Source organism: Bradyrhizobium sp. 613_E4_N2_2, from assembly GCF_052075995.1.
In the GTDB taxonomy this organism is placed as follows: domain Bacteria; phylum Pseudomonadota; class Alphaproteobacteria; order Rhizobiales; family Xanthobacteraceae; genus Bradyrhizobium; species Bradyrhizobium barranii.
Genome location: NZ_CP197234.1, coordinates 5,701,946 through 5,759,616, shown reverse-complemented (window position 1 = coordinate 5,759,616; position 57,671 = coordinate 5,701,946). Strand labels below are relative to the sequence as shown.

Sequence of the window (57,671 nt, the reverse complement as noted above, 5' to 3'; positions counted from 1 at the left end):
GTCGCGTCTCTATTATCCGCGCATGAAGGGCAAGGACGGCGTCATCATCAACATCATCGGCAATTCCGGTGAGAACTGGGACGCCAGCTACATTGCAGGCTCCACCGGCAACGCGGCGCTGATGTCCTTCACCAAGGCGCTCGGCGGCCGCAGCCTCGATCACGGCGTCCGCGTCGTCGCGGTCAATCCGGGACCGGTTGCAACCGATCGCATGCTCAAGATCATGAAGCGCAAGGCGATCGACATGCTTGGTGACGAAGGCCGCTGGGAGGAACTGTTCGACAAATATCCGGGCAAGCGGCCCGCGACCTCGGAAGAAGTCGCCGATCTCGTCGCCTTCCTGTCTTCGCCGCGGTCCGGCTACATCACCGGCACGGTCGTGACGATCGACGGCGGCATTGCCGCGCGCGGCTCGGTGATCTGAGGCATCGATGTCGAAGCCTCAATCCACGGCACTGGTCCGCAACCGCTATTTCGACGAGCTCTCGGCGACGCCGGGGCTCTATTGGCTCGGCCAGAACACCAATCACATCGAGAGCCATCCCGCCGTGCGCGAGGCGATGCTACGCTCGATCGAGGCGGGCGAGTTCAATGCCTATGCCCCGCCGCTCGGCTTCGAGGCGTTGCGCGCCGCGATCGTCGCCGATCTCGGTGTGCCTGACGCAGAAGCGTTGGTGACCGAGGGGGGCGTCAACGCGCTGGCGATGATCTGCCGTGCGCGTTGCAAGCCCGGCACCACGCTGGTGACGACCGATCCGACCTGGAAGTGGCCGTGCCTGTTCGCGCGCCAGCAGGGCTCCGAGGTGATCGAGATTCCGATCTACGATCCCGCCTGCAACTACCGCCTGACGCCTGAGGCGTTGAAGGCGAATGTTGATGAGCGTACCGCGGTCATCTATCTCGTCGATCCCAACAATCCCCTCGGCATCCGCTACACCCGCGAGGAGATCGAGAGCTTTGCCGCGATCGCGCGCGATTGCGGTGCGCTGCTGGTGCATGACTGCACCTACCGCGACTTTGCCGACGGCCACACGCCGGCGCTCCATGTCGCCCCGAAAGGCTCGGTGGTCTCGACCAGCTTTTCGAAATGGCTCGGGCTCGCTGGCTTGCGCATCGGCGCTCTGGTCGCCGCGCCTGATCTGTTCGAGGAACTGGCGCAGACCTCCACGAGCGTGCTCGGTGCCAGCGTCATCGCCCAGCGTGCGGCGCAGGCGGGGCTTTCCGTCAAGGCCGAATGGATGAAGAAGGTGCGCAGCACCGACCGCGCCAACAAGGCGATGATCCAGGAGGCGGCGGCCACGATCGAAGGGCTGGCGCTGCCGATCATGCCCTCGCACGGAAACTTTCTGGTGCTGGAGACCATCGCGGCGGGCATCCGTCCCGAGGCGCTGGTCGAGTGCTATCGCCGGCAGGGCATCATGATCCGCCAGGGCACGTATCATACGCAGCGCTTCGGCGACCGCTTCGTCAAGATCAGCACCTCCGTGCCGCAAATGTGGGTCGAAAAACTCTGCACACTGCTGCCGGAGATGGTCGCGCAGGCGCGCATGCTCAACGACCTGCCGCCGCAATTCTAGGGACGATGCCGATGACGATGATCACAGCGAAGGACGGCGTGAAGCTGCATGTCGAAGAGGCGGGCGAGGGCACGCCGATCCTCTTTATCCACGAGTTCGGCGGCAATCACGCAAGCTGGGAGCCGCAGCTGCGCTATTTCAGCCGGCGCCACCGCTGCATCACCTACGCAGCGCGCGGCTATCCGCCGTCGGATGTGCCAGACAGCGTGGAGGCCTATTCGCAGGCGATTGCCGCTGACGATGCAATCGCCGTGCTCGACGCGCTCAAGATCAAGAAGGCGCACATCGTCGGCCTTTCCATGGGGGGCTTCTGCACGGTGCATTTCGGCCTGCGCACGCCGGAGCGCGCTTTGTCGCTCACCGTGGCCGGTGCCGGTTATGGCTGCGAGAAGGAGTTCGAGGAGTATTTTCGCGGCGTCTCGCTCGAGGTCGCCGACAATTTCGAGAAGCAGGGTGCGAAGGAATTCGCGAAGATCTACGCGCTCGGTGGGAGCCGGGTGCAGTTCCAGAACAAGGATCCGCGCGGCTGGCAGGAATTCGCCGATCTCCTCGCCACCCATTCCGATCGCGGCGCTGCCAACACTATGCGCGGTGTTCAGGCGCGGCGGCCGTCATTCTACGATCTCGAAGAAGGCCTGAAGACAATGATGGTGCCGACGCTGGTCGTCGTCGGCGACGAGGACGATCACTGCCTCCAGCCCGGCATCTTCCTGAAGAAGACCATTCCGGCCTGTGGTCTCTCGGTCTTCCCCAAGACCGGCCACACGCTCAATCTGGAAGAGCCGGCGGCGTTCAACGCGCTGCTCGCCGAGTTCATCGCCCAGGTCGAGGTCGGGCGCTGGCTGCCACGCGATCCGCGCGCGCTGCCGGGCCAGATCATGCGCACGAAGTAGTCGATGACGAGCCAGCCCCTGATCAACGCTGATCGGCTCTGGACGCGGCTGATGGCGCTCGCCGAGATCGGCGCGACGCCGGCCGGCGGGGTTAATCGTCAGGCGCTGAGCGACGGCGAGATTGCCGCATGGCGTCGCGTCATCGGCTGGGCCCGCGAGGCAGATTTGACACCGTCGACCGATGCGGCGGGCAACCTGTTCCTGACGCTGGCTGGCTGCGATCGCGCCGCGCCGCCGTTTCTCATTGGCAGTCATCTCGACAGCCAGCCGACCGGTGGCAAATTTGACGGTGCGGCCGGCGTGATGGCGGCGTTGGAGGCGGTCATCTCACTCGCGGAGCAAGGGGACGCGCCCGCGCGCGACATCATCGTGGTCGCCTGGATGAACGAGGAGGGCTCGCGCTTCGCCCCGGGGATGATGGGCTCGGAGGCCTTTACCGGCGAGCGCGACATGGACGCGATCCGCGCCGCGCGCGATGCCGACGGCGTCAGCGTCGGCGAGGCGCTCGATCGCTTCCACGAGGCTTTTCCTGTTATGCCGCACAGGCCGCTCGGTTTCGCCGCCAGTGCCTATCTCGAATTGCACATCGAGCAGGGACCGCTGCTGGAGGCGGCCGGCTGCACGATTGGGGTCGTCACCGGCATCCAGGGCAAGAAGACCTTTCAGGTGGTGGTCGAGGGTGCCGAGGGACACGCTGGCACACTGGCGCAGCGGGAGAGGCGAGATGCGCTCGCGGCCTTTGCGCGGATGGCGTCGGCGCTCCATGCGGAGATCGGCACAATCGATGCCGAGATCAAGTTCACCATCGGCCGCGTTGTCGTGGTTCCGAATGCGCCGTCGGTGGTGCCGTCACGCGTCAGCTTCAGCATCGATCTGCGTCACCCTGACAATGCGGTGCTCGATGCCGCGGGTGTGCGTATCGCGATTCTTTGCCAGGAGAACGCTGCACCTTGCATGGTCACGGTGACGCCGCTCGTCAATGCACCGTCAAACGCTTTCGATTCGCGCCTGCGGGCAAGCATCGCAGAGGCCGCGCGAGAGCAGGGGCATTCCGCCATGGAAATCCTCTCCGCCGCCGGTCACGACGCCCGTCATCTCGCAAAAATCTTTCCGGCTGCGATGATCTTCATCCCGTGCCGTGACGGTGCAAGCCATGTCGAGCACGAATGGGCCGAGCCCGATCATGTTGCCGCCGGCGCTTCCGTGCTGGCGCAGGTGCTGCGCGGGCTGGCGTTCGCGCCTGCCATCGAGACGTGAGGACGCCGATGCAGGACGTGGCCCCTCAGGACTACCGCGACGCGATGGCCTGTCTTGGTGCCGCCGTCAGCGTCGTCACGACCGACGGCAGCGCGGGCCGTGCCGGATTTACCGCGTCTGCGATTTGCAGCGTCACCGACGATCCGCCGACGCTGCTGGTCTGCATCAATCGCGCCTCCTCGGCCTATGCCAGCGTGATCGGCAACAAGGCGGTCTGCGTCAACGTGCTGTCGGCCCGGCACAAGCAATTGTCCCGGCTGTTCGGCGGCAAAGTGCCCGCCGAAGAACGGTTTGCCGCGGCCGCGTGGTCGACACTCGAAACCGGTGCGCCGGTGCTAGCCGACTGCGCCGCCGCGTTCGACTGCCGGATTGCCGATATCGTCAATGTCGGCACGCATGACGTGCTGCTCTGCCGCATCGTGGCCCTGCAACGATCCGGCTGCACCGACAATCTGATCTATTTTGGCCGCGCCTATCATACGGTCGGGGTGACCGATCCAGCCGAGACTGGACCCGAATTCGCTCTTGCCCGATCCTGATGGGGCCGGCGGCTATCGCCAACCGTTCCTGCAGCCTCCATGTCCTGGAGAGAGTTCGTCACCCGAGCAAGCGTATCCCTTGCGGGGATGTATTTGCCGGCCGCGTTTTGGCCATCGCCGTTTCAGAAATGACCATCGACGTGCAAAGTCGGCACACTACGCCGTAGCCATCCGTCGACTGTTTTTTGAAGCTTGCTCTAGTTGGAGGCGTTTGGCCGAAGCTTGCTGAAATTGGCCAGTAATGGATTGGAGCGAGAGTTCAAGATTTTCAGTTAGTTAGATGGTGCCGTGTGTACGACGTGTGCACCGGGAGATCAAGAAAAATCTCATCACAGCTAACGTGATCAGGCCTTTCGATGTGGGTGGCGCCGCACCGGGGCACTGGACTGTTCGTCCGCCTGTACTGTTCGACGATTTCGGTCGAGGCGCGGAGTAGCAGAAGCGCCTTTCGCTCCGGTTCCGCGCGCGAGGCGAAAGAGGCCGTTCGGAAGCGATCACAACGCGAAACGTGATTCAAGCGGCATTTCTTAGCAGTCTCTCGCGCGCGCTGGCTGCATATCGAGCGCGGCAAATCGGCAGAACTCAGGGGCGCCATAAGAATTCGCTATGGCGGCAGACCGCAGTCGTGCTTCCCCTGTCATCGAGCGTAAATCTATTTTTTACCGTCGGCCGCAGCAAAAAAATTCCCAGGGCAAGACCACAAAAGTGGGGGAGTTCGCGGACGCATTATTTTGTAGCAGCAACGGAGCGGGCAAATGACGATCTACCTAAGCCGCAGAGGATTTTGTGTCGGATCCGCTCTGATCGGACTTCAGACCGTCTCCTCCGGCGCCTTCGCCCGAAGCGAGGACGGCACCGTGAAGCTCGGTCTTGTCGCTCCGATGAGCGGTCCGAACGCCCGCTACGGCGCCTTCTCGATGCGCGGCGCCCAGATGGCTGCGAAGGAAATCAACGGCGCTGGCGGCGTCGGCGGGCGCAAGATCAACATCCTGGCCGGCGACAGCCAAGGCACCCCAGTCGAGGGTGTTTCGGCAACCCGGCGCCTCATCGATCAGGACCAGGTCGACTTCATCATTGGCGACGTCTCGAGCTCGGTAACGCTCGCGATGCAGCCGGTCGCGGAGGACGCCGGTGTGCTTCTCCTCAATGCCGCCTCGTCGAATCCGAAGATCACCTACAAGGCGGGCGTCGGCGGATTCAAATGGACCTATCGTAATTATCCGACCGACGAAAACCGCGCCCTCGTCGTGCTGCAATACGCCGCCGAGAAGAAGGGATTTACCAAATACGCCGTGCTATCGGTCGACACCGACTACGGGCGTGCGGCCATTGAGTTTACCAAGAAGTACCTGCCGCGCTTCAAGAGTCAGATCTTGACGGAAGACTATTACAAGGAAGGCGAGGTCGATTTCCGCAGCGTCCTGTCCAAGATCCGCGATTCCGGCGCCCAGGCCATCATCATGTATGGCAATGCCGATTCTACACCCATCGTCGGTCGTCAAATGATCGAAACCGGGATTGCCGGCAAGATCCCCCTGATCGGCAACGCCGAGTTCAATACAGCGAGCTCCATCAAGGCGGCGCCGAAGGCGCTCGAGGGAGCAATCGAGGCCGCGGCCTGGCTTCCGGCCTATGAGTCCGAGAAGAGCAAGGCCTTCGTCGACAAGTTCACCGCCGAGTATCGCGAAGCGCCCAACAATCACGCCTATGTGCACTGGGAGACGACGCATCTTCTGGCCAAGGCAATCGAGCAGGCACAGAGCATCGACCGCGAGAAGGTTCGTACCGCGCTCTCCAATATCCACTATGCGAGCGCGGTCGGCGAAGTCACCTTCGACGACCACAATCAGGCGCGCCTGCCGATGATCCTGCTCGAGATCGAGAACGGCAAGCCGGCCATCAAAGGAGCCTATTCGGCCGAGATCGACTATCCCAAGTAAGGCAACGGGACGGCAGACCACATGTTCTATACGATCATCGAGCAGATTGTTAACGGCATCGTATCCGGATCGGTTTATGCGATCGTTGCCGTCGGCATGACGATGATCTTCGGCGTGCTGCGCGCCATCAATTTTGCACATGGCGAATATTACATGCTCGGCACCTTCGGGGCCTGGTTCGCGATCGAGTATTTCGATCTGCCGTATCCGGTGGCGGTCGTGATCGGCGTGGTTGCCACCGCGGTGATCGCCGTGGTGGTCGGCAACTTCGTGATGCAGCGGATCGTGGGGGCGCCGGCCGAGGCCGGCGTGCTCGCGACGCTGGGCGTCGCCCTGATCCTGCAGAACACCGTCATCCTGGTCTTTGGCGGCGGCTACAAGTTCTTCTCCGGCGGCTATATCGAGCCGGTGACTCTGTTCGGCTTCACTTTGGCCGAGCAGCGCATCCTGATCATCGTCATCGGCCTGATCGTGTTCGTCGGCCTCGAGCTGATGGTCACCTATAGCCGGATGGGCAAGGCGATGCGGGCGGTCTCGCAGAACATCGAGTGCTGCGCGGTGGTCGGCATCGACGTCCGCCATATCGCGCTCTGGACCTTCATCCTCGGCGCGGCGCTGGCCGGCCTGTCAGGCGTGCTCACAGCGCCCGTGAACGTCAGCGTCTACGGCGGCATGGGGGAGCTCATCACGTTCAAGACGCTGCCGATCATTATCATGGGCGGGTTGGGTAACGTCCGCGGCACGTTCGTGGCGGCGATGATCCTCGGCATCGCGGAGAGCCTGGTCGCGACTTATGTCGGACTGCAGTTCCGCGACACCGTGGGCTTTGCGACCCTGATGCTGGTGCTGATGTGGCGTCCGCATGGGCTGTTCTCCGCGCAGGCGCGCTTCTGATCGCCATGGATGTGACATGACTGAGATCGTCCGAGAGCAGACCATGACACCAGCCGAAAGCCCGGTTGCGGCCACGGGGCGGGATCTCCGTATTCCGTTTGGCCTCGCGCTCATCGCGCTGGCCTGCGTCGCGCCGCTGTTCCTCGGGAATTATCCGCTGCATGCGATCATCATTGCGTTGATCTTCCTGCTGCCGGCCCATGGTCTCAATCTGCTGCTCGGCTACACCGGTCTTCTGTCATTGGCGCAGGCGGCGTTCTTCGGCATCGGGGCCTATACTTCGGCGCTGCTGGCAGTCCATTTCGGCACGCCGTTCTATCTGAATTTCCTCGCCGCCGGCCTCGTGACCGGCGCGGTTGCGGCGCCACTCGGAATTCCAGCCCTGAGGCTGCGTGCGACGTCGTTCGTGATGTGCACGCTCGGCTTCGTCATCATCGGGCAGGCCATCGCCAAGAACTGGATCAGCCTGACGCGCGGCGATATGGGGCTGGCGGCAATTCCCAAGCCTTACTTCGCGCTGGGGCCGGCCTCGTTCACGGTCTCCGGAACCGTCGGCTTCTATTATCTTGTCCTCGTCATCGCTGCCCTGGCGACACTGGCGATCTATCTGATCGTGCGATCGCCGGCCGGCCGCAACATGATCGCCATTCGCGAGAACGAGACGCTCGCTGAATCCGTGGGCATCCCGACCTGGCACTACAAGCTCGTCGTATTCATGATCAGCGCCGCCTTCGCCGGCCTCGGCGGCAGCCTCTATGCGCATTACCTGACGGTCGTCAGCCCGCTGACCTTCCAGATGTACTACTCGACGACGATGCTGATCATCGTGCTCGGCGGAGGTGCGGGGACAATCTCGGGCGTCATTTTCGGCAGCTTGATGTTTGTCGGCCTGACGGAAGCCCTACGCGTGGCGCCGGAATTGCGCATGATTGCCTATGGCTTCTTTTTGCTCGGGCTCGTGTTCTGGTTCCCGAGCGGATTCGCGCCATTGATCGGCCGGTTCTGGTCATTCCTCGAGAGGCGCAAATGACCGGCCTGCCAATTCTCGATATCTCTGGCCTCTGCAAATCCTACGGCGCAGTGCGCGCGGTCGATGGCGTCGACCTGCACGTCGATCGCGGTGAGATCTGCGGTCTCATCGGCCCGAACGGCTCGGGCAAGTCCACCTTCTTCGATTGCGTGACCGGGCTTGCGAGGCCGAGTGCGGGCGCGGTGAAGCTCGACGGTCAGGACATCACCGGCTGGTCACTGAACGACATCGCGCGGGAGGGGCGCATGCTGCGCTCGTTCCAGAAGACCGTGGTGTTCTCTGCGCTCGACATCGAGGAGAACCTCGTGATCGCCGGCCAGATGTTCACCTTCCCCGGTATCTTGTCGACCTTCGGAATCGGCGCCGCGGCCCGCAATCGCGTCGCGGCGCTGCGCGAGCGAGCGCGCGAGCTGATCAAGATCGCAGGGCTCTGGGACGTGCGGTTCCAGCCCGCGGGCAAGCTCTCCGGCGGCCAGCAGAAGCTGATCCAGTTCGCCTCGATGCTGATGCCGGAACCGAAGCTCATCCTGCTCGACGAGCCGATGGCCGGCATCAATCCGAAGCTGATCGAGCGTGTGGTCGAGAGCATCCGCCTCGCCAATACCTCCTTCGGCGTCAGCTTCCTGATCATCGAGCATAACATCGACGTGGTCACGAGCCTGTGCAAGCGCGTGGTCGTGCTCGACCAGGGGCGTAAGCTCGCGGAAGGAACACCCGACGAAATCGTCCAGAACCAGGCGGTGCGGGAGGCCTATCTCGGTGGCTGAACCTTCTCTCTCAATTAAAGGCCTGCGCGCGGGTTACGGCTCGCTCGACATCCTCAATGGCGTCGATCTCGACGTGCCCCAGGGGCAGTTCGTCGCCCTGATGGGGCCGAACGGTGCCGGCAAGTCGACGCTGCTGAAGACGCTCTACGGTATGACCACCGTCAAGGGCGGCAGCATCGACTGGCAGGGCAAGGACATCACTGCCCTGAAATCTCGCGCGATCCTCGCCGAAGGCATCTCCTGGGTACCGCAGGGCCGCTGCAACTTCCCGGTCATGACGGTCGACGAGAACCTTCAGATGGCGGCCTATACGCTGCGCGACAGCAGGGTGAAGGCCGAGCGCGACTATGTCTACGATCTCTTTCCGATCCTGAAGACACGTCGCAACTCGCTGGCCGGCAACATGTCCGGCGGCGAGCAGCAGTTGCTCGAGGTTGCGATGGCGGTGCTGCAGCGGCCAAAGATCCTTCTGGTCGACGAGCCCTCTGTCGGTCTGTCGCCGACCGCGATCGGAATCGTCTTCGATGAGCTGTTGCGGATCAACGCGGCCGGCCAGACCATTTTGCTCGTCGAGCAGAACACCAAGAAAGCGATGGCGGTGGCGCAGCGCGCCGTCATCCTGCGGCTCGGCAAGGTGATCTGGGACGGCCGTCCCGCCGACATCACCCACGACGAGCTCGGCGAACTCTTCCTCACCGGCCGCATGCGCGGCGAGACCGATGTCGAACATTGACAAGGAGCGCCTGCTTGACGGGCGTGGACCATCGAAAACGCAAAGGACGACCACAGTGACGATCTTCGTGCCGGCCGCGCGCGTCTCGCGCATCAAGATATCCCCGACCACGGCCGCGTCCGCGCGCGTGCGCGAGCTGAAGGCCGCCGGCCGCGACATCGTCGACATGGCGATCGGCGAACCCGACTTCGACACGCCCGATCACGTCAAGGCGGCGGCGCATGAGGCGATCGATCGCGGCGAGACGAAATACACCGCGGTCAATGGCACCGTCGCGCTACGAAACGCGATTATCGCGGACTACAAGCGCCGCCTTGGTCTTGACTATTCGGACAACGAGATCTGCGTCGGCGGCGGCGCCAAGCAGATTCTGTTTCTCGCGCTGATGGCGAGCGTGGAGGAGGGGGCCGAGGTCATCATTCCCGCGCCGTATTGGGTCTCGTATCCCGACATGGTCATCGCCAATGACGGCAAGCCTGTCATCGTCCGCTGCTCCGAGAATCAGGGGTTCAAGCTGACGGCGGAGGCACTGGAGGCTGCGATCACGCCGCGCACGCGCTGGCTGATCCTCAATGCGCCCTCGAACCCGACCGGCGCGGCCTATTCCCGCGAAGACCTCAAGGCGATCGGCGACGTGCTGCTCCGCCATCCCAATGTTCTCGTGTTGTCGGACGACATCTACGACCAGATCTGGTACCGCGACGAGCCCGCGACTACCCTTGCCGCCGTGGTGCCGGCTCTGAAGGACCGCGTCTTGCTCGCCAATGGCGTGTCCAAGACCTACGCAATGACCGGCTGGCGGATCGGCTATGCCGCGGGTCCTGCGCCACTGGTCGCCGCCATCAACAAGCTGCAGTCGCAGATGTCATCTTGTCCCTCGTCGATCAGCCAGGCGGCCGCCGCGCATGCGCTGACCAGCGACCAGTCGTTCGTTCGCGATAGCGTCAAGCTCTACAAGGAGCGCCGCGACTATGCCTGCGCGCGGTTGAACGCGATCGCCGGCCTGTCCTGCCTGGTGCCTGATGGCGCCTTCTATCTCTATCCCGGATGCGCTGGGGTGATCGGCAAGACGACGCCTGATGGTAAGCTCATCGAGAGTGATCTCGATTTCGTGCTCTATCTGCTCGACGATGTCGGCGTAGCCGCGGTGCAGGGCGCTGCCTATGGGCTCTCGCCGTATTTCCGCCTATCGATCGCGACCTCGATGGGGGCGATCAAGGACGCCTGTGACCGCATTGAGAAGGCCTGCCGGGCGCTGCGCTGAGGGCAATCAAGCAAATCGGCGCGCAGGCGACGAAACCGATTGAAATCAACGGCGTAGATAAAGGATAGTGTCGATCCAGATCGTGTTTTCATGAACGGCCGCGCGGGCGTTGCCCGTCCGGTTCAGGACCAGCGTTCGACACAGATGAGCGTCGATTTCAGGAAGCTGAAGAGCTTCGTCAAGGTGGTCGATGCCGGCAGCGTCTCGCGCGCCGCCGGGCTGCTCCGCACGGCTCAGCCGGCGCTGTCGCAGCAGATCGCAGCCCTTGAAACTCACTTCAAGCACAAGCTGTTGCTGCGCAGCAATCACGGCATCGTCCCGACCGAGGCCGGCCTCATCCTCTACCGCCACGCGCAATTGCTGCTGAAGCAGATCGAGCAGGCACAGATCGACATCGATCAATCGACCAAGGCGCTGGCCGGGCGGGTGTCGATCGGGCTTGCGACCTATTCGGCATCGAGCACGTTGTCGCTGCCGATCTTGAAGGAGATGTCGACGCTGCATCCGCAGATCATCGTCCATATCAACGACAGCTTTGGCCATGTGTTGAGCGAGCTGATCATGACCGGCAGGATGGACATGGCCATGATCTACGGCTCCGGCCCGATCAAAGGCGTGAAGCTGCGGCCGCTGTTCCGTGAGGAGTTGTATCTCGTTTCGCCGGCGGGGCCTGTCGCGAAAAAGCCGACCGACGAGCCGCTGCCGCTGTCCGCGCTGGCCGACGTAAAGCTGTTGCTGCCGAGCCAGGGGCATTTCCTGCGGCGCTTGATCGATGAATCGCTGGCGCGGGCACGGGTGAAGCCGAATGTCGCCTCCGAGATCGAATCCGTCTCCGCGCTCGGTGCGGCCGTGACCGAGGGCCTCGGCTCGACCATCCTGCCGGCCTCGGTCGCAGCGACCGCGTCGAGCTTTGGCGGGGTCGAAGTGCGGCGGCTGGTACGTCCCGCGATCGAGGCGACCGTCTCCCTGTGTATTTCGGACCATCTGCCGCTGTCGGAGCCCGCGCTCGCCACGCGCTCGGTGCTTCTGACCGTGGTCGAGAAGCTGATGCGCAGCCACCCGCAGGGCATCAAAGCGGTCTAGGCAACACGGCTGCAGGCCAGAGTCCGGGCAACGCCGTGCGCGGCGGCTGCATCGCGCCGGTTTCGTCAGGCCATAAACAAAACCTATGGCGGCAGACGGGAGTTGTGGTGGTCGGCCGCAACCGCATTTTCTACCTTCGAAGGCAATCGCTTCGAGGACAAAGATGGCCAAGCTCGCATTCGATACCGGGGGAACCTTCACCGATTTCGCGCTGCTCGACGACAAGGGCGAATTGCATCTCCACAAGGTGCTGAGCACGCCGGCCAACCCAGCCGAGGCCGTGGTTCGTGGCGTGTCCGAGCTGCTCGAACAATTCGGAGACGACGTCGCTCTCGACGGGCTTCAGGTGCTCGGCGCCACCACCGTGGTCACCAATGCCGTGCTGGAGCGCAAGGGCGTCAAGACCGGCTTCATCTCGACCGCCGGCTTCCAGGACATGCTGCGTATTCGTAACGAAGGCCGTTACGATCTCTATGATCTGAACCTGAAATATCCCGACCCGCTGGTGACGCGCGCCAACAGCTTTGGCGCGGTCGAGCGTATCGCTGCCGATGGCGAGGTCATCACGGCCCTGGATGAGGAGACGGTCCGCGGGATCGCCGACCGGCTGCGCGAGGAGGGCATCAAATCCGTCGCCGTCTGCCTGCTGCACGCCTACAAATATCCTGATCATGAGCAGCGCATCGCCGCACTGCTGCGTGAAGAAGACCCCGATATCTTTGTGTCGCTATCCTCCGAAGTCTGCCCGGAGGTGCGCGAATTCGACCGGGCCTCGACTACCGTCGTCAACGCCTATACGCGGCCGCAGATGTCGGGACACGTCGCACATCTCGAGCGTGAGTTCGCCGCCAAGGGGATCAGTCGGCAGGTGCTGTGGATGACTTCGTCGGGCGGCCTCGTGCCAAGCAGCCGCGCCGCGGAGTTGCCGGTGCGCCTGATTGAGTCGGGTCCGGCCGCAGGCGCCGTCGCTGCGGCCGAATTCGGCCACATCGCCGGCGAGGGCAGCGTGCTGTCCTTCGACATGGGCGGGACCACCGCCAAATTGTGCCTGATCCCGAACGGCGAGCCGGCGGTCGGCACCCATCTCGAGGTCGCGCATTATCATCGCTTTCGCAAGGGCTCGGGCTTCCCGCTGAAAATCCAGTCGATCCGCATGATCGAGATCGGCGCCGGCGGCGGCTCGATCGCGGCGAAGAACCCGCTGGGCCTGCTCGATGTCGGGCCACGCTCGGCGGGCGCGATGCCGGGGCCGGCCGCCTATCAGCGCGGCGGAACCGAACCGACTGTGACTGATGCCGATATCCTGCTCGGCTATATGGGCACCGAATCCTTCGTCGGCGGCTCGTTCAAGGTGTCGAAGGACGCCGCACTCGCGGCGATGACAAAGCTGGCGGCTTCGCTCGACGTCGGCGTGCCCCGCTGCGCCTTTGGCATCCACGATCTCGTCAATGAATCCATGAGCAAAGCGGCGGCGGTGCACGCGACCGACCTCGGCGTCGATCCGCGCAGCCTGCCGATGGTCGCCTTCGGCGGCGCGGGCCCGGTGCATGCCTACGGCATCGCGCGCAAGCTCGGCATCAAGCGCATCATCTGTCCGACCGGCGCCGGCGTCACCTCGGCGATCGGCCTGCTGATCGCGCCGGTGGCTGTCGATCTCTCCGCGAGCTTTCCGATGCAGGTCGACAGTTGGGATTTTGTCGCGATGGATCGCCTGCTCGGCGATCTCGCAGCGCATGGGGCGGATGTCGTCCGTGCTGCAGGGGTTGCGCCGGAGACGATCACCAACACCTACACCGTCGACATGCGTCACGTCGGTCAGGGCCACGAGATCACGGTCGCGCTGCCGGATCGCAGCCTGTCGCCGAAGCAGTTCCACGAAGAGCTTCTCGCCAATTTCTACAAGCTGTACCGCGAGTTGTTCGGCCGCACGGTCTCGGGTTCATCGGTCGAGGTGATCACCTGGCGCCTGCGCTCCAGTGGTCAGAAGGATCAGGTGACCCGTCCGCACACGCGGCATGCTGCCGAGGCCAAGAAAGGTAACCGTTCGGTCTATTTCAGCGAAAGCGGCGGCTTTGTCGAAACGCCGGTCTACGATCACTACAAGCTGCCGGTCGGCGAAGAGATCAAGGGTCCGGCCATTGTCGAGCAGCGGGAATCCACCGCGGTCGTCGGACCGAGCGGCACGGCTCGCGTCGACATCAACGGCAATCTCGTGATCAACATCGCCTGAGGACGACGCACCCATGTCCGTGAACGCCGCCGATTTCAACGATCCCATCAACTTGCAGGTGATGTGGAATCGCCTGATCTTCATCGCCGACCAGGCCGACATCGTGCTCGGCCGCACCGCATTTTCGCCGATCGTGCGCGAGAACCACGACTACGTGACCGTGCTGCTCGACAGCCGCGGCCGCGCGCTGGCGCAATGCACGTGGTCGATCCCGGTATTCATCACCTCGCTGCCGGTTGCCGCACAGAAGTATTTCCTGCCGAAGTTTCCGGCCGGGACCCTGCAAGACGGTGACGTGCTCGCCACCAACGATCCGGAGATCGGCACCGGGCACCTGCCCGACGTGACGATGATCACGCCGATCTTCAAGAAGGGGAAGGTCGTGGCCTATGCCGGCTCGATCGCGCATCTGCCGGATATCGGTGGCGCTCCCTTGCATTCCGAAGCCAGCGACATCTTCGAGGAGGGCATCCGTTTCCCGATCGTGAAGCTGCACAAGGCCGGAGTTCCCAACCAGGACGTGCTCGACATCATTGCCGCCTCCGTTCGCCTTCCGACCGAGGTAATGGGCGATCTCGAATCCATGGTCGCGGCCAACAATGTCATGGGCCGCGAACTGGTGAAATTCCTCGACGAATATGATCTCGATGGCATCGACGAGCTGGCCGACGCGATCCACACCCGCTCCGAAGCGCAGACCCGCCGCGCCATCCGGCAATGGCCGAATGGCACCTATAGTGCCGAGGTGCTGCTCGACGGCTACGACACCGATGTGACGCTGAAGGCGGCCGTGATCGTCCGCGACGATTCCATTCACGTCGACTACACCGGAACATCCGCGCAAATTCTTCACTCGATCAACTGCCGGACCAATTATCGCTACGCCCATTCGGTCTACGCGCTGAAATGCCTGCTCGACCCGGACACGCCGAACAATGAAGGCTGCATCACGCCGATCACGGACGAGGCGCCGCTCGGCTCGATTCTCAATCCAGAGGAATGGACGGCGGGAAATTCGCGTAACCTGATCGGGCATGTCATCCCATCGCTGATTTTCAAGGCGTTGGAAGGCGTGGTGCCGGAGAAGGTGATGGGCGATAGCGGCGGCGCGCCGATCTGGGCCGCCAACTGCGTGGGACGGCGTGATGACGGTACGCAGTATGGTTCGGTGCAGAACTTTCACGGCGGGCAGGGCGCCCGCGCCGAACTCGATGGTCTCGACACCCTGAGCTTCCCATCTAATTGCAAGGTCACAGCGATCGAGATGTTCGAAATCGCCGTCCCCGCGCTCACCGAGTGCAAGGAGCTGATTCCTGACTCCGGCGGTGCCGGAAAGTGCCGTGGCGGCCTCGGCCAGCGCGTCGTGCTGCGCAATCTCGGGCGCAATCCGATGAACATCTATCTGGCGTCTGAGCGCGTGCGTCATCCCTGCTTCGGTGTCGTCGACGGCAAGTCCGGCAGTGCCGGCAAGGTGTACAAGAACGGGGATCCGCAATTTCCCAAGGGAAAGGTGGTCCTGAAGACGGGTGACCGTCTGGAGGTGGAGACGCCCGGCGGTGGCGGATGGGGACGGACGTCCCAGCGCTCGGCGGCCGCAATCGAGCTCGATCTAGCCGAGGGGTTGATTACGCAGGCGGCCGCGAGGCAGATTTACGGCTATCAGCGCTCAAACGTGGCGGCGACCGCCGCCGAATAGGAGCATCATGGGTCTGCTCGATGGAAAGATAGCGCTCGTCACCGGTGCCGGGACCGGGATTGGGCGCGAGACTGCGATCCTGCTCGCGCAGGAAGGCGCAACAATCGTCCTGACTGGCCGCCGGATCGATCCGTTGCGGGACGTCGTGGCTGACATCGAGAAGGCCGGCGGCAAGGCCGTTGCCCGCGCATTGGATGTCGCATCGCGCGATGCGATTCTGGAGACGGTCGGCTGGGTCAAGCGCAACGTCGGGACGATCGATATCCTCGTCAACAATGCCGGCAGCGCCAGCAAGGTGCTGAACGCGCGCTTCATCAGCGAAGCCGAGTGGAATGCCACGGTGAATGTCAACCTCACCGCGGTGTTCAACCTGACCCAGGCCGTGCTGGAGGACATGATAGCCAGGAAGGAAGGCACAGTGATCACCGTGTCGTCGCTGGCCGTGGTCAATCCGAATCTGCTCGGCGGCGCCGCCTATGGTGCAGCCAAGGCCGGCGTGAAGAACTTCATGAGCTTCCTACACAACACATATCGCAACCAGGGCATCCGTGCGACGACCATCCTGCCCGGCGAGACCGATACGCCGATCATGGACAATCGCGCCCGGCCGCCGCTCGAGGGCGAGCGGGCCGTGATGCTCCATCCGCACGACGTTGCGCGCGCGGTTCTGCTCTGCGCCAGCCTGCAAAAGGGCGCCGTGATCCCCGAACTGCACATCTGCCCGACCTTCATGCGCGACACCTCGGCCGATATCGAGGTCGCCCGCTGGGTCGGCGCGCCCGAAGGCCTCAGCGACAAGCCGAAGACCTGACAGAGAAGGATCTCCCATGAACGGAGCTAAATTGCGCGAGCGCCTCGCCAAGGGCGAGGCGGTCACCATGCTCACACCGCATCACGCCTCGTCGGGGCTGGCGGTCCGCCTGGTAGAGCTCGGGGCCGATGCGATCTTTGTCGATTGCGAGCACGGCACCTGGAGCTTTGAGGATGTCCGCGTGACCGCCCAGGCCATTCGCGGCGCGGGTGGCGCGGCGATCGTCCGGCCGCACTCGCATGAACGGCCTCTCCTGATCCGCTACCTCAACGCGGGTGCCGATGGGCTGATGGTGCCGATGGTCGATACCGCCGACCAGGCCCGGGCCATCGTCGACGCGGTGCGCTACGCCTGTCCTGCCGACTACGAGAAGCGGCTGGTCATCGCCATGATCGAGACGCCGCAGGCGATCGACAACATCGAAGAACTGACCGCGGTGGAAGGAATTGATGTCTTCTTCATCGGGCCCGGCGACCTCTCGCAGAACATGGGCTATCCCCCGGCGCCGCCGTTCGGTCAGCCGCGGCCGCAGGCCGTGATGGAGCGGGTCGCGCTTGCAGTGAAGAAGATCCGCGCTTCCGGCAAGATCGCCGGTACGCTCGTGACCTCGGACGAATTGCCGTCCTGGCTCGAGCATGGGGTACGGTATTTCTACATCCACTCGGATCCGTTTCTTCGCGTCGGACTGATGGGCGTCAAACGGATGCTCGGTCGGTGATGGGATCGCGTTGGCGTTCGGTGGCTGAAGCTAGCTCAAACTTCCCCATGATGGATTGGAACGAGAGTTTAATTCTTTCAATTGGGTAGAGGGCCGCGTGTGCACGACGTGTGCACGACGTGTGCACCGGGAGATCAAGAAAAATCTTGCGATAGCCGACGTAAGCAAGCTTCTGAAATGGGCGAGCGGCCGCGGGGAAAGCGTCACTTCTTCGCCGCATATTCGCGCAGCTATCTGCGGCTTATTCGATCAACGATGAGCATCCTGGGATGGGAAGCAACTGGCTCTCAATCAGCGGGTCCCAGGTCGGAGCTTGGTGCGCACACCGTTTGCAAATGGTCGGTATAGTGTAGCTCTGCGATTTCAATCGCTGGGGTCCTAGCGGTCGATCCAGACGGTCATGCCCGGCTCAATGCCGGCCATCTCTCCCTTGGGATCGAGGCGAAGGCGAAGCGTGTTGCGGTCATGATCGCCAATCACACGCTCTGCCTGCCAGGTGGCAAACACGCCGAGCGGCCGCAGCTCGGTGATGACCGCCTTCGTCGCGCTATTGGCACCGTTCCGCATCACATTCGCGGTTTCTCCCATCGCGAGACGATCGAGATGGTCCTCGCGCACGTTGAAGGAGAGCCATTGCCTGCCTGCGGCCTCGACCATCAGGATCGGCTGGCCCGCGCGAACGTTCTCGCCGACCTCGGCGGCGATGACGCTGACCACGCCGTCGGCCGGCGCGCGCAACACCATCTTGTCGAGGCGGCGCTCGAGCACGGTGACCGCGGCGGCCGCGGCCTGCACCTGCGTGTCGGCGATAGCGCGCTCTTCCCGGGTCGGGCCCGCCACGGCCGCATCGTAATTGGCCTGGGCCTCGGCCACGCCGGCGCGTGCGCTGGCGACGTCGTTCTCGGCCTGGTCGAGCGACTGCTGGGATTCAAAGCTCTGGCGCGCCAGCGTGCTGGTCCGGGTGAGCTGGGCCTGCACGAAGTCGAGGCGGGCGCTGGCCTTGGCGATGGCGGCTTTCAGCGAGTCGACCTGCTCGCGACGAACGCCGGCATAGACGTTGTTGCGGTTGGCGGTTGCCGACGCGAGCGCGGCACGCGCCTGGTCCGCCTGCGCCGTCAACTCCACCGCCGATAGCCGCGCCACGACGTCGCCGGCCTTCACAGAGGCCCTCTTCTTGGCCGCAATCGAGACCAGCTGGCCGTTGACCTCCGGCTCGACCCTGATCTCGGTCGCGCGCACGACGCCGACGATGGCTGCGGGTGGTGCCGAGTGGCGCATGACATAGAGCAGCGCGCCCGCCGCGACCAGCGCGAGCGGAATCGCGACGAAGGCGGCAGGTCTAAGGTTGGGCATGTCCCTGTCTCCTCCTGACGGCAAATGCCGAGATCACCGCAAGCGCGAAATAGCCGAGCGCCAGGCACCACAATGCGAGCCAGTCATGCCCAACCTCCCAGATGCCGGCGCCGAGCTGGTTGATGCGCACGAGGCCGTCGATCGCGGAGTCGGCCGGGAATAACCGGCCGAACGCAAGGGCCACGTCCGGAATCGCTTCGCGCGGCCATGCGAAGCCGGCCATGAAGAACTGCGGCAGGCTCGTCGCCAGCAGCAGGATGGTTGCGTTCTCCGGTCGCGTGAACCAGGCCCCGACAGCCTGACCCATGAAACTCGTCGCCAGCAGGAAGACACTCGCGAGCGCGAGAATCTGCGGAAGATGGCCGAGCGTGGAAAAACCGTAGATGCGGGGCAGCACGATGACGTAGAGCGCGAGCGCAGGAAGGTAGACGGTCAGATGCGCGATGCCGCGGCCGAGCACGCCGGCAAAGGCTGCGCCTCCGCTCGCCAGCGCCGTGCCGGTCAGCATCGCGGCGCCGATCAGCAGGGTCTGCTGCAGGATCAGGATGAACGCCGCCGGAACGACGTAGCTCGCATAGCCGCCCACCGGGTTGAAGATAGGCTGCAGCAGCACGTCGGCCGGGCTCGAGCTTGCCAGCTTTGCCTTGACGAGGCTGCCATCCGACCGCGCGCCGCGCGAAACGAGCTCGGACGTCAACGTTCCGATGGCGGTCGCCAACCCGCTGGCGCTCGTTCTGAAGATGAAAAGATAAGTTGCGTCCGCATAGACGGGGATGTGGGCGGTGATGCCCTTGAGCACGTCGCGCTCGGTGTCGGGCGGAATCTCGACGACGGCAAAGGCCTGCCCGCGATCGATCGCGGCGCGCGCTTCGGCCAGCGTTCGGGAGCGAACCGTCACGCTCAATGCGCCGCTCGCATCCAGCGTCTCGACGATCTGCCGGCTGAGATCGCTGAGATCATTGTCGACGACCGCAATTGGAAGCTTGCGAAGGATCTGGTTCAAATAGGGTTGAGGATAGTAGATGCCGTAGACCAGTGGAGCGACAAATAGCAGAGTGAAGGCGCTCCGCGTTCCCAGCACGCGCCGCCACTCCGCCACGAAGGCGCCGCCGACGCCGCGTGGTGTGTCGCTGGCCTCGGATGGCTCGGCAGGGCGCGCCGTTGCAAACCATCCCTTGCGGGTGACGTTCGCCATGCGCAGCCATGCCAGGCCGGCAAAGAGCAACGCCAGGCCCGCAAGCGCCGCGAAGGGAAGGGCGGAATCCGCGACCGGCAATCCCCGCGCGGCTTGTCCCAGCAGGACGGCCATGTACCAGCGAAGCGGCAGGATCGCGCTCCAGACTTGCGCAAACGCGTTCATGCCGATGGTGGGAAAGCCGACGCCGGCATAGCCGAAGGCGGGCGAGGCGATCAGGCCCGCAAGCCCGAGTCCGGTGGCGAGATCGCCGGCCAGAAGCTGGAGCAGGGCGCCGAGCGACAGATAGGCGATGATCAGCAGCGAGGCCGCGGCGATCATCAACGGCAGATCGCCCTTGAAGGGAATATCCAGCACGCCTTCTAGGAACAGCGGCTCGGCCAGCATGATCAGGACGAAGATGCAGAACAGCGGCGCGAGCTTGCCGGCCAGCGCGACAAGCGGATCGCCGCCGGCGCTTTCGAGCCAGGCCCGGGCGTCGCGGCGGCGGAATTCGGAGCCGACGGAATAGCCGGCGGCAAGGGTCATCACCACATGGATGATGGTCGGCAGCAGCGCGCGCAGCAGGAACTGCGCGTAGTTCTTCTGCGGATTGACGAGCGCCATGGTCTCCGCCTTGAGCGCACCCAGGGACGCTGGCGCAGGTGCCGCGCGACTGGCGGGAGCGGCCACCGCTGCCGCTGCGGAAAGTGAATCGCTCAGACCCGAGGATGCGATGCCGGAGGGAGTCAAAAACTGCTGGTTATAAAATCCGACGATCTGAGGGCGGCGCGCGGCCTTCAGGTCGCGCTCGAAATCCGGCGGGATGTGGACGGCCGAAATCGACTTGCCGGAGCGTATGTCCTGCACGGCCGTGGACAGCGTGCCGGAGCGGTCGACGATCTTCAGGCTTGGCGACGCCGCAATGTATTCCACCAGGGCGCGCGACGCGTCCGACTTGTCCTCGTCGACGACAGTCACGCCGAGCCCGCGGATGACCGGATGGCTAAAGACCGTGGTGAGAACCACGAACGCGAACAGCGGCACGCCGAAGATCAGGAGCAGCGCCACGCGATCGTGAAACAGCCAGCGGCACTCGCGCCGCGCGACCAGCAGAAATCCGGGCTTGGGCGCCGGCCTCATGGCCGCGACCGCCAGTCGAGATAGGCGCTCATTCCCGGTCGCAGCTCGGGCACCGGTTGCACCGGATAGGCACGGATCGAAAACGTCCGCAGGTCGAAATCACCCGAAGCACGCGTGGCCCGCCAGCTTGCATATTCGCCCTTGGTCGCGATGAGCTTGACCTCGACTGTCACCGAGCGGTCGCCGAGGGCGGGAATGCGGACATCGAAGCGATCGCCGACCTTGAGGCCTTTGACGAGATCCTCTCGCAGATCGAAATGCACCCAGAGGTCCGCGAGATTGATCAAGGTGACGAGCGGGACGCCCGGCGAGACGTATTCGCCGGGTTCCACATTACGCTGATAGATCTGCGAGGCTACGGGCGCATAGACCACGAGCTGGTCGATGATCGACTGGACACTCTGGATATCGGCACTGGCCTTTTCGACATTGGTATTGGCAATGGCCCGCTCCTCCTTGGTGTAGCCATTGACCGCCTGGTCATAGGCCGATTTGGCCTGGTCGACGGCGCGCTCGCTTTCGTGCAGCGCATCGGTGGCCTGATCGAGGCGGGCTTGCGGCGCATTGCCTTGCTCGGTCAAGGTGTGTGTGCGGTCAAAGGTCTTTTGCGCCAGCACCAGCGCCGCTTGCGCGCGCTCCATTTCCGCCTTCCGTGCCGCGATCACTTCCACCCGCGTTCCGACGAGTACGTTGGCAAGCTGGGCGTCCGCGACGGCCTTGGCCGCCTTCATTTGCTCGTGCTTGGCCAGCGTCTCTGGATTGTCGATCTGGACCAGCACTGCGCCCGCAGCCACGTTCTGGCCGCGCTCGACGGGAATCTTGCCGACCCGTCCGTCCACGCGCGCCGCGATATCGAGCCGCGTTGCATCGACCTCGCCCTGAACCAGCAAGGGCTCCGGGCGCAACAGATAGAAGACGGAAAGCCCGACGACAGCAGCCGCCACGACACCGACGATGATAGAGGGCGTGCGTGTCGGGTTGTGCGCGGCTTTCGCCGGTCCGTTACCCGGCACGTCGGGCGTGCTTTGAACGTCCTTGTCAGAGCTCGGCACGTCCATGCCTGACTCCCTTTCTGATGGCCGGATGGCCTCTAGTTTATTCGGTTGTGAGGCCCAGCCGCAATCGCGAGGCGATGAATGTTTTTGAGTCGGAGCCGACCATGTAACCTGTCCGTTACCCACGCTTGGATGTTTGATCCCTGACTTGTTGAAAGCTGCTGCTCTCGCAGTGGTGCTCGTCCCGACGTCCCGGGGGGCGCCAGGTGATCAAGCAGCAGACCCATCCCAGCGATGACATTCCTGTCCAAGATGAATGACGGCGATCGCGTCATAGTCGCGTCACCTGACCCGGTCCGTGGTCGGGCCAGGATGCAGGTGCGACATGCCAAACGCCGTCACGAAATCAAGCCCCACGATCCCTCGTCTCTTCGTCCTCGAATTGAACGCGGGCTGCATTCACCTGATGAATGCGGATGGCTCCGACCGCACGACCATCGTCACCGGCTGCCACCTTCCGGATGGCATCGTCGTGGATGTCGAGGCTGGCCATATCTACTGGACCAACATGGGCATCCCGAGCCTGGATGACGGGTCCATCGAGCGCGCCGACATCGACGGCAAGAACCGCAAGACCATCGTCCCGCGGGGACACACCCACACGCCGAAGCAGATCATCCTCGATAAGAAGGGCGGCAAGCTCTACTGGTGCGATCGCGAGGGTATGCGCGTCATGCGCTGTAACCTCGAGGGCTCGCGGCTGGAGACGCTCATCGAAGCGGGCCACGGCGAAGCCGATCGCAAGGACCAGATGCGATGGTGCGTCGGGCTGGCGATCGACCCGAAATTCGGTCGTATCTACTGGACGCAAAAGGGGCCTGATAATGCAGGGCTCGGTCGCATCTTCCGCGCCAATGTCGAAATCCCCGCCGGCCAGACCGCAGCCATGAGATCCGACATCGAGATATTCTACGACGGTCTGCCGGAGCCGATTGATCTGGAGATCGATCACCAGAGTCGAATTCTCTACTGGACCGATCGCGGTGATCCTCCGCGCGGCAACACGGTGAACCGGGCCTCGCTCGACAACAAGCCTGCCGAGCCGGAGATCGTGGTGACCCATCTCATGGAGGGGATCGGTATCGCGCTCGACGTTCCCAACGATCGCATGTTCGTGACCGATTTCGCGGGCTCGGTCTACTCCGCGCGGCTCGACGGGTCCGGCGAGCGCAACTTCCTCTACGCCCAGGGCAATCTCACCGGCATTGCCTATGCCGAAGTCTGACCAACGCATTGGAGAGAACGACATGACCGACACCAAGCCCATTCGCCGTATCGCCATCATCGGCACCGGCGTGATCGGCGCGAGCTGGAGCTCGCTATTTCTCGCCAAGGGATTGCAGGTCGTTGCGACCGATATCGCGCCGAACGCGGAAGCAGCACTAAGGAAGTTCGTCGAGACGGCCTGGCCGGCGCTCAAGCGATTGGGCTTGTCGCCCGGAGCTTCGCAGTCGAACCTCACGTTCACGCCCGACATCGCGCAGGCACTCGCCGGCTCCGACCTCGTCCAGGAGAACGGGCCCGAGCGGATCGAATTCAAGCAGAAGCTCTATGGCCAGCTCGACGAGCTGTTGCCGCCCGACGTGATCATCGCATCGAGCTCGTCGGGGCTCACCATGAGCGAAATCCAGAAGGGTGCCGCATCCCATCCCGAGCGCTGCGTCATCGCCCATCCGTTCAATCCGCCCCATCTGATCCCGCTGACGGAGATCGTCGGCGGGGCAAAGACCTCGGAAGCCACGATCCGGCGCGCAACGGAATTCTACACGTCGATCGGGCAACGGACGGTGCGCCTCAACAAGGAAATGCCGGGGCACGTCGCCAACCGCCTGCAGGCGGCGCTGAGCCGCGAAGTCTATTACCTCGTGGCCGAGGGCGTGGTGAGCGCCGCCGACGTCGACACCGCCCTGAGCTGGGGCCCGGGTTTGCGCTGGGGCGTCATGGGCAGCCTGATGCTGAACCATCTCGGTGGCGGTCCGGGCGGCATCGAGCACTTCTTCCAACAGTTCACCGGCCCGATGACGGCCTGGTGGAAGACCCTCGGCTCGCCCGTGCTGACGCCGGACGTGCAAAAGAAACTCATCGACAGCGTCCATGCCGAGGCCGGATCGCGCACCATCGCGGAGCTGGAGGCGGAGCGCGACGAAATTCTGCTCGGCCTGATCGAGCTGCGCAAGAAGGCTGCGAAGCCGAGCTGACGCAATCGGCAGCGTCCGCGAGATCAATCATACCTTCAACCCTTCACTTTTCAGGCTTCCGAGCCGCAGCGAGGAGATATCGCAAATGTCCACCGCAAACACAGCAGGCAAGACCGCCGCGCCGAAGTCACCGCCGGCACCCAATGGCGATTTCTACCAACTGGTCGACCTCCTCACCCCGGACGAAAAGGCGCTCGTCAAGAAGGTGCGGACCTACATGGAGACCAAGGTCCAGCCGGTCATCAACAAGTACTGGTCCGACGACGCGTTTCCGTTCGAACTGCTGCCGTCGTTCAAGGAGCTTGGCCTCGGTGGGCTCGGCTTCAAGGGCTATGGCTGCGCGGGCGGCAGCCAGAAGCTGTTCGGCTTCGTGGCGATGGAGCTGGCGCGCACCGACGCCTCGTTCTGCACGTTCTTCGGCGTGCATAGCGGCCTCGCCATGGGCTCGATCTATCTCGACGGCTCCGAGGAGCAGAAGCAGAAATGGCTGCCGGCGATGGCGCGCTGGGAAAAGATCGGCTGCTTCGGCCTCACCGAGCCGCTGGTCGGCTCCGGAACGAGCGGCGGCCTGACCACGACGGCCAAGCGGGAAGGCGATACCTGGATTCTCAACGGACAGAAGCGATGGATCGGCAATGCGCCTTGGTGCGACATCTCCATCATCTGGGCGCGCGACCTTGCCGACAATCAGGTCAAGGGATTCATCGTCGAGAACAAGTCGACGCCCGGGTTCAGCGTCGAGAAGATCGAGCACAAGATCGCGCTCAAGGTGGTCCAGAACGGCCAGATCACGCTGAAGGACGTGCGGGTGCCTGAAGCGAACCGCCTCCAGGGCGGCAATTCCTTTCGCGACACCGCGCGCGTGCTGCGGATGACGCGCTACATGGTGGGCTGGGCATCGACCGGCATCCAGATGGGCGCATACGAGGCCACCCTCAAATATGCCCTGGAACGATTGCAATTCGGCAAGCCGATCGCCTCGTTTCAGCTGATCCAGGATCTGCTCGCCAAGATGCTCGGCAATCTGACCGCGTGCCAGTGCCTGATGCTCCGCCTGGCGCAGCTCGATGACGAAGGCAAGCTCGGCGACCATCACGCGGCACTGGCGAAGGCATTCTGCACGGCGAAGTCGCGCGAGACGGTCTCATGGGGCCGCGAGGTGCTGGGCGGCAACGGGATCGTCGCCGACTACAACGTCGCGCGCTTCTTCGCCGACGCCGAGGCGCTCTACTCCTACGAAGGCACCTATCAGATGCAGAATCTGATCGTCGGCAAGGCCATCACCGGTCACGGCGCTTTCCTCTGACCTTTCAGCGGGGCCGGCGCATCGGCGCCGGCTGCCCTACTCAGGAGACACGACCATGGTTTCGGGAACTGCACCGTTCACCCCTTCGCCTGCAACAGCACCAAGCTCAGCACCGAGAGCGGCGCTGGCCCTTGCGAACGTCCAGTACGAGAAAAAGGGCCCGATCGCCTACGTGACGGTCAATCGGCCTAAAGTGCTCAATGCACTCAATACGCCGACCTGGACCGATTTGCACGCGGCATTCGAGGATGCCAAAGCGGACGCGTCCGTGCGCGGCGTCATCCTCACCGGCGCTGGCGACAAGGCGTTCATCGCCGGCGCCGACATCAGTGAACTCGCCCATGTCGATGCTTACGACGCCGAGGAGTCCAGCCGGTTCGGCCAGGGTGTGCTGGACCTCATCGAAAATCTCGGCAAGCCGGTGATCGCGGCGATCAACGGCTTTGCGCTGGGCGGCGGCTGCGAGACGGCGATGGCCTGCACGATCAGGATTGCGGCCGAGCATGCCAAATTCGGTCAGCCCGAGGTCAAGCTCGGCCTGTTGCCCGGCGGTGGCGGAACGCAACGCCTGCCGCGCCTGGTGGGAAAGGGGCGTGCGTTGCAGCTGATCCTCACCGGCGAGACGATTTCCGCGCAGGAAGCCTATCGCATCGGCCTCGTCAACGAAGTCGTTGCTGCCAGCAGTCTGATCGATCGCGCCGAGACGGTCCTGAAGCAGATCATGGCCAACGCGCCGATCGCCGTGAAGTTCTCGCTGGAAGCGGCCAATAAGGGCATGGACACGAGCCAAAGCGAAGGCCTTGTGCTGGAAGCCTCGTTCTTCGGCATTTGCGCCGCCACCGAAGACAAGAAGGAAGGCACCGCAGCCTTCCTCGAAAAACGTGCGCCGCAGTTTCGCGGACGCTGAAACAAGGCCGCTCTGAGCGGATTTGGAAAGGACGCCCATGGCAAACGACAACATTTTCTCCGGACTGAAGGTGGTGGACCTCGCGAGCTTCATCGCGGGCCCGAGCGCCGCCGTGATCCTGTCCGACTTTGGCGCCGACGTGATCAAGGTGGAGCCGCCGAGCGGCGAGCTGTGGCGACATGCGAACCACCTCCCGCCGCAGCCGGTCGCCGACGATGCCTATCCCTGGCACCTGGCCAACCGCAACAAGCGCGGCATGGCACTCGACCTGAAATCTCCGGAGGCCCATCAGGTTCTCGAGAAACTGGTCAAATGGGCCGACGTGCTCATCGTCAACACGCCGCATCCGGCGCGCAAGAAACTGAAGCTCGAATATGAGGATGTGGTGGGGTGGAATCCGCGCCTGATCTACGCCGACATCACGGGCTTCGGCGACAAGGGACCGGACGCGAATCTTCCCGGCTTCGACATCACGTCCTACTGGGCCCGCAGCGGATTGCTGTCGATGACGCGCGATGCCGGTGCGCCGCCGACCTGGCCGGTGGCCGGCAGCGGCGACAACGCCACCGCCGTTGGGCTCTATTCGGCGATCGTCACGGCCCTGTATCGCCGTGAACGGACCGGGGAGGGAGCGCATGTCACCACCTCGCTTCTCGCCGAGGGCGTGTGGTCTGCCAGCGTCTCGATCCAGGCCGCGCTGTGCGATGCGAAATTCTTCGGGCTGCATGATCGCATGCACCCCGCAAATGCGGCCATGAACGTGTATCGCGCCAAGGATGATACCTGGTTCGTTCTCATCATCACGCCCGACAAGGTGGAGGCCGTGGCGAAGGCGATCGGCCGCCCCGATCTCCTGACTGATCCGCGGTTCTCCGACCCGGCGAAGCTGACGGCGAACATGACGGAGCTCACGGCGATTCTCGACGAGACCTTCTGTGCCGAGCCGATGGCACATTGGTACGAGGTATTCAACGGCGTTCACGTGACGTTCGGAGCAGTACGCGGGCCACAGGAGGTGATCAACGACCCCCAGCTCCGGGCCAACGACATCATCGTGCCCCTCGAGGGGGCGGGCGGCAAGCTGACGTCCACGATCTCCAGCCCGCTTCAGGTGCATGGTGTCACCAAGGTGCCCGCGAAGCGCGCGCCGAAGATCGGAGAGCATAACGACGAGGTTCTCCGGCAGCTGGGATTCAGCGCGGCCGAGATTGATGGTCTGCACGCGAGCGGTACCGTTCCGAAGGCAAAGGGCCAAGCGGCCTAGCGCGATGACAGGGGGTGTGGCGGCGCTAGCCGCCGCGACCCTGCGTTGCGGTCAAACTCAGCAAAGGGTTCAGGAGTTCGACCATGGATGAGATCGTGACCGAACATGCCGCGGGCATCTTGCGTATCCAGTTGAACCGCCCGACAAAGCGGAACGCGATGACATCGGCCATGTACGTGGCTCTCGCTGATATCTTCAACGCGGCGGCGAATGACGAGGGTACGCGTGTCATTCTCTGGCATGGCGCGGGAGATTCGTTCTGCGCCGGCAATGACATCGATGACTTTCTCAAGAATCCTCCAGGACCGGGTGAATCGCCACAAGCGGGCCTCATGCATGCACTGGTTGACTTCGACAAGCCACTGGTCGCGGCAGTCCACGGCGCTGCGATCGGCGGCGGCACGACCATGCTGACGCACTGCGACTTCATCTACGCGGGCGAGAGCGCAAAATTCCAGATGCCCTTCATCAATCTGGCGCTCGTTCCGGAGTTCGGATCGAGCTGCTCAGTGCCGGCGCGGATCGGTCACGTCCGTGCAGCCGAGCTGATCTTGATGGGATCTCCATTCGATGCCCGGCGTGCGGCGGAGCTGGGACTGGTGACCGAAGTTGTCCCCGACAACGATCTCCGGGCGAAGGCAACCGACACGGCCCGGAAGTTGGCAGCGAAGCCCGCGGCTGCGTTACAGGCCAGCAAGCGGCTCATGAAGCAGCCATTTCGCGAGCAGATCAAGGCCGCGATGAAGGCCGAGAACGAAGAATTCAGCACGCAAGTCCGCTCCGAAGATGCAAGGGAAGCGTTCACGGCTTTCGTGGAAAGGCGCAAGCCCGACTTCACGCGAAACATCAAGTCTCAAGCGACTGCATGACCAAGGAAAAGCCGATGTACGTATGCGTATTGGTTGGAAGCCTGCGGAAGGCTTCGTTCAACGGGATGCTGGCGAATGCACTGATCTCGCTGGCGCCGTCCTCGATGAGGCTCGACATCGTCGAGATCGGAGGATTGCCATTTTACAATGAAGATCTCGATACCGCAGCTCCGCCCGCGCAATGGACCGCGTTCCGCCAGCGCATGAAGGCCGCCGACGCCGTTCTGTTCGTCACGCCGGAATATAACCGGTCAGTGCCTGCCGTGCTCAAGAACGCGCTGGATGTCGGTTCCAGGCCGTATGGACGCAGCGTCTGGGACCGCAAGCCGGGTGCGATCGTCAGCGGCTCGCCCGGGGCGATCGGAGGCTTCGGCGCCAATCATCATCTCAGGCAATCGCTCGTGTTTCTGAACGTGCCGACCCTGCAGCAGCCTGAGGCCTATCTCGGGCATGTCGACAAGCTGTTCGATGAGCACGGCAAGCTCGCTGGCGACGGCACCAGCAAATTCCTCCAGGCGTTCATGCAGGCGTTCGCCAATTGGGCCGAGACGGTTCGGCCCAAATGATCCGATCTCGGGGGCAGCGCGTCTGCCCCCTCGCGGCAAGAGCGGGCTGAAATCGCAGCGTCGCGCTCAAAAATGGATCGGCCGCATTTGCTCGAATTCGTCGCGGCACGCGCGGCTGAAGTCATGCAGCAGATCGATCGTGCCATCGATGGCCATTTCGCGCAGTTGGACAAAGCTCTTGTCCGGCTCCAGATAGGTGTCCAGGATTTTTCGGGTGACGTCCTCGGCATGATGGACCACCGGCTTTGAAGATATCGCCCGCATCGCGCTCATCTTGGCGTAAAGGCTGACCAGGCTCGGAATGTCGGCTTTATCGTGCTGGAGCGCATCGATGTAACATTTGGCGGCGTCCTCGATGAAATCCCTGTACAGGGTCTGCCGCCGAGTCTCCTCGTGAAGGACCCACTGCGCGCGGACCTGGCTTCGCTGGCTCCGCCAATTGGCTATTCCGCTTGTCAGGCCGCCCACGGCTGCACCGGTGAGAGCGGCGAGCGCGGATATGATGGAAGCGTCCACAGGTGCAGTCCTTAACGAATTTCCGGGAATGCTTGCAAGGTCTTGATTGGCCGCAACTATGACGAGGACGATCTCGGTCCCTCGGAAATCAGCCGTGAGCTCCTTTGCCCCGACAGATACGACCAGAACCACTGGGTCTGGACTCGAAACCTGTTCTGGAGTTGCGGCAGGGCGAGCACATGCAACGCGGCCCACACCCACCAGGTCAAAAAGCCGCTGCTGCGCAAATGGCCGGACTCGAGAATCGCAAAATTCTTGCCGACCACCGCCATGTTGCCCTTGTCGCGATACCGAAACGGTCGGCCATCCTTGTGTCCCTTGACGCGGCTGGCGATGACCTGACCGACAAATCGTCCCTGCTGAATGGCTGCCTGCGCGACCCCGGGGACGGGGTGACCATCCTGGGTCATCGTGGCCGCATCCCCTGCAACAAAGACGTTGGGCGCATCGGGAATGTCCATGAAGGCGCCCACGAATGCGCGCCCGGCGCGGTCTGTCCGGGTCGCCAGCATCTTCACGACCGGGGAAGCGCTGACGCCTGCCGTCCAAAGTACGGTGGCGCTGGGAATGCGGACGCCGGCCGCGATCACGCCCTGATCGTCAACCTTCTCGACCTTTACGCCCGTCGAGACCTCGACTCCGAGTTTCGTCAGTCGCTTGGCCGCCTTTCGCGACAGCGATTCCGCAAAGGTCGGCAGGATGCGAGTGCCGCCATCCAGCAGAACAATCCGGCTCTTGGCGGGGTCGATCTTGCGGAAATTGTTACGCAGGGTCACCGAGACCAGTTGAGCGATCGAAGCGGCAAGCTCGACGCCGGTCGGACCGGCGCCCACCAGAACGAAGGTCATTTGGCGAGCGCGCTCGTTCTCGTCATCGGTTGCTTCAGCCAGTTCAAATGCGCTCAAGATCTTGGTCCGGATCGTTTCGGCGTCGCTCAGGCTCTTGAGGCCCGGTGCGAACCGCGCGAACTCGTCATGACCGAAATAGCTCGGACGCATTCCGGTCGCGATCACCAGGAAATCGTACTCGAGCTTTCGACTGCCAATCTCCGGGCAGATGGCCTCGACGGTGCGTGCTCCCAGGTTGACGCCCTTGACCTCGGCCAGCATGACGCTGAGATTTTTCTGCTTTGCCTCGAGTTGCCGGATCGGTGCCGCGATCTCGGATGGCGCCAGAACAGCGGTGGCGACCTGGTACAGGAGCGGCTGAAAGATATGGTGATTGCGGCGGTCGACCAGCGTGATCTCGACATCGGCTCGCTTCAGAGCCCGTGCCGCCGCGATACCGGCAAAGCCACCGCCGACGATCAGGACGCTTTTTTTGCCTGGGGCCGCCTTTGTCGACGGCGGCTTTTCTTGCGGGAACGATTTGGTGAGAATTGTCGTCATGGGTACACCGACTCTCCAGGGCCAGCCGCCCCCCCAGGGTCAGATACAGCGGAGCTCCGGATTAATCTTGGATGGCGCTGCGGTGCATTGAACGACCGTGCCTGATCATCCGGGGAAGGGTCTGAGCCGCTCGTACAGCATGCGCGGGAGGATCAGCCCGAAGGCCATCGCCGTGATGATCAAAAGCGCCGTGGCGCTGCTCGCAGCGATACTGGTGACCAGAGCCGCCGGTGCGCCCGGGCCGATTGAGACCAGTTCGACGAGGCCCGTCGCAGTGTTGAACAGGAAGAAACCAGGCATCAACGAGACAACGGCGGAGAACGCGACCGCCGCGAAGGGCAGATGCAGGCGATCGACCACGGGAGCCGTGAGGGCGCTGGCAAACATGCAGGCGACGAGTGTTCCGGCCGGAGCACTTCCGCCGGCGGAGATCACCGCCCAGTGTGCGGCATGTGCAAGCATGCCGACTGCAATCGGGAAAGGCAGCAGACGCCATGGCATTGAGAAGAAAGTACCGAATGAGGCGACTGCGCATCCTGCTGCGATCACATCGATGATCAACGGCAGGGGCGGAGATGGCCCGGCTATCGCGAGTTGCCCGCCGGCGGCCGTGTACCCGAACAGACCGCCGGCGCAGATCAGCAGCACGATGATGCCGGCATAGGCCAGGCGGGTCATGCCCAGTGCGATGCGCGTGCGAGCGAGGTCCATGGCACCGTTGAGGATATGCGGACCGGGGACAAGCACCATGCAGGGACAGAAGGCGACCAGCGCAATTGCATCCGACAGTCGAAATCGGCTGGCAACAGCAGCTACAGCACCGGCGACCAGCGCGGCGCAAAGTGGCTGGAGGAGCGGGTTATGGCTGAAGCCGGACAGCCTGCGCCTGATGAGCGCGCCAGCGGCTGCGCTCATTGCGATCAGGAGCAGGCTCATCGCATCGAGCGCGCCGAAGATGACGCCAAGCGAGGCCGCACCAACGGCTGCGAACAAGGTGAAGCGTGGCGTGGAAGCGGGCGGTAGACGACCGGCCGACTCAAGTGCGGATTGCGCGGCACTGGCCGGCAATGTGCCGTCGCAGATCTGATCTATCACCGTCGTAACGGCGAGTACCCTGCCCATGTCGACGCCGAGCGGCCTGGCGGGCACAGCTTGCGAGACGCGCGAGCCATCCAATTCGATGATCAGTTCGTCCCATTGCGGGAGCACCTTCACCGCGACGCCGAGCGCGCGCCCAAGACGCGTGGCAGCGACAACCGTCCGTTCCGTGGTCTGACCGTGAGCAAACAGAAGAGCGGCCGCCAGCACGGTCGTGCTCAGCGCCGTTTCGCAAGACGGCGGTTCGGCGCGCGAGCTCTCCGGCTTTCGCTCGGTCAATTGCGTTGCGCGGTCCAGTAGCCCGAGCATCGTGAGCTTCCCGAATAGCCGCTCCACCTTCCGCGACCCGAGTTCCCGGAAAGTCTGCCCGTGCCGGACGCGAATTTGTCGTGAACCTCTACCGAAGCGCGGACCGAACCGGATTTCGCGACGTAGCCCCTGAATTTCACGAGATTGGGATGCGTGACTATTCCGTCGGAAATATTGACGGTGAAGTTGTAGCTGGGATCGCATGCGCCGCCTTGCGTCACGAAGACGAGATCCCAGGAGCCGTCATAGGCGGATCGTGCCTGCGCGGCCGGGGCCATCAGGCAAACAGCTGCAATCGTCCAGAGCAAAGGCATCTTCATCGATAGTTCTCCGTAGGCTCGGCGAACGTTTCCACGCAAACGGAACGAATTTCGCCGATGTTCAAACCAGGGATCGAGCGTCACAGATATAGGGCTGCTCTAGGAAGAATTGGCGCAAAGCGCTTGTTGAAAAGTGCTCAGATCACTTTGAATCGTGCGTTCACGAAAGATGCAGGCGCGACCAGACGCCCAGCCAATTGTTTTGAGCAGGATTGGCTCCAATCGAGCAGCCATATTCAATCGCGGCCACCGCTGGGCAGACATACTGAACGCACGCACTGTCGCTGTTCGAACGGAGCACGACAGGTCGCATTCAGAATGAACCTGGAGCCGCGAGATGAACGTCAAGTCCATTGCTGGCCAGCTTGGGGAAAGACGCGCTCGTACCCCTCATTCGCTGGCTGACTATTGGAATGTGTCTGACTTCGTCGCCCTCACAAAGCCGCGCGTGATGATGCTCGCGGTCTTCACCGCGCTCGTCGGATTGAGCTCCGCTCCGGTTCGCCTTGATCCGCTAACGACCCTTGCGGCAGTTCTTGCCATTGCAGCGGGAGCCGGAGCCGCCGGTGTCCTCAACATGTGGTACGACGCCGATATCGATGCGGTCATGAGCCGCACCGCCATGCGGCCAATTCCGCTCGGCAAGATCTCCCGGTTCGCGGCGCTTGTCCTTGGACTCCTTCTTGGCGGGTTCTCCGTGGTGGCTCTCGCCCTGGCGACGAACCTCGTGGCAGCCGCGTTACTGGCGGGCGCTATCCTCTTTTATGTCGTGGTGTACACGGCGTGGCTGAAGCGGTCCACGCGGCAGAACATCGTCATCGGCGGCGCTGCCGGCGCGCTGCCGCCGGTGATCGGATGGGCCGCGGCAACAGGCGATATCGGGCTGGAGCCGCTTGCGCTGTTCCTCATCATCTTTCTCTGGACGCCGCCCCATTTCTGGGCGCTGGCACTCAATCGCACCGAGGATTACGCCGGCGCGGGCGTACCGATGCTGCCGGTTGTTGCGGGACGCTCGGTCACAACACGGCAGATATTGATCTACAGCGGTCTCCTGGCTCTCGGTTCGGAGCTGCCCTGGGCACTGGGGTTCGCAGGCGTGATCTACGGCGTCACCGTTGCGATCTGCGGGGCGCTTTTCCTCATGCTTGCATTTCTGCTGGACAGAAGCATCGGGCCTGATCGCCGTCCCGCCCACAGGCTGTTCGTGTTCTCCATCTTCTATCTGTTCGCGTTGTTCGCAGCGTTCCTGGTTGACCATGGCGGCGAGTCATTCCGGCGCACGCGTGCCTCGCATGCGGGCATTGCCACGTCGGTGCATGCTGATCGCCTGCCGGAGGTCGCCCGGAGCGCATGGCGCACCAACAATCCCAGGGAGCTCTAACATGCGATACGGCTTACTGGCAGCCCTCCTGACCGGGGCCATGATGCTCGGCGGCTGCACCGAAGGCGTGCTCGATCCGAAAGGGCCGATCGCGCTGGCCGAGCGGCAAATTCTGTTTAACGCGCTCGGCATCATGCTTGCGATCGTGATCCCAGTGATCCTTGCGATACTTGGCTTCGCCTTCTGGTTTCGTGCATCGAACGAGCGTGCGCGCTATCGGCCGGATTTCACATATTCCGGACGTCTTGAACTGCTGGTCTGGTCCATCCCCGCAATGACGGTGCTCCTGGTCGGCGGCGTCGCATGGATCGGCGCACACGATCTCGATCCGGGCAAGCCGATTAGCTCGACGGTCAAGCCTGTCAACGTTGAAGTCGTCTCGCTCGACTGGAAATGGCTGTTCATCTATCCCGAGCAGGGCATCGCGAGCGTCAACAAGCTGGTCGTGCCGGTGGGGACGCCGATCAGCTTTGAACTGACCTCATCGAGCGTCATGAACAGCTTCTTCGTGCCTCAGCTCGGGAGCCAGATCTACACCATGTCGGGAATGGCGACCCGCCTCCACCTGCAGGCGGACCATCTCGGAACCTATCCAGGGATCTCCGCCATGTTCAGCGGCGAGGGCTTTCCCTACATGCACTTCACGGTCGAAGCAGTGACCGACGGTGGATTTGCGCAATGGGTTCGGCAGACCGGCGAGACCGGTTCGATCCTCGATAAGCAAGCTTACGCCGATCTGGTCAAGCCGAGCAAGGCGGTCGCGCCGTTCACCTATCGTGGCGTCGTCTCCGATCTGTTCAGCAGCATCGTAAATGCTGGGATGGGCACCCAAGACTCCCATCAAGACTCTTCTCTATCAGTTTGTTCAACCTCGCAGAGGGCAGAGCGATGAATCTCCTCGGAAAGCTCGATTGGAGCGCGATTCCTCTCCATGAGCCGATCATCATGGGTGCAACGGGCTTCATGGTCCTGGTCGTGCTGGTCGTTCTCGGATTTATCACGGCGAAGGGAGCTTGGCCCTATCTATGGCGCGAGTGGCTCACCTCGGTCGACCACAAGCGGATAGGCGCCATGTATTGCATACTGGCGCTCGTCATGATGCTGCGCGGCTTCAGCGATGCGATCATGATTCGCGCGCAGCAGGCGCTCGCAGCCGGCGGTGCACAAGGTTATCTGCCGCCCGAACATTTCAATCAGATTTTCTCGGCGCACGGCACGATTATGATCTTGTTCATGGCAATGCCGTTCGTGGTCGGGCTCATGAACTTCGCAGTACCGCTGCAACTCGGTGTTCGCGATGTGGCATTCCCGACGCTCAATTCCGTCAGCTTCTGGCTGACCGCCTCGGGCGCGTTGTTGGTCAACATTTCGCTGGCGGTCGGCGAGTTCTCGAAAGCAGGTTGGTGGGGGTATCCGCCACTGAGCGAATTGCAATACTCGCCCGGTGTCGGCGTCGACTACTATCTCTGGTCTCTGCAGATATCGGGTATCGGTACCCTGCTGGCGGGAATAAATTTCGTCACGACCATCCTCAAATTGCGGGCACCGGGGATGGGCTATATGCGCATGCCGGTCTTCTGCTGGACCGCGCTTGCTGCCAACCTGCTCATCGTCGCGGCTTTTCCGGTCCTGACCGCGACGCTCGCGATGCTGGCGCTCGATCGCTATCTCGGCTTTCACTTCTTCACGCTCGAAGGCCAGGGCAATCAGATGCTGTACTCGAACCTGTTCTGGGTATGGGGGCACCCCGAAGTCTACATCCTGATCCTGCCGGCGTTCGGCGTATTCTCGGAAGTGATGGCGACCTTCTCCGGCAAGCCGTTGTTCGGCTATCGCTCGATGGTCGCCGCGACGATGGCCATCTGTATCCTCTCCTTCCTGGTCTGGCTGCACCACTTCTTCACAATGGGTGCCAGCGCAAACGTCAACGGCTTCTTCGGTGTCATGAGCATGATCATCGCTTTGCCGACAGGCGCGAAGGTCTTCAACTGGCTGTTCACGATGTACGGCGGCCGGGTTCGTTTCTCGGTGCCGGTGCTGTGGTCGATTGGCTTCATGGTGACTTTCGTCATCGGCGGCATGACCGGCGTGCTCATGGCGGTGCCTCCGGCCGACTTCCAGCTGCACAACAGCGTGTTCCTGGTCGCGCACTTCCATAATGTCGCCATCGGCGGCGTCGTGTTCGGCGTGATGGCGGGGTATAATTATTGGTTTCCCAAGGCGTTCGGGTTCAAGCTCGACGAACGCTGGGGCAAAGCTTCGTTCTGGTGCTGGTTCGTCGGCTTCTATGTCGCCTTCATGCCGCTCTACGTGCTGGGCCTGATGGGCATGACCCGGCGCATGCAACATTACGACAATTTGTCCTGGCAGCCGTGGTTGATAGCGGCGGCATTCGGCACCGCTATCATCCTGGTCGGCGTCGTTTGCCAGATCGTCCAACTCGTTGTGTCGATCCGCAATCGCGAAGAATTGCGGGACGTGACCGGCGATCCCTGGAACGGCCGCACGCTCGAATGGGCGACAGCGTCGCCGCCGCCGGCATGGAACTTTGCATTCCAACCCAAGGTCGCCGGACTGGACGCGTTCTGGACCAGCAAAGATCGCGCGCAAGCGACGACGGACGCGCCGAGGCCGGCGCGCCGGTACGAGCCCGTCGAAATGCCGAAGAACAGCGCTACCGGCTTTGTTACGGCCTTCTTCGCGGTCGTCATCGGCTTTGCGCTGATCTGGCACATCTGGTGGCTGGCCGGCGTCGGGATGTTCGGCGCATTCGTGACGCTACTTACCTTCTCATTCCGCCGACACAACGAAATTGAGGTGCCGGCCGAGGAGATCGCCCGGTTCGTGCAGGCCCACCAGGCTGGAGTTGCAGCATGAATATCGCCGTCGCAATCGATCAGATTCCGCAAGAGGCACTGCCAAGTGCGAGTGAAGCGGGACCTGCTCCAAAGAGGATCGTGGTCGCCTATGGCTTCTGGATCTTCCTGCTGAGCGACATCATCATGTTCGCCGCGCTGTTCGCGAGCTACGCGGTCCTCGTGCGCTCCACGGCCGGCGGCCCGACCGGCGCCCAGCTGTTCAACCAGACGACGGTCGCGATCGAGACAGCCTGCCTTCTCTTTTCGAGCTACACTTGCGGGCTGATGTCCTTGGCGGTGAGTTCGCGCCGCTATTTCAGGAACTATTTGGGAGCGTTGATCACCTTCGTGCTCGGAGCCATATTCCTTGCTCTCGAGATCCGCGAATTCCTGAGCATGATCGCCATCGGCGCAGGGCCGCAGCGGAGTGCGTTTCTGTCCGCATTCTTCACGCTGGTCGGATGCCACGGGCTGCACGTTACGCTCGGACTGGTCTGGCTGACCGTGATGATGGTGCAGGTTGCGGTATTTGGATTCGCCGCGAGGGTGCAGCATCGCCTGCTCTGCTTCTCCTTGTTCTGGCACGCCCTCGATATCGTTTGGGTCGGGGTACTGACGGTGGTTTATCTGATGGGAGTGAGCTCATGACCGAGGTTCGACACGAACGCGCACCCGGAGACAGGCCGAGCCGCGAGATGGACGCATCGGCTCCATCCGAGCTTCTCGTCTACACGATCGGCCTGCTTGTGGCGGTTCTTCTCACGGCTACGTCATTCTGGGCTGCAAATACGACGCTGCTCTGGCCAGGCGGAGTAGTCCTCGGTCTCGCCGTCCTCGCCATTGCCCAGATGGGCATTCACCTGGTGTTTTTCCTGCACATCACCAGCGGGCCGGAGAGCACCAACAACGTGCTCGCGCTCGCCTTTGGCGCTCTCATCGTATTCGTCGTGATCGCCGGCACGATGTGGATCGTGGCAGACATGAACACGAACATGATGATGCCGTCGAGCATGCCGATGGGCATGAGGATGCAACGCTGAAGGGCGTCGCGGGGATGGCTGCTGTCGTTCGAGCATGCCGTCCTCGCGCAGTGCGTGTTCGTCAGCTTTGGTCGGCCACATCGATCGGAAGGCGCTCGACGGCGCCCATCGCGTCGTAATGCTGTGACGGGCCGACTATCTTGTGGGGCGTTTGCGAGTGCTATTGCTGTCCCTGGCGCCGGGGATTTGCGGGATATCCACCTGGATTACCTGCCTGCAGGTATCGCTGAGTTCGGAGCTCCGCTCTCTGAGACAAATCGTTATGTCGTCCGCATTGGGGATGAACGCACTGCAAAGTCGGAACACATCGGGCGTGCATGCCGCGCGCTGTTCCGGTGTTCCTTGCGAGAACGAGGGCGCGGACCAGGCGGTGGCGAGCAGCAGGCACAGGGACACACCCCACGCCGGGGATATCGACCGCCGTGGCATCCGCTTGTTTGAACTTTTCGTTTTCATCTGGAATCTCGTGCTGATCAATCGAGGCCGATACTCGACCTCGTCAGGCTGACACCGATACGCTCTCGTCGGAGCACGGGCTTGTCGCAAAATGTCAGCGTTTGTAGCTTTCGACCCTGCCGCGGCCCACCGCGTCCTGGAACGGCCTTGTGGGGGAACGGGCAATATGCATCTGCCCGGTTCGGGCCGGTCTGTAGCAACCGCGAGTGCGCATGAACCGCCAAGGCGTCACACGTTCGTCCAAGCGTCGCGCCTGATACGGGCGCTAGTGTTCGATCCTGGAATGATGCGCCTGACACCGACTGCTGGCGGGGCGAGGACATGCTCAAGGGATTTACGGCTCCTCGGTCGCCTCGGGGGATTGCTGCATTGGTCCCACCGCCACCCTGGCACTTCGCTGGTGACGTGCTCGCGGTGGAATTCTGGAATGATCCCGATGTATCGGTCCAGATATTCCCCTCTGGCGTGGAGCTTGATGAGCGACGTCGAGGCCGCTCGGTCGCACTCTTCACGGACTATCAGTTCACGGCGCAGAACGAGGAATATCTGGACCCGGCCAGATATCAGTGCCGCGGGTTCAGCGTTCTCCTCGACGCGATGTGGAAGGGGACCCCAATAGCGTGGTGCCCATACTGCTATGTGGACAACGACGCTGCATTGATGAGAGGCTGGATTCAGGGCTATCCGAGAAAGTTCGGCACTGTGCACCTGACCCGCACCTTTGCCGCAGCGAGCATGGCTTCGGCGCCTCTCGCCAATGATAGCAGATTTTCGGCCTGCATGTCTGCTCACGGCCGCTTGCTGGTGCGGGCGAGCGTCGTTTTGCGCGAAAAGGCTGACCGTCTTGTCGGGCTTCTCGATCGCCGGATTGTGGGGCGGCGGTATTTTCCGCGGCTTTCGGCGGGCATGCACGACAAGCCGGCTGTGGACGAACTCGTTCGATGTATCTCGGATCATTCCCTGGTCACAAACATCTGGATCGGCGAGGGTGACCTCAATTTTCCGGAGGCCTACGGAGAGGAATTGGAGATGCTGGGTCCGCTCAAGGTTGGACGCGCATATCGGTTCTCGTTCTCCTATTCCGTCACCGACATCGAAGTTCTGGCAGACCTGACAGCGTAGCGGCCGGCTGATGCCAACAGACGTGTTCCGGATTGCGGCAGGAATCAACAAACCGGCGCATTTCAATCAAATCAAGCGGGGCTGGTTCCGGTAGCCTCTATGCCGAAAGCGATGCATCAGGACACGGGAATGCTGAAGGGCTTTACAGTTCCGAAGTCGCCATTCGGCCAGGCCGCTCTCACTCCGCCGCCACCCTGGCACTACGCTGGCGATGCTGTCGGAGTCGAATTCTGGACCGACCCCGACGCGACAGCAGCGACATTGCCGAATGGTCTTTCGCCGGATCCTGAGTCAAACGGTCACGCCGTCATGCTGTTTCTGGATTGGCAATTCACCGCCCAGGACGACGAATACCTCGAACCGGCTCGCTATCAATATCGCGAGGCGTTTGTCCTGGTCGACGCAATGTATGTAGACATCCCGGTCATGTGGTGTCCGTACATCTATGTCGACAATGACGCTGCGCTGGCGCGCGGCTGGACACAGGGATTTCCCAAGAAGACGGGGAGCATCTTTCAGACACGCTCCTTTGTGGCTCCTGGGCCCGCCGCGGCGCCGATGGCGTCAGGCAGCCGGTTTGGCGCCAGCCTTTCGGCGCATGGCCAGCGTCTTGCGGAAGCGTGCGTCACCTTGCGCGAGCCGGTCGAAGACGGATTGTCTCTGCTCGGCCGCCCCACGGTCCTGCTGCGCTACTTTCCGAGCCTAGTGGCCGGCCGCCGGGACAAGCCTGCCGTCGACGAGCTGGCGATGTCAGTCACCGACAATCTCACCGTTGCCGGTGCATGGATCGGAACAGGAGAGCTCAATTTTCCGGATGCGAACGGTGAGGAGCTCCACTCGCTCGCGCCGCGTCGGATCGAGTCGGGCTTCCGGTACTCGCTTTCCTATTCGACCAGCGATCTGAAAATCCTCGAAGACCGTGCTTTATAAGTGACCTCTCGCGCCCGGACGGCGAAGTGCACAGCCGCCGCTTCGCTAGGAGGTCCGTCGCAGGGCCGCTATCGGCGGCTATATTGTTGAAAATAAACAACTCTTTCGCGTCATCGAACGTTTGCTCAGCAAAAGAGCATTTGCCCGAATTTAACTGTTCAGAACGTTACTTAACAAGCCAAGGGGCTTCCCTTGCTGCACTCTCTCGCCGATCCGGGCGGTCGGGCTAAGCGTCGAGGGAACGAATATGACAGGACTTCCGGCTACCGCCCCAGAATCTTCCCTCGCATCCGACCAACAATTCAACTTGGTTGCGAGTAGCCTGGCCACGCTGCTTGAAACGGCGAGGCGAGAGCTGGAGCGTGATCGAGATGCGGCGAGGGTGTCGCTGGCGACGGCATCCCACATCCTGCAAGCGGAGATCGAGCGATGTTCGGGCGCTAGCGGCTCCACAAGGGGCGGTCTAGCGGCCTGGCAGATCTTGCGCGTGCGAGCTTACATCGACAGCAATCTGCACCGTACCATTCACATTCGGGATCTCAGTGCGGTCGCACGTCGAAGCCCGGCGCACTTTTCCCGGAAGTTCAAACTGGCTGTTGGGGAGTCGCCGCATGCCTATGTGGTGCGAAGGCGCCTGGAGCGAGCCTGCCACCTGATGATGACCAGTGCGGCCTCGCTGAGCGAAATAGCCCTGAACGTTGGCTTTTCCGATCAGGCGCACCTATGTAGGCTCTTCAGGCACGCTTTTGGCCGGAGCCCGGCCAATTGGCGACGCGAGCGCGGCTTCCCTGACGAGGTCAGCTTAAGACCCGGCTTGGACGAGAATATCCCATGAGCGATCAGCGCGGCAAAGTGCTGAGCTTCGGCCCTTTCGAGCTGTCGATCGGGGGCAGGATTCTAACGAATGGCGCAGAGACCGTATCGCTTGGCGCGCGCGCCATGGACCTTCTCATTGTCCTGGTGGAGCAAGCCAACAAGGTCGTCGGCAGGAGAACCCTGATCGAGCGCGTTTGGCCGGAGAGCGGAGTTGAACAAGTCAGCCTGCGCGTTCATATCTCGGCGCTCCGCAAGGCCCTCAATCGGAGTGACCCCGGTCGGCGGTATATCGCGAACGTGCCCGGGCGAGGGTACAGCTTCGTCGTACCGGTAACGTCAGCTTCCCTGCCAATGTCGGGGGATCTCAATCCATCTTCGAGGCCCCGACTGCCTGCGCGCCTGGTTCGGATGCTCGGACGAAGAGAGGCGCTCGCCACGATCCAGATGAAGCTGGCCGAGCAGAAATTTGTTACGATCGTCGGCCCCGGCGGGATTGGTAAAACCACCGTAGCGGTGGCGGTTGCCCACGAAATGAGCGCCACCTTCAATGGCCAGATCTATTTTGTCGACCTGAGTGCTCTGGGCGGCGCTTCGCGCGTAGCTCCAGCAATAGCGGCAGCACTAGGCGTGTCGGTACAAACGAGCAATGTCGTACCAGCCCTGATTGATCGGCTGCAGGGAAGGTCAACACTCATCATTCTCGACTGTTGCGAACACCTTATCGATGAGGCGTCGGCCGTGGCGGAAGAACTGATCTGCCGTGTCCCGACACTGCATCTGCTCGCGACCAGCCGGGAGGCGATGCGAGTCGAAGGTGAACAGATCTACGAACTCTGCGCGCTCGAATGCCCTGGGGAAGACAACAAGTCGGCGCACGACGTGCTGCAATATCCCGCGGTCCAACTGCTGGTCGATCGCGTGCGGGCCGTACGCGGTGACTTCGAGCTAACAGATGCGGATGCGCCGATTGCGGCAAGGATCTGTCGGCGGCTTGACGGAATTCCATTGGCAATCGAACTCGCCGCCGGCAGAGTTGACATATTTGGCCTTAGCAAGGCGGCAAGCTTACTCGACGACCGACTAAACCTGTCATGGGTGGGGCGCAGAACGGCGTTGCCGAAGCACCAGACCTTGAACGCCGCGCTGGAATGGAGCTACGACTTGCTTGGCGTGACCGAGAAGCGCGTCCTGAGCCGGCTCAGTGTTTTCGCCGGCGGATTTACGTTCGAAGCAGCGGTCGCCGTGGTCGCTGACGAAACGATCGATGAAGCAAACGTCTCGGATTGCATTTGGGAGCTCCGCTCGAAATCGATGATTGCCGCTCAGGGACAGAGCGCGAGGCTCCGCTTGCTCGACACCACTCATGCCTTTGCGTCCCAACGGCTGGCCGAAAGCGCCGAGGAGGTCGGTTTGCGCCGCCGTCACGCCCTCTACTTCGGCGACTTGTTCAAACAGGGTGCTTCAATGGACATTCCTGAGAGGATCCAGGCGCTCGGGGTCGAGGTCGGCAATGTCAGAGCGGCTCTGAACTGGGCTTTCTCGGTCGAAGGTGATGCGAAAATTGGCGTTGAACTTGCCGCCGCCTCAGCAAGCACCTGGATGGCAATGGCCCTTCTTACCGAATGCCGGGATTGGATGACGAAGGCCATCGGCCGGCTCGACAATGCGAGTGCCGGCTCGCGCCAAGAAATGATCGTTCAGTCCGCGCTCGCCAGTTGCATGATGTTCACGGATGGCATGACCGAAGAGTCGTACGCAAGCTGGGAAAAAGCGCGCCTTCTGGCCGAGTGCCTTGACGACACCGAATGCCAGCTCGATTCCCTGCTTGTTCTTTGGGCCCACCAGATCCGGCTTCCAAATTATGCCGAGGCGACGGAATTGGCAGATCGATGCGGTGATGTCGCTGCTTTGAGCGGCAATCGTGGCGCGATCGCAATGGCCAACTACATGCGTGGCGTAACGTACCACCACAGTGGGCGAATATCACAGGCTGAAGCTTGCTTTGAGTTGTCCCTGCACCGCGACGACGAAGCGTCCCGTCGGTCTCTCATCACCCGGTTTGGCTACGATCGGAAAGTAGATGCCCTGGCCGTACTGGCCAATGTGACCTGGCTCCGGGGCTGTCCTGATCAGGCGCGACGCCTCAAACTGACGTCGATCGCTGAGGCACGCCAGTTGGATCACGCGGTACCGCTCTGCGTGGCGCTGGCTTGGGCAAGCTTCAATACTTATCTGGCAAGCCCGGACGATCCCGAGACCGAATCGCTTGCCAACGAACTTGTCGACCACGCCGGAAAATACAATGTGGAGAGCTACCAGGGGTTCGGCCTCGGCATGCAGGCTCTCTACGGCGTCAGGCGGGGGGAGGGCGATGCAGCTACTGCGACGCTCTACCGAGGTTTGGAGAAGTTGTCCGCGGCGCGATATGGAGTCTTCAATTGGTTTCTGCAAGCAGAGTTCGCAAGATGCACGGCCGTCGCGGGGCATCCGCAGCTGGGGCTTGCCGTCTTCGAACGGGCCAAGATCAATCTTGACGAGACCCACTGGTACGCCGCGGAATTGCGCCGCATCAGAGGCGAACTGGCCGTGTACAACGACGAGGGGCTTGAAGTTGCCAGACAGTATTTTCTGTCGGCGCTCGGACTCGCCGCCAGTCAAGCCAGCTTATCGTGGGAGCTCAGGGCCGCGACCAGCCTGGCCATTGCAGAAGAATCAGCCGAGCTGAAGGAGCGCGCGTGGCAGACCTTGCAGTTCACCCACGCAAAATTCCGAGAAGGCCATGAGACCGTCGACCTACGGTTGGCCAAGCAGGTACTAGCCGTTTCACATTTGCACGATGGCGCCGCCAACTCGATGCACTGAGGCTTGTCGCTGGAGAAGGTTTGGGGTAACCCTCGGAGGCCCGGGTGTATTTGCCCAAGACCGACGACGAACGGTGCAATTGCCGACGTCGTGCTTTTGGCGGAATAGGTTATGTCCGTCCGACCAATTGGCTCATCGTGTGCAATCCGGTTTCGGTTTGGCCCATTCGAGCTGAATGTATCCGAGCGCTCTCTGAGCAAGGCGGGCCAGATCCTTCCACTGGGCGGCAGAGCCTACGACATTCTGATAGCTCTGCTCGAAAATGCCGGTGAGGTCGTCCCCAAGTCCGAACTGATCGCCAGGGTATGGCCTGACGTAACCGTCGAGGAAGGCAGTCTTCGTGTCCATCTATCGGCGTTGCGCAAGACACTGGGCGATGGTCAATTTGGTGACAAGTACATCGCGAATATCCAGGGCCGTGGGTATAGATTCATTGCGCCGGTCACGCCACTTCCCGCAGCCCTCGACAGCGGTAACGCATCTTCGGGATTGTCCAGCTTGCCGCCGGCATTGGGCCGCATGGTTGGCCGCAGCAAGGTCGTCCTTGAGATTCAGCGTTTGCTCCAGACTGACCAGCGCCTCACGACTATTTTGGGCGCCGGCGGCATAGGCAAGACCACGGTTGCCCTGTCGGTTGGGCACGCGGCGCTTGCTGATTTCTCCGGGGCGGTATTCTTTGTCGATCTTTCAACGGTGACCGACAACGAGCAAGTCATCGGTGCTGTCGCTTCCGCGGTCGGGCTCGTCCCGCAGCCAGCCGATCCGAAGGAGGCGCTGCTCAATTTCCTGAGCGCTCGCAAGGCGCTTATCGTTCTCGATAGCTGCGAACATCTCATCGAGAGATCCGCGGAGATAGTCGACTATATTGTCCGGAATACCCCGGCCGTCTACATACTCGCGACCAGCAGGGAAACCTTGCGCGTTCCTGGCGAACGCGTATTTCGTCTTTGTCCACTGGACTGCCCGCCGGAGCAGCCGCAGCCGACTGCGTCAGAGGTGCTTGCTTATCCGGCCGCACGGTTGTTCGCCGAACGCGTCAGTGCTCGCCGCGGCAGCTTTTCGCTTAGTGACGACGAAGCTCCTATGGTTGCCGAGATTTGCCGCAAGCTTGACGGCATTGCGCTCGCTATCGAACTCGCCGCCGGAAGGGCCGCTGTCTTCGGCGTCGGGAATACCGTGGCAAGGTTGGGTTCGCGCATCGATCTCCTGAAGTTCGGTCGCCGGACGGCGAATCCTCGGCATCAGACGCTCAAGGCGACGCTGGACTGGAGCCACGATCACCTGTCCGAGGCCGAACGGATTGTGCTGCGACGAGTCGCAATCTTTATCGGACCCTTTTCATTGGAAGCGGCGTGTACGGTTGCAGAGCAGGAGGGTACTGACCGGTCCGAGATCGAGGGAACGATCGCAAACCTTGTCAACAAATCGCTCATCGTGGCGTGGCCCAGCTATCGACAGATGCTTTATCGATTGCTCGACACGACACGCTCCTATGCCCTGGAGAAACTCGCTGCGAGCGGCGAACACAATTCCATGGCGGCGCGCCACGCGATCCATTTGAGCCGGTCATTGGAGGACAGCCGCGACAATCTTTTCGACCTGGAGTCCGGACGGCCTCCGGGGAGCGCGATACAGCACTATCTGGGAGACGTCCGAGCCGCGCTTGAATGGAGCTTTGGCCCCCGTGGAAACGGCAGCGCGGCCATACGACTGGCGGCGGCGGCCTCGCGTCTGTTTCTGGCCAAGTCGCTTTTCGTGGAGTGCCGGGACTGGATGGAGAAGGCGATCAATCGGATAGCTGCGGACTGCGACCCGCGCGACCAGATGGAGGTCCACGCTTCGCTTGCCTTGTCGCTGATGTTTACCGCCGGGAACAGTGAGAGGGTTCGCGATGCCTTCAATACGGCGTTGGCATTCGCAGAGCGGCACGACGATGCCTACCAGCAACTGCGTCTTCTCAGCGGGCTGTCGATGTATCTTCATCGTACGATCGACGCGGCGGGCAGCCTTGAAGTTGCGCGACGCGCGGAGTCGATCGCGAACAAGACCGGAAATCCGGAAGATGCGGCGCTTGCGGATTCGATGCTGGGGGCCGCCTATTATATCCTTGCGGACCACGTCCGCGCGCCAAAATACCTCGAACGGGCTCTGCACAGGTCGCCGGCGTCCCGACGGTTCAACGCAACTCAATATCTGTTCGATCTGCGAACCACCTCGCTGTTCAACCTGACCCGGTCACATTGGTTTGCTGGCAATCTCGATAGGGCGGCGGATTATGCCGAAAGAACCATCGAGGAGGCTGAGAGATCGGATCATCCGGTCGCTCTGTGTCGAGCTCTCATGCTGACGATGCCTTTCTATTTCTGGATTGACGATTTGGGGCAGGTCGAACCGAACCTCTCCGCGCTCGAGCTGACTGCGGAGAAGTATTCGCTGGAGCCATTCCGGGCTGTCGCCACAGGACTTAGGGGGCGCTATCTGGTCCGTGTCGGCCAGACGGAAGATGGCATGCGTCATCTGCGAGACGGCCTGGAAAAACTGCGGATCCTGCGATACGAAATGCTTGTAACGGATTTCGTCTCCGAGTTGGCGCTCGGCCTGGCGAAACAGAACGAGCGCGCGGAAGCGCTGGCTCTCATTGACGGTTCGATCGCCACGCAGCTCGGATCGAACAGGCCTCTTCACCTTCCGGCGCTGTTGCTGGCGAAAGGCGCGGCCTTTGTGTGCCGAGAGCCTCAACAGCTTGGTCTGGCCGCGGAGTGTTTCGGGGAAGCGATGACCCTGGCCGGGCAACAATCGGCGCTTTCGTTCGAGCTGCGGGCGGGATTGGAGCTTGCGCGGATTTGGATTGATCGGGGTCAAACCCGAAAGGCCCACGATCTCATCGGAGCCATCTACGGCCGGTTTACCGAGGGCTTCGAAACGCCGGATCTCATGTCGGCGAGGCTGGTCCTCGAGCGGACCCGCGTTCGTGCGCGACAAGCCGGATGACGGGGCGAAGCTTCACCGCGTGGTGACAATGCCGAGGGTCTGCGCGCGTGACACGGCCTGCGCGCGCTTCTCCACACCCAGCTTGGTGAAAACGCTCTTGAGATGCGACTTCACCGTCTCGGGACCGATATCAAGGCTTCGGGCGATTTCCTTGTTGGACAATCCATCCGCGATCCGCGTGAGAATATCGGTCTCGCGACGGCTCAATGCGCTGAGAATCCGTGCGCTTGAGTCCGTAGCCGAGCGATCCTGTCGTGCTCGCTGCAGACCCGCCGCGAGACGATCGACGTAGGGGATCAGATCCGCCTTGAGGTTTCCTCCCTCCCGTGTCGCCCGGAGAAGCTCTGAAATGGCTGGCCCCTCGTCGAGGACGGTCTGATAGAGACCGGCCGCCGCACACGCGGCAAGCACGCGACTAAACCGGCTCACCGCCTCCGCGGCCTTGCCCGCGCTGAGCTGAACTGTCGACTGACGAATCGCAATGCAGATCAGGAACTGACGGTGCTCCATCGCTTCGGCTTCGTGCTGCAATTGTTGAAGGATTGAAGCGGCCTCGTCCGATTGAGCCTGCAGGCCCAGCAAATGAGCGCGGGCCAGTTTGTGGTACCATCCGATCTCCGACCAGGCGCCAGGCCTCGGTGCCGGGTATTTCCGTGCAAGGCGTTCCAGGCGATCGACGCATGCGGCGGCTTCATCCAACCGGCCGTCGTTCAGGTAGAGCCGCGCCTGCTCCGCGATCACGCCGGCCGAGAGTCGTCCCCAATCCCGCGCGACGCCGAGATTTTCAGCTCGTTCCAACAGAGTGCGGGCCCGCTCGAAGTTCATCCGTGCAGCGGCGACCCGGGAGATCACGAAATAAGTGCTCCACACGCAGTCGAGCATTGTCCCCGAGTTAATCAGCGGGAGGCGATCGATGACCCAGGCTTCCGCCTCATCGAGCAGGCCTTGCTCGTACTTGATTCGCGCGATCAGACTTGCTGGCAAGGCCGCTGCAATCGAATTCGGCCCGACATCCTGCTCGGCGACCCGGAAGCCCTCGCGGTAGTGCTTATCTGCCGCCGCGAGGCGTATCTGCCGCTCTTCTGTAAGCCCGTTGAGGCAGTGTCGATACACCGAGGCAAATACGTTCCTGCGATCCTCCTCGACCGAATAGGGAATCCATGGCGTCGCATGGAATTGCTTGAGGCTGCCCGCCTTCATGTGGCTGAAGCGAACGACGTTTGATGCTACGTTCGCGGTCCAAGGATCGGATGAACGGTCGACGCAATCCTGTGCCAGAGGCAGCGCGCTTTCGCTGTCATCCTTCAGCGCGATGGCAACGGAGCGGATCGCCTGGCATTCACACAGCAGGTTGCCATCAGGCAGAGGCATTGCGGCGATGTCGCCTTCGATGTCGGTTGCAAGCTTCAGGGCCTCGTCAAAGCGAAGCGCAAGCGCCAATCCCCATCCGATCGCCAATCGGACCTCGCACTGACCTCGCATGAGTTCGTCGGGAAACTGGCGTTGCCACTCCAGCAAGGTGAAGAGATCGCCTCTCTTGATCAAGGACATCGCGCAATTTTTGATCCAGCCGATCGCGCGGTCAGGAGCGCCGGCCGCGATCGCGTGCTGGACCGCTTCAGTCCATAATTCGTGGGAGGCATACCAAAGAGCCGCACGCCCGTGCAGTTCGGGAACTTCAATGCCACGGTCCGCCTCGAGCCGCTGTCGCAGATATTCGGCAAGCAGCGTGTGATAGCGAAACCAAACGCCGTCGTTGTCGAGCGGCGTGAGTAGCATCTGGCGCTGGGCAAGCGATGCCAGGATGGTGCGGCTCGCGCCCAAACCCGTTACGGCCTCGCAGAGGGCGCCGGAGAGCCGGTCGAGAACGGCCGTTCGCAGCATGAAGTCGACCAGTTCGACCGGGAGCCCATCCAGCATCTCGGTCAGGTAGGCGGCAATTGGACGCTGCGAGCCCGAGAGATTGTGGACATATTCCTTCAGGCCGGATCCAGACTGCGAAGGCATGGATGAAATGATCCGCAACGCGGCCGGCCAGCCTTCGGTCTTGCGCTGCAAGAGTTGCACGTCGGGGAATTCCAGCACTCCGGGTTTGGTGCCGTCCAGAAACGCCTGTGTCTCCAGCATGTCGAACCGCAGGGCTTCGGCATCGATCTCGATCAGCTGGTTCTGGGCTCGCAAGGTCGCGAGCGGCAGGGGAGGTTCGGTACGCGTCGTCAGCACCACGTGACAGTGGGACGGTGCGTGCTTCAAAAAATACGCGACGGTCTGATGGATGCGAGAAGCGCTGACCCAGTGATAGTCCTCGAGAAACAGGTAAACGTCGTCCTCCATCTCCGCCAGATCGTTGATCAGGCTCGACAGGATCGCCGTTGGGTCGATCAAATTGTTCTCGAGGATCAGCCCGATCGCGCCGGCGCCGACGTCCGGGCAGGCGTGATGCAGGGCCTGGGAAACGTAAAACAGAAACCGCGTGGCCTCGTCGTCGTCCGGATCGATCGTCAGCCACGCAACGGCATTGCCGTCTTGCTCGAGCGTCTCGGCCCAGGTGGCTGCCAATGAGCTCTTGCCGAAGCCCGCCGGCGCCTTGATGACACCCAGTCGCTTGGCCGGGAGGTCCGACAAGATCGCGAGCAGTCGGGGGCGCGCGACCAGCCCGCCGAATCGTGCCGGCAGGATCTTGGTCGCGAGAAATGGCAGCTGTCCTCCGCCGGGCGACGGACCCGTTCCATGAGTCGGATGGCTGGAGTGCGGCTGGATCAAAGGCTCCCCCTAACCACGTCAGTCCTCCCCCCATTCGGGGGATGCAAACCATGGTGAAATTGTACGATCTCTGTCAGCGAGAGGGAAGCGCCGGGCATTGTCAGTTGTATGCAGGCCGCATGCCGGTCGCTGCGTGCTGATCCCTGAAAGTCCACGCGAGGAGCCGGAAGCCAGCCGATGTCTATCGAGAACGCACGCTTGGGTTTCGCGCGGACCACTGAACATCCGGGAAAAGCACCCCAAGCCGGTGCCAAGAGCCATGGCTGACGATGAGCCTCGCGGAAATCTGCTATTCGGCCCCTTTGAGCTTTCGAGCAAAGAAAGGGCGCTGTGGCGCGACGGCGTGGCGCTGCCCCTCGGCAGCAGGGCCCTCGACATCCTGATCTACCTTGCCGAGCGTCCTGGCAAGGTGATCGCAAAGCAGGAATTGATCGATCACGTCTGGCCGGACGTGACGGTCGAAGAGGGTAGCATCCGGGTCCACGTGGCCGCGATTCGCAAGGCGCTTGGTGACGGCCAATTCGGCAACCGCTACATCGCAAACATCAAGGGACGGGGCTACTCGTTCGTCGGCGCATTGGCCTCCCTTGGGGGCGCCACGGAAAGCAGGACCGCCAGGTCCTGGCGGCAAGGCAGGCTTCCGGTGCGACCGATCATGATGATCGGACGCGAGACGTTCGTCACCGAGGTCGGCGACAGGCTTCGAAATGACCGGTTCGTGACACTGCTCGGCCCCGGCGGCATCGGCAAGACAACCATCGCTCTGGCCGTCGGCCGCGTCGTCGCCCAGGCGATCGGCGGCGAGATCTATTTTGTCGATCTGGAAAGCCTCACCGATCCGCACCATGTTGCTGCGGCCGTTGCGACCTCCCTGGGGTTCTCACTCAAATCGAAAGATCCCGGCCCGGAGCTGGTCGACCTCATCCGGTCGCGGAAGCTCCTCATCATACTCGACAGCTGCGAGCATGTGATCGAGGCGGTCGCGTCGCTTGCCGAACAACTCTACCAGCAAACGGAACAGATTCATCTTCTGACCACGAGCCGGGAATTGCTGAAAGTTGAGGGTGAGCATTGCTGCCGGGTTCCTCCTCTCGATTTTCCGCCAGACGACTCGGAGCAGACGGCAAATGCAATTCTGCGGTATCCGGCGGTGCAGCTGTTCGTACGGCGCGTGGCCACGCGAGCGGGTCGCATCGTTCTCACCGACAAGGAGGCGCCATTCGTCGCGGACATATGCCGAAAGCTGGATGGGATACCACTCGCGATCGAGTTGGCCGCGGGTCAGGTCGCCTCCCTTGGCCTTGAGAACACGGTTGACCTCCTGGTGTCCCGGCTGGAATTGCTGAGACTGAGCCATCGGACGGCAGTCGCCAGGCATCGGACGCTCAAGGCGACGCTGGATTGGAGCTACGATCTACTGTCTGACGCAGAGAGGATCGTGTTTCGACGCTTAGCTCCCTTCGTTGGACGTTTCACCCTCGATGGCGCGCGGTCTGTCGCCGGTGAACCCGGTGCGGGAGTCGAGGACATTTTCGACGCCGTCGCAGGGCTGGTCGAGAAGTCGTTGATAGCAACCCGGATTGATGTCGTGCAGGCGCAATATCGGCTGCCCAACACGACCCGGGCATACGCACTGGCAAAACTGGAGGAGCATGACGAAGTCGATATGGTCTTCGGCCGGCATGCGGAATACCTCGCCGGACATCTCGAAACGCTGAGGGAGGCTCTATCGAGCCTGCCAGGCGCAGAGAGAGCTGCGGCCTATTCCGACCAATTGAGCAACGTCCGTGCGGCCCTCGAATGGAGCTTTGGGCCGTGCGGCGATGCCGCGACGGCAACGAGACTGGCCGCCGCCGCCACGCAGGTGTTTCTGGAGCTGTCGCTGCTGATCGAATGCCAGGCATGGGCCGAACGCGCGATGGCGGGCCTGGGAAATCCGCATCGATACTCCCGCCGCGCCTTGGAGATCTCTGCAACGATCCCGCTGGCCTTGATGCATACGGAAGGCAACGATCAACGCGTCCGGACCGCTTTCGCAAACGCGCTGGATATTGCAATCGAACAGGGCGATCTCGCCCACGAGCTGCGGGTTCTAAGCGGACTTTTCATGTATTCGCACTGGACCATGGACATCCGGGGTGCGAGCGAGATCGCCACCCGGAGCAAGAAACTGGCTTTGGGAACGGGGAGTCACGACGACATGGCGCTGGCGGAAGCAATGCTGGCGGCTTCCGAACATCTGTCGGGAAATCACCTCGCCACACAACTGCATTGCGAAGCGGGTCTCCGGCACCTGGCGTCCCGACCGCGCTCTCGAACCGAACCATATCTCTTTCATTATACGAGCTTCCTGCTCGTCGGCATGGCACGTTCTCTCCTGTACCGGGGCTTGCTCGACCAATCGCTGGACTATGCAAGGCGCGCCAGAGCGGAAGCCAAGAGGTCGGGCAACCCCGCCACGTTGTGCCGGTCCCTGGCTTTGGTCCTTCCCGTGTTTCTGGCCATGGCGGATCTGAGCCAATCGGACCAGTACATTGGTGAGCTGAGTGAGCTCTCTGTCGCGCATTCCCTGATGCCTTATCGCGCCATAGCGACGGGCTTGAAGGGGCGATGGTTGCTTCTTCAAGACAATCGCATCGAAGCGATACAATTGCTGAAGCGAGCCCTGGAAGAGCTTCACGTCCAGCGCCACGAGATGCTGAACATGGATTTTACCTGCGATCTGGCCGCGGCGCTTATGGACCTCGGTGAGCATGAGCAGGCGCTGACCCTCACGGTGAATGCGATCGAGCAACAGCAGCGTGCCGGAAAATTGTTGCACATGTCTGCCTTGTTCAGGATGAAAGGGCTCATCCTGGCGTCTCGATCTGCGGAGGATCGCTTCGACGCCGAAGAAAGCCTGCTGTCGGCAATCGACTGGGCCAAACGCCAGTTCGCCACCCTGTTCGAATTGACGGCCGCGACGGACCTGGCCGGGCTGTTGCTGAAACAGGATCGCTTGCCGGAAGCTCACGAATATCTCAGCGCGAGTCTTGATCGCGTGCCGGCCGGGATATCATTTCCTGCCCGCAACCGCGCGGTGCAAATGCTCGGCCAACTCCGATCCGCAGCCGAGGACGTCGGTTGAAAGGTGCGCCATCCGAAGCCGTGCGCCGTCTGCGCAGTTGGGTTCAAGTCCTCGCATTTTGATCCAAGCCCTGACAGCACAGTTGGGCGCACGCTGTGGCAGGAACGGTCATAGCCACGGTTGAATGTCATGGGCAAGCTGGTCGCGGATATCATTGTGGAGACCTTGCAGAGCGCAGGCGTCAAGCATTGTTACGGCGTCGTCGGCGACACCCTCAATCTGATCGCCCGCTCGCTCGAAAAAAGCGAGATCGAGTGGATATCGATGAGACACGAGGAGGCGGGGGCGTTCGCCGCGCAGGCGGAGGCGCAGGTCGCAGATCGCCTGACCGCTGTTGCCGGCAGTTGTGGTCCCGGAAGCTTGCATTTCATCAACGGGATATTCGAAGCCAATCGCAACCGTGCACCCGTCATCCTGATCGCAAGTCAGATCATTCGCGACGAACTTGGCTTCGAATTCATCCAGGAGGTCGACTTCAAGCAGGTCTACCGAGACTGTAGCGTCTTCTGCGATATGATCCATACCCCGGAACAGGCGCGCCGGAAAACGGTGATCGCCTGCCAAACGGCTCTGACGAAACGCGGTGTTGCTGTCTTGATCGTACCGGCGGATATCTCCGCCTCGGTCGTGGATGATAATATCCCCTATGCGGTGCACGTCGCCAGACCCGTCACGCGACCGAGCGATGCGGATATCAACGAGATCGCGGATATCCTCAACAGCAGCGAAAATGTTGTCGTGTATGGCGGATCGGGCTGTAAAGGAGCCCATCAGGAAATTCTCGCGGTCGCCGACAGGCTGAAGGCGCCGATCGCGCATACGTCGCGCGCAAAGGACTTCCTCGAGTTTGACAATCCCTACAACATTGGAATGACCGGGATGCTCGGCAACGAGGCCGGGTATCATGCCCTGTTGGATTGTGATGCGTTGTTGATGCTGGGCGCCGACTTTGCCTGGCGGCAATTCTACCCGGACAAGGCAAAGATCGTGCAGGTCGATACCGACCCGACCCATCTGGGGCGACGGCATCCGATCACGAAGGGTGTCGTCGGCGATGTGAAGGCGACGTTGGAGGCCTTGCTGCCGAAGCTCGCCGGGCGCACCGACGCCTCATTCCGAGGCGCATATCTCCAGCGCTATGCGAAATATCGGGAAACAGAGCGGGCCAAGGTCGCTGCCGGTCACGATGGCAATATTCCCGGAAGCTATCTGACACAGGTGATCAGCCGCCATGCGGCGAAGGATGCGTTGTTCACGGCCGACGACGGCACCCCGGCCGCCTGGGCCTATCGCCACATCGAGGCAAACGGCCAGCGCCGTATTTTCGCAAGCCTGCTTCATGGAACGATGGCCAATGGCATGCCGTCGTCCATTGGGCTCCAAAAGGCAGAACCCGGCCGGCAGGTCGTGTGCATGGCCGGCGACGGTGGAATCTCGATGCTGTTCGGAGATCTGATGACGATCGTCCAACAGGAGTTGCCCGTCAAGATCGCCGTCTACGACAACGGCAAGCTTGGCTTCGTGGAGATCGAGCAAAAGGCCGAGGGCATGCTCGATACCTTCACGAAGCTGAAGAACCCGAATTTTGCAGGCGTTGCGCGCGCGCTGGGTCTCTGGGGCCAGACCGTTTCGAACGCGAGCGAATTGGAGACCGCGGTCAAGGACTGGCTGGCGCAACCGGGACCCGCGCTTCTGCACGTGCATGTCAACCCGATGCAGCTCGTCATGCCGCCATTCATGCAGGTCGAACCTGCAATCGGGATGGCGCTCTATTCCGCCCGCGCCGTCCTGCACGGTCGCGGAGGCGACGTCTGGGAGATGGTGAAGGAAAATTTCCTCTAGTCGGGTCGTCCCTCCAGCGGGGGCATGGCATGCCGTGCTGCGCGAGAGTGGCCAAGCATTGCTGTGATGGGTAGATCGAGATTGGCGAAATTGCCGGAGCCATCGGCTCTGCCCATGGCAAGGTACTTTGCCGTTGTCGGCGGCGCACTCGCTGCTCTTCTGCTGATAATTGGCTGGTCTCTGCCGAAGCTGCCGGACAGATTTCCTGATCGGGCGAATGGTATCGACGCAGCCACCATCCGGATCTCATCCGCGCGCAAATGGCCGGAAAAGGTCGTCCTGGATACCAGCCAGCCGGCAATGCCGCCATCGTCCCTCGAGGCGATACCGATCCAGGAATTGGCCGAGCAGCTGCCTGATGAGAGGACTGATCAAATGCACGCTGATTCCTCAGCTGACTTCGTGGCGGAATCGAAGCCCCTGGCGCGGCCGATCATTGCCGAGCATCCGCCTATGCGCGGCAAGCGCAAGAGAGCTCGGGCCGGTTCATCAGCCCATGTGGCGAGAACCCGTAGTCCCAACGAGCTCCAGGGATTGAGTGCGGAGTGCTGCTGGTTCGAGCCGATGGACAGGCGGGTACGATCGAGGCCTGCCTCGCGCAGTCGCGTGGCGCGTCGCGACTCATGGACAGGCTGGCATTTCCCGGAGGCAAATTGAAAGTTGGAGCTGCTCTGCCAGCCTCGTCCTTGTTCTGCCGACCTCACATCCAACATGCGCATGATTGTCCAATACGAGCAGTCATGGGGCCGCTACGCTGACGGCGACTATGTCGCAATGCTTGGGGGCGGGCTCTAGACGCCGTATCCGGGCGCTGTGCAGGCAAATCGTCGATGGAAGAGATGGGCAAGGCTTCGGTGCGTTGACGATGAAGATTCTCGCTACGCTGCCGACGAAAGGCCGGGATCTCCGGCTGGACCTGTTCCGAGGTGTGGCAAATTGGGGAATCTTCCTCGACCATATCCCCAACAACATCGTGAACTGGGTCACAACGCGCAACTACGGTTTCAGCGATGCTGCGGATCTCTTCATATTCATTTCCGGCTACACCGTTGCCTTCGTCTTCGCGCGGATGATGCTCGAACGCGGGTTTGTCATTGGCGCGACGAGGCTTCTGAAGCGCGTCTGGCAGATCTACGTCGCCCACGTCTTCCTCTTCGTGCTCTATCTCGCCGAAATCGGATATGTCGCGCAGCGCTCCGGCAACTCTGGTTTCACCGATGACTTCAACATCCGGGGCTTCCTGGCAAATCCGGCGCAGTTCCTGTTCGAAGGGCTGATATTGCGCTTCAAGCCGGTGAACATGGATGTGCTGCCGCTTTACATCGTGCTGATGGGCGTATTCCCGCCGATACTCTGGCTGATGCTGCGCAGACCCAACATGACGCTGACTGCTTCGGCGTTGCTCTATGTCATGGCCAGGCGCTTCGGATGGAACCTCTCGGCCTATCCAACTGGCCTCTGGTATTTCAATCCATTCGCGTGGCAATTTCTGTTCACATTCGGAGCCTGGTTCGCGCTTGGCGGATCGGCACAGGCGATGCCGTTCATCCGGTCGCGTACCGCGTTGGTGCTCGGCATCAGCTATCTTCTGTTCGCTCTGGTGATGACAATGGCGGCCCGGTTTGACGAACTGCGCGAACTGATTCCGCCTGAGGTCTACGGCGCCTTCAATCCGAACGACAAGACCAATCTTGCGCCTTATCGCCTGCTGCACTTCGTCGTGTTCGCGTTCTTCGTCGTTCGTCTGCTGCCACGCGATTGGCCGGGGCTGGAATGGGCGATCTTTCGGCCCGCGATCAAATGTGGTCAGCAGTCGCTCGAAGTCTTTTGCTCCGGCATATTCCTGTCCTTTGCTGCACATGTCGCGCTGGTTGAGGTCTCCGGCGCGATCTGGATGCAGATCGTCGTCAGCATTGTCGGCATCCTGATGATGACCGTGCTGGCGTACTACCGCTCCTGGTCGAAGCGCGTCGACAAGGCGCCGAAGGCCAAGCCGGCTGTTGTAGCGGCGGGTTGAGCGTCGCGCGGGGAGGAGTTCGGAAACACGATCTGCGATGAAGCGCTCACGATTTCATGGATTGATCCAGACCGCGCTTCTCTCGCCATTTCGGGCCCGGCCCCCGTATGTAGTGAGCTTCGGGGCAGTATCTATAAGCTCACGTTGAATACACATATTCCGGTCGCGCCTAGTCAGCTCTGACGGATTTTCGTTGCGGGATCGACGGCGGCGTCTTTGGGCGACCCAAGGTTTGCCGGATGGATGAACTTTGGCACGACGCATTTGCTGTCGTCGCGAAGATAGCGCGCGACCCTGCCAGGGCGACAGCCGACCGCCCGGTGATCGGCGACCATGCGCCGCTGTTTTGGTCTAGCCATGACCGCGCCCAATTCGACCTCGATCACGTGGCTTGGACAGGCTCCGGCCCAGGCGAGCGGCTCTTATGCCGACGCCGGACGCTCGCAACCAACAACGCGCATCGGCAAGCAAGGGTAACCCTCGTCAATTTGCGATGAGTGATTTGCATAACGTCAACGGAAGTGCAGCCGACCGCAGGAAAGGTGAGACGAATAATCCAGGACAGCGT

General features: G+C 62.2%; 45 protein-coding genes (1 of these 45 cut by a window edge). 37 read left to right on the top strand and 8 right to left on the bottom strand.

The window, feature by feature from the left end:
- The 16 genes from AB7290_RS27800 to AB7290_RS27725 form a co-directional block, all read left to right on the top strand.
- On the top strand, window positions 1-424 hold the 3' portion of the coding sequence (locus AB7290_RS27800; protein ID WP_085404136.1) for an SDR family oxidoreductase. 356 nt of this gene lie to the left of the window's left edge; only the last 424 of its 780 coding nucleotides appear in the window; its start codon lies off the left edge, out of view; its stop codon occupies window positions 422-424.
- Window positions 425-431: 7 nt separating this feature from the next.
- On the top strand, window positions 432-1,577 hold the full coding sequence (locus AB7290_RS27795) for a pyridoxal phosphate-dependent aminotransferase (RefSeq protein WP_063984123.1): 1,146 nt from the start codon (window positions 432-434) through the stop codon (window positions 1,575-1,577).
- An 11-nt stretch (window positions 1,578-1,588) separates the two neighbouring features.
- On the top strand, window positions 1,589-2,470 hold the full coding sequence (locus tag AB7290_RS27790) for an alpha/beta fold hydrolase (RefSeq protein WP_063986483.1): 882 nt from the start codon (window positions 1,589-1,591) through the stop codon (window positions 2,468-2,470).
- A gap of 3 nt (window positions 2,471-2,473) precedes the next feature.
- Complete coding sequence (locus AB7290_RS27785; RefSeq protein ID WP_063984122.1) at window positions 2,474-3,727, top strand: Zn-dependent hydrolase; 1,254 nt, start codon at window positions 2,474-2,476, stop codon at window positions 3,725-3,727.
- Window positions 3,728-3,735: 8 nt separating this feature from the next.
- On the top strand, window positions 3,736-4,266 hold the full coding sequence (locus AB7290_RS27780; protein ID WP_085404135.1) for a flavin reductase: 531 nt from the start codon (window positions 3,736-3,738) through the stop codon (window positions 4,264-4,266).
- A 755-nt stretch (window positions 4,267-5,021) separates the two neighbouring features.
- Window positions 5,022-6,206 (top strand): ABC transporter substrate-binding protein, encoded by a 1,185-nt coding sequence (locus tag AB7290_RS27775; protein WP_085404134.1) that lies wholly within the window; start codon window positions 5,022-5,024, stop codon window positions 6,204-6,206.
- Between the two features lie 21 nt (window positions 6,207-6,227).
- Window positions 6,228-7,100 (top strand): branched-chain amino acid ABC transporter permease, encoded by an 873-nt coding sequence (locus AB7290_RS27770; RefSeq protein WP_085404133.1) that lies wholly within the window; start codon window positions 6,228-6,230, stop codon window positions 7,098-7,100.
- A 43-nt stretch (window positions 7,101-7,143) separates the two neighbouring features.
- Entirely contained in the window at window positions 7,144-8,130 is a 987-nt protein-coding gene (locus AB7290_RS27765) for a branched-chain amino acid ABC transporter permease (RefSeq protein ID WP_085404208.1), read from the top strand.
- Window positions 8,127-8,897, top strand: a complete 771-nt coding sequence (locus AB7290_RS27760; protein ID WP_085404132.1) for an ABC transporter ATP-binding protein — start codon at window positions 8,127-8,129, stop codon at window positions 8,895-8,897. The genes AB7290_RS27765 and AB7290_RS27760 overlap by 4 nt, the downstream gene beginning before the upstream one ends.
- Entirely contained in the window at window positions 8,890-9,630 is a 741-nt protein-coding gene (locus AB7290_RS27755; protein ID WP_085404131.1) for a branched-chain amino acid ABC transporter ATP-binding protein, read from the top strand. Before AB7290_RS27760 ends, AB7290_RS27755 begins: the two co-directional genes overlap by 8 nt.
- 55 nt (window positions 9,631-9,685) lie before the next feature.
- A complete protein-coding gene (locus tag AB7290_RS27750; RefSeq protein WP_231145244.1) occupies window positions 9,686-10,894 on the top strand; it encodes an aspartate transaminase in 1,209 nt (402 codons plus the stop codon).
- Window positions 10,895-11,038: 144 nt separating this feature from the next.
- Window positions 11,039-11,977 carry a nitrogen assimilation transcriptional regulator NAC gene (nac, locus tag AB7290_RS27745; protein WP_085404207.1) on the top strand — a complete coding sequence of 313 codons (939 nt, stop codon included), beginning with the start codon at window positions 11,039-11,041 and terminating at the stop codon, window positions 11,975-11,977.
- A 163-nt stretch (window positions 11,978-12,140) separates the two neighbouring features.
- Window positions 12,141-14,207 carry a hydantoinase/oxoprolinase family protein gene (locus AB7290_RS27740; protein ID WP_085404130.1) on the top strand — a complete coding sequence of 689 codons (2,067 nt, stop codon included), beginning with the start codon at window positions 12,141-12,143 and terminating at the stop codon, window positions 14,205-14,207.
- A gap of 13 nt (window positions 14,208-14,220) precedes the next feature.
- Window positions 14,221-15,903, top strand: a complete 1,683-nt coding sequence (locus tag AB7290_RS27735; protein ID WP_085404129.1) for a hydantoinase B/oxoprolinase family protein — start codon at window positions 14,221-14,223, stop codon at window positions 15,901-15,903.
- A gap of 7 nt (window positions 15,904-15,910) precedes the next feature.
- Complete coding sequence (locus AB7290_RS27730; RefSeq protein WP_085404128.1) at window positions 15,911-16,714, top strand: SDR family NAD(P)-dependent oxidoreductase; 804 nt, start codon at window positions 15,911-15,913, stop codon at window positions 16,712-16,714.
- Between the two features lie 16 nt (window positions 16,715-16,730).
- Window positions 16,731-17,432, top strand: a complete 702-nt coding sequence (locus AB7290_RS27725) for an HpcH/HpaI aldolase family protein (RefSeq protein WP_085404127.1) — start codon at window positions 16,731-16,733, stop codon at window positions 17,430-17,432.
- A 378-nt stretch (window positions 17,433-17,810) separates the two neighbouring features.
- Here AB7290_RS27725 and AB7290_RS27720 read toward each other — a convergent pair whose 3' ends face one another.
- The 3 genes from AB7290_RS27720 to AB7290_RS27710 are packed head-to-tail and all read right to left on the bottom strand — an operon-like array spanning window position 17,811 to window position 22,160.
- The gene (locus AB7290_RS27720) at window positions 17,811-18,785 is read right to left on the bottom strand and encodes an HlyD family secretion protein (protein WP_063984110.1); all 975 of its coding nucleotides are present in this window, start codon (window positions 18,783-18,785) and stop codon (window positions 17,811-17,813) included.
- Window positions 18,772-21,102, bottom strand: coding sequence for an ABC transporter permease (locus AB7290_RS27715; protein WP_085404126.1), 2,331 nt, complete (start codon window positions 21,100-21,102; stop codon window positions 18,772-18,774). The genes AB7290_RS27720 and AB7290_RS27715 overlap by 14 nt, the downstream gene beginning before the upstream one ends.
- Complete coding sequence (locus AB7290_RS27710) at window positions 21,099-22,160, bottom strand: HlyD family secretion protein (RefSeq protein WP_085404125.1); 1,062 nt, start codon at window positions 22,158-22,160, stop codon at window positions 21,099-21,101. Before AB7290_RS27710 ends, AB7290_RS27715 begins: the two co-directional genes overlap by 4 nt.
- Window positions 22,161-22,482: 322 nt before the next feature.
- Between AB7290_RS27710 and AB7290_RS27705 the strand changes: the two genes are divergently transcribed.
- The 7 genes from AB7290_RS27705 (at window position 22,483) to AB7290_RS27675 (ending at window position 29,267) form a co-directional block, all read left to right on the top strand.
- Window positions 22,483-23,382: a 3-hydroxyacyl-CoA dehydrogenase gene (locus AB7290_RS27705; RefSeq protein ID WP_085404124.1), complete on the top strand. Its 900-nt coding sequence runs from the start codon at window positions 22,483-22,485 to the stop codon at window positions 23,380-23,382.
- A 22-nt stretch (window positions 23,383-23,404) separates the two neighbouring features.
- On the top strand, window positions 23,405-24,355 hold the full coding sequence (locus AB7290_RS27700; protein WP_063986479.1) for a 3-hydroxyacyl-CoA dehydrogenase NAD-binding domain-containing protein: 951 nt from the start codon (window positions 23,405-23,407) through the stop codon (window positions 24,353-24,355).
- A gap of 85 nt (window positions 24,356-24,440) precedes the next feature.
- On the top strand, window positions 24,441-25,661 hold the full coding sequence (locus AB7290_RS27695) for an acyl-CoA dehydrogenase family protein (protein WP_085404123.1): 1,221 nt from the start codon (window positions 24,441-24,443) through the stop codon (window positions 25,659-25,661).
- A gap of 55 nt (window positions 25,662-25,716) precedes the next feature.
- Window positions 25,717-26,568 (top strand): enoyl-CoA hydratase-related protein, encoded by an 852-nt coding sequence (locus AB7290_RS27690; protein ID WP_084795195.1) that lies wholly within the window; start codon window positions 25,717-25,719, stop codon window positions 26,566-26,568.
- 37 nt (window positions 26,569-26,605) lie between these two features.
- Window positions 26,606-27,832, top strand: a complete 1,227-nt coding sequence (locus AB7290_RS27685; protein ID WP_085404122.1) for a CaiB/BaiF CoA transferase family protein — start codon at window positions 26,606-26,608, stop codon at window positions 27,830-27,832.
- A gap of 83 nt (window positions 27,833-27,915) precedes the next feature.
- Window positions 27,916-28,701 carry an enoyl-CoA hydratase gene (locus tag AB7290_RS27680; protein WP_063984103.1) on the top strand — a complete coding sequence of 262 codons (786 nt, stop codon included), beginning with the start codon at window positions 27,916-27,918 and terminating at the stop codon, window positions 28,699-28,701.
- 14 nt (window positions 28,702-28,715) lie between these two features.
- Window positions 28,716-29,267 (top strand): NADPH-dependent FMN reductase, encoded by a 552-nt coding sequence (locus AB7290_RS27675; RefSeq protein ID WP_063986477.1) that lies wholly within the window; start codon window positions 28,716-28,718, stop codon window positions 29,265-29,267.
- A 66-nt stretch (window positions 29,268-29,333) separates the two neighbouring features.
- Here AB7290_RS27675 and AB7290_RS27670 read toward each other — a convergent pair whose 3' ends face one another.
- The 4 genes from AB7290_RS27670 to AB7290_RS27655 form a co-directional block, all read right to left on the bottom strand.
- Window positions 29,334-29,915: a hypothetical protein gene (locus AB7290_RS27670; RefSeq protein ID WP_441254216.1), complete on the bottom strand. Its 582-nt coding sequence runs from the start codon at window positions 29,913-29,915 to the stop codon at window positions 29,334-29,336.
- Window positions 29,840-31,171: an NAD(P)/FAD-dependent oxidoreductase gene (locus AB7290_RS27665; protein WP_084795194.1), complete on the bottom strand. Its 1,332-nt coding sequence runs from the start codon at window positions 31,169-31,171 to the stop codon at window positions 29,840-29,842. The genes AB7290_RS27670 and AB7290_RS27665 overlap by 76 nt, the downstream gene beginning before the upstream one ends.
- 105 nt (window positions 31,172-31,276) lie before the next feature.
- Window positions 31,277-32,479, bottom strand: a complete 1,203-nt coding sequence (locus tag AB7290_RS27660; RefSeq protein WP_441254215.1) for a threonine/serine ThrE exporter family protein — start codon at window positions 32,477-32,479, stop codon at window positions 31,277-31,279.
- Between the two features lie 65 nt (window positions 32,480-32,544).
- Entirely contained in the window at window positions 32,545-32,898 is a 354-nt protein-coding gene (locus AB7290_RS27655) for a hypothetical protein (RefSeq protein ID WP_084795192.1), read from the bottom strand.
- 337 nt (window positions 32,899-33,235) lie between these two features.
- Here AB7290_RS27655 and AB7290_RS27650 point away from each other — a divergent pair, with 337 nt between their 5' ends.
- The 10 genes from AB7290_RS27650 to AB7290_RS27605 all read left to right on the top strand — a co-directional run bounded on the left by AB7290_RS27650 (window position 33,236) and on the right by AB7290_RS27605 (window position 47,354).
- The gene (locus AB7290_RS27650) at window positions 33,236-34,279 is read left to right on the top strand and encodes a heme o synthase (RefSeq protein ID WP_085404120.1); all 1,044 of its coding nucleotides are present in this window, start codon (window positions 33,236-33,238) and stop codon (window positions 34,277-34,279) included.
- Between the two features lies 1 nt (window position 34,280).
- Complete coding sequence (gene cyoA, locus AB7290_RS27645; RefSeq protein ID WP_063984100.1) at window positions 34,281-35,171, top strand: ubiquinol oxidase subunit II; 891 nt, start codon at window positions 34,281-34,283, stop codon at window positions 35,169-35,171.
- Window positions 35,168-37,156 carry a cytochrome o ubiquinol oxidase subunit I gene (gene cyoB, locus AB7290_RS27640; protein ID WP_085404119.1) on the top strand — a complete coding sequence of 663 codons (1,989 nt, stop codon included), beginning with the start codon at window positions 35,168-35,170 and terminating at the stop codon, window positions 37,154-37,156. The genes cyoA and cyoB overlap by 4 nt, the downstream gene beginning before the upstream one ends.
- Entirely contained in the window at window positions 37,153-37,785 is a 633-nt protein-coding gene (locus tag AB7290_RS27635; protein WP_085404118.1) for a cytochrome (ubi)quinol oxidase subunit III, read from the top strand. The genes cyoB and AB7290_RS27635 overlap by 4 nt, the downstream gene beginning before the upstream one ends.
- Window positions 37,782-38,177 carry a cytochrome o ubiquinol oxidase subunit IV gene (gene cyoD / locus AB7290_RS27630; protein ID WP_063984097.1) on the top strand — a complete coding sequence of 132 codons (396 nt, stop codon included), beginning with the start codon at window positions 37,782-37,784 and terminating at the stop codon, window positions 38,175-38,177. The genes AB7290_RS27635 and cyoD overlap by 4 nt, the downstream gene beginning before the upstream one ends.
- 777 nt (window positions 38,178-38,954) lie before the next feature.
- Window positions 38,955-39,755 (top strand): acetoacetate decarboxylase family protein, encoded by an 801-nt coding sequence (locus AB7290_RS27625; RefSeq protein ID WP_063984095.1) that lies wholly within the window; start codon window positions 38,955-38,957, stop codon window positions 39,753-39,755.
- Window positions 39,756-39,884: 129 nt separating this feature from the next.
- Window positions 39,885-40,685, top strand: a complete 801-nt coding sequence (locus AB7290_RS27620; protein ID WP_063986473.1) for an acetoacetate decarboxylase family protein — start codon at window positions 39,885-39,887, stop codon at window positions 40,683-40,685.
- Between the two features lie 247 nt (window positions 40,686-40,932).
- Window positions 40,933-41,520: a helix-turn-helix domain-containing protein gene (locus AB7290_RS27615; protein WP_085404117.1), complete on the top strand. Its 588-nt coding sequence runs from the start codon at window positions 40,933-40,935 to the stop codon at window positions 41,518-41,520.
- Window positions 41,517-44,363 (top strand): ATP-binding protein, encoded by a 2,847-nt coding sequence (locus tag AB7290_RS27610; RefSeq protein WP_085404116.1) that lies wholly within the window; start codon window positions 41,517-41,519, stop codon window positions 44,361-44,363. Before AB7290_RS27615 ends, AB7290_RS27610 begins: the two co-directional genes overlap by 4 nt.
- 111 nt (window positions 44,364-44,474) lie before the next feature.
- A complete protein-coding gene (locus tag AB7290_RS27605) occupies window positions 44,475-47,354 on the top strand; it encodes an ATP-binding protein (protein ID WP_085404115.1) in 2,880 nt (959 codons plus the stop codon).
- A gap of 12 nt (window positions 47,355-47,366) precedes the next feature.
- Here AB7290_RS27605 and AB7290_RS27600 read toward each other — a convergent pair whose 3' ends face one another.
- Window positions 47,367-50,117: a LuxR C-terminal-related transcriptional regulator gene (locus AB7290_RS27600; protein ID WP_084795189.1), complete on the bottom strand. Its 2,751-nt coding sequence runs from the start codon at window positions 50,115-50,117 to the stop codon at window positions 47,367-47,369.
- Between the two features lie 259 nt (window positions 50,118-50,376).
- On the opposite strand from AB7290_RS27600, the gene AB7290_RS27595 reads away from it, so the two are divergent.
- From AB7290_RS27595 to AB7290_RS27580, 4 genes are all read left to right on the top strand, one after another.
- Window positions 50,377-53,244 (top strand): ATP-binding protein, encoded by a 2,868-nt coding sequence (locus AB7290_RS27595; protein WP_441254214.1) that lies wholly within the window; start codon window positions 50,377-50,379, stop codon window positions 53,242-53,244.
- Window positions 53,245-53,373: 129 nt separating this feature from the next.
- The gene (locus AB7290_RS27590; RefSeq protein WP_085404113.1) at window positions 53,374-55,086 is read left to right on the top strand and encodes a thiamine pyrophosphate-dependent enzyme; all 1,713 of its coding nucleotides are present in this window, start codon (window positions 53,374-53,376) and stop codon (window positions 55,084-55,086) included.
- Window positions 55,087-55,200: 114 nt separating this feature from the next.
- Complete coding sequence (locus tag AB7290_RS27585) at window positions 55,201-55,743, top strand: hypothetical protein (RefSeq protein WP_085404112.1); 543 nt, start codon at window positions 55,201-55,203, stop codon at window positions 55,741-55,743.
- A gap of 208 nt (window positions 55,744-55,951) precedes the next feature.
- A complete protein-coding gene (locus tag AB7290_RS27580) occupies window positions 55,952-57,103 on the top strand; it encodes an OpgC domain-containing protein (protein ID WP_063986471.1) in 1,152 nt (383 codons plus the stop codon).
- The last annotated feature ends 568 nt before the right edge of the window (window positions 57,104-57,671 follow it).

Coding starts and splice junctions, on each gene's coding strand:
- AB7290_RS27795 (WP_063984123.1), top strand. CDS start 432: ATGTCGAAGCCTCAATCCACGGCACTGGTCCGCAACCGCTATTTCGAC.
- AB7290_RS27790 (WP_063986483.1), top strand. CDS start 1,589: ATGACGATGATCACAGCGAAGGACGGCGTGAAGCTGCATGTCGAAGAG.
- AB7290_RS27785 (WP_063984122.1), top strand. CDS start 2,474: ATGACGAGCCAGCCCCTGATCAACGCTGATCGGCTCTGGACGCGGCTG.
- AB7290_RS27780 (WP_085404135.1), top strand. CDS start 3,736: ATGCAGGACGTGGCCCCTCAGGACTACCGCGACGCGATGGCCTGTCTT.
- AB7290_RS27775 (WP_085404134.1), top strand. CDS start 5,022: ATGACGATCTACCTAAGCCGCAGAGGATTTTGTGTCGGATCCGCTCTG.
- AB7290_RS27770 (WP_085404133.1), top strand. CDS start 6,228: ATGTTCTATACGATCATCGAGCAGATTGTTAACGGCATCGTATCCGGA.
- AB7290_RS27765 (WP_085404208.1), top strand. CDS start 7,144: ATGACACCAGCCGAAAGCCCGGTTGCGGCCACGGGGCGGGATCTCCGT.
- AB7290_RS27760 (WP_085404132.1), top strand. CDS start 8,127: ATGACCGGCCTGCCAATTCTCGATATCTCTGGCCTCTGCAAATCCTAC.
- nac (WP_085404207.1), top strand. CDS start 11,039: ATGAGCGTCGATTTCAGGAAGCTGAAGAGCTTCGTCAAGGTGGTCGAT.
- AB7290_RS27740 (WP_085404130.1), top strand. CDS start 12,141: ATGGCCAAGCTCGCATTCGATACCGGGGGAACCTTCACCGATTTCGCG.
- AB7290_RS27735 (WP_085404129.1), top strand. CDS start 14,221: ATGTCCGTGAACGCCGCCGATTTCAACGATCCCATCAACTTGCAGGTG.
- AB7290_RS27730 (WP_085404128.1), top strand. CDS start 15,911: ATGGGTCTGCTCGATGGAAAGATAGCGCTCGTCACCGGTGCCGGGACC.
- AB7290_RS27725 (WP_085404127.1), top strand. CDS start 16,731: ATGAACGGAGCTAAATTGCGCGAGCGCCTCGCCAAGGGCGAGGCGGTC.
- AB7290_RS27720 (WP_063984110.1), bottom strand. CDS start 18,785: ATGCCCAACCTTAGACCTGCCGCCTTCGTCGCGATTCCGCTCGCGCTG.
- AB7290_RS27715 (WP_085404126.1), bottom strand. CDS start 21,102: ATGAGGCCGGCGCCCAAGCCCGGATTTCTGCTGGTCGCGCGGCGCGAG.
- AB7290_RS27710 (WP_085404125.1), bottom strand. CDS start 22,160: ATGGACGTGCCGAGCTCTGACAAGGACGTTCAAAGCACGCCCGACGTG.
- AB7290_RS27705 (WP_085404124.1), top strand. CDS start 22,483: ATGCCAAACGCCGTCACGAAATCAAGCCCCACGATCCCTCGTCTCTTC.
- AB7290_RS27700 (WP_063986479.1), top strand. CDS start 23,405: ATGACCGACACCAAGCCCATTCGCCGTATCGCCATCATCGGCACCGGC.
- AB7290_RS27695 (WP_085404123.1), top strand. CDS start 24,441: ATGTCCACCGCAAACACAGCAGGCAAGACCGCCGCGCCGAAGTCACCG.
- AB7290_RS27690 (WP_084795195.1), top strand. CDS start 25,717: ATGGTTTCGGGAACTGCACCGTTCACCCCTTCGCCTGCAACAGCACCA.
- AB7290_RS27685 (WP_085404122.1), top strand. CDS start 26,606: ATGGCAAACGACAACATTTTCTCCGGACTGAAGGTGGTGGACCTCGCG.
- AB7290_RS27680 (WP_063984103.1), top strand. CDS start 27,916: ATGGATGAGATCGTGACCGAACATGCCGCGGGCATCTTGCGTATCCAG.
- AB7290_RS27675 (WP_063986477.1), top strand. CDS start 28,716: ATGTACGTATGCGTATTGGTTGGAAGCCTGCGGAAGGCTTCGTTCAAC.
- AB7290_RS27665 (WP_084795194.1), bottom strand. CDS start 31,171: ATGACGACAATTCTCACCAAATCGTTCCCGCAAGAAAAGCCGCCGTCG.
- AB7290_RS27655 (WP_084795192.1), bottom strand. CDS start 32,898: ATGAAGATGCCTTTGCTCTGGACGATTGCAGCTGTTTGCCTGATGGCC.
- AB7290_RS27650 (WP_085404120.1), top strand. CDS start 33,236: ATGAACGTCAAGTCCATTGCTGGCCAGCTTGGGGAAAGACGCGCTCGT.
- cyoA (WP_063984100.1), top strand. CDS start 34,281: ATGCGATACGGCTTACTGGCAGCCCTCCTGACCGGGGCCATGATGCTC.
- cyoB (WP_085404119.1), top strand. CDS start 35,168: ATGAATCTCCTCGGAAAGCTCGATTGGAGCGCGATTCCTCTCCATGAG.
- AB7290_RS27635 (WP_085404118.1), top strand. CDS start 37,153: ATGAATATCGCCGTCGCAATCGATCAGATTCCGCAAGAGGCACTGCCA.
- cyoD (WP_063984097.1), top strand. CDS start 37,782: ATGACCGAGGTTCGACACGAACGCGCACCCGGAGACAGGCCGAGCCGC.
- AB7290_RS27625 (WP_063984095.1), top strand. CDS start 38,955: ATGCTCAAGGGATTTACGGCTCCTCGGTCGCCTCGGGGGATTGCTGCA.
- AB7290_RS27620 (WP_063986473.1), top strand. CDS start 39,885: ATGCTGAAGGGCTTTACAGTTCCGAAGTCGCCATTCGGCCAGGCCGCT.
- AB7290_RS27615 (WP_085404117.1), top strand. CDS start 40,933: ATGACAGGACTTCCGGCTACCGCCCCAGAATCTTCCCTCGCATCCGAC.
- AB7290_RS27610 (WP_085404116.1), top strand. CDS start 41,517: ATGAGCGATCAGCGCGGCAAAGTGCTGAGCTTCGGCCCTTTCGAGCTG.
- AB7290_RS27605 (WP_085404115.1), top strand. CDS start 44,475: ATGTCCGTCCGACCAATTGGCTCATCGTGTGCAATCCGGTTTCGGTTT.
- AB7290_RS27595 (WP_441254214.1), top strand. CDS start 50,377: ATGGCTGACGATGAGCCTCGCGGAAATCTGCTATTCGGCCCCTTTGAG.
- AB7290_RS27590 (WP_085404113.1), top strand. CDS start 53,374: ATGGGCAAGCTGGTCGCGGATATCATTGTGGAGACCTTGCAGAGCGCA.
- AB7290_RS27585 (WP_085404112.1), top strand. CDS start 55,201: ATGGCAAGGTACTTTGCCGTTGTCGGCGGCGCACTCGCTGCTCTTCTG.
- AB7290_RS27580 (WP_063986471.1), top strand. CDS start 55,952: ATGAAGATTCTCGCTACGCTGCCGACGAAAGGCCGGGATCTCCGGCTG.